The sequence below is a fragment of the Streptosporangium sp. NPDC049046 genome (assembly GCF_040649155.1).
Lineage (GTDB): Bacteria > Actinomycetota > Actinomycetes > Streptosporangiales > Streptosporangiaceae > Streptosporangium.
The window spans coordinates 116,629-171,877 of sequence record NZ_JBEZEZ010000019.1 but is presented as its reverse complement, the minus strand read 5'-3'; the positions used below and the strand labels follow the sequence as shown (position 1 = coordinate 171,877).

Here is a 55,249-nt window from a genome sequence, read left to right as displayed (position 1 = left end):
CGGAGGGGGCGTGGCATCGTCACGGGTGGGGCGCATCCGACGCGGCCGACGTGATTCCACGTCCGCCGGTTACGCCGAAGCGCGTTCCCCCTGAGGCACGCCCGCCCCAGGCACGTCACCCTGAAAATTGTCGGTGCCCGTTGTCAGAGTCGGCAGGGTCAGCGGCAACGTTCCGACCTCGTCCCCCGGAGGTGCACGATGGCACGGCGACGAACACCCGCCAGGACGGCGCGACGGCGGGCTTCCGGCGGGCGAAGATCACGCCGGGGCAAGGACGACAGCGGCCCGTTCCTGTGGATGGTCGCGGCCATCGCCCTCGTCGTGGTCGGGATGTGGCTCGTCGACGTCGTCATCGCCAACTGGCCGCTGGTGATCGGTGGCACGATCGCGCTGATCGTGGCTCTGGCCGGGGCACTCCTGCTGCGTCATCGGGTGATCGAGGCCCGGGAGCGGGAATGGCTGGAGGTCAACGCGCGCCTCGAGATCGTCGACCGGATGACCGGTGACCGGTTCGAGGCCCTCGTCGAGGCTCTGTTGCGGCGAGAGGGCTTTCGCGGGGTGCGCAGGGTCGGCGGCAGCGGTGACGGCGGTGTCGACGTCGTCGCGACCGCGCCCGGCGGCGACCGCTTCGTCATCCAGTGCAAGCGCTGGGGCACCTCGGTCGGTTCACCCCAGATCCGTGACCTCCTCGGCGCGCTTCACGCCTACCCCGGTCATCGCGGTGTGCTCGTCACCTCCGCGACGTTCACGGCTCCTGCCAGGGAGTACGCGGCGGGCACCGACCTGACGCTGATCGACCGCGCGCTGCTCGCCGCCTGGTTCACCGGGTCCTTCACCCTCGCCCCGCCCGAGCGCCGCGCATTCGGCCGTTCCCCGCGGATTTTTCGGTCACTGTCAGACCGGTGAATCGCACTAGATTGCCGTCATGAGTGGTGGCACGTGGGCGGTGGAGGCGATCGCGAAGCTGGACGGCGAGAGGGAACGGACCCCTCCCACACCGCTGCGCCGGTTCCCGCTGCCCGCCGGATGGGAGGTGCGGCTGTGGCTGAAGGACGAGTCCGCGCAGCCGACGGGCAACCTCAAGCACCGGCTGGCGCGGGCGCTCTTCGCTCGGGCGATCACCGCGGGCCTGATCACGGAGGGCACCACCGTGGTGGAGGCCACCGGTGGCGCGATGGCCGTCGCGCAGGCGTACTTCGCCCGGCTGCTCGGCCTGCCGTATGTCGCCGTCATGCCGAAGAGGTCGTCCGGGGAGGGGGTCGAACGGCTGGGCGGGAGATGCCTGCACGTCGATCCGCCCCTCGCGATCTACGCGGAGGCCGCGAAGCTGGCCGAGCGGGTGGGCGGCCACTACCTGGACCACTACACCTCGGCGGCGGACGTCGACTGGCGCGGAGGGAGCCTGGCCGAAGAGCTGTTCGGGCAGTTGGAGGAGTGCCCGCGCTGGGTCGTGGTCGGCGCGGGCACCGGCGCCACCTCCGCGGCCGTCGGCCGCCACCTGCGCACCCATGACCTGCCGGGACGGCTGGCCGTGGTCGATCCCGAGAACTCCGCCTACTTCCCCGGCTGGGCGAGCGGCGCCGCCGACTACGGCACGGGCATGCCCTCCCGGATCGAGGGGATCGGCCGGCCACGCCTGGAGCCGGGGTTCGTCCCCGACCTCGTCGACCTGGTCGTCCCCGTACCGGACGCCGCGAGTGTGGCCGCGGCCCGCCGCGTCCGCAGGGACATCGGATCCCCGGTCGGCCCCGCCAGCGGAACGAACCTGTGGGGCGCGCTGGAGATGGTCACACGCATGCGCGCCCAGGGTGTCGGAGGTGACGTGGTGACCGTGCTCGGCGACGCCGATCCGCGCCATCTGCGAACGTGCCACGACGACACCTGGGCCGCGGACAGGGGGCTGGACTGGCGGCCGTACGCGGAGAGGTTGGAACGACTGCTCGACCACGGTGGGCCCTGGCGGCCGGATTCCACACCGGAGGCGACCCCGAAGTGATCAGGCCGGGCGGCGCTGGGATGGTAGAGCCGGGCGGTGCCGAGGTCGTCAGGCCAGGGCGCGGGGTGGTCAAGCCGTGATGCCAAGGTCGTCAGCTCAGGGCGCCGGGGTTGCCAGGCAGGGCGGTGCCGAGGAGGCGGGCGTGTTCGGGGTTCCGGGGATCACCGCTCCAGGAGTTCGACCGTGCCGCGCTCGCCGTCGACCCTGATCCGATCGCCGTCGCGCAGGCGCATGGTCGCATTGCCGGTGCCGACCACGGCCGGGATGCCGAGCTCGCGGGCGACGATCGAGGCGTGTGACAGCGGAGCACCCATGTCGGTCACCACGGCGGCGGCGCGGGGGAACATCGGGGTCCAGCCGATGTTGGTCAGCGTCGTCACGAGGATCTCGCCGGGCGCGAGCCTGCCGCCGTCCTCGGGACCGGCGATGACGCGGGCCACGCCCTCGACGACGCCCGGCGCCCCGGGGAAGCCGGTCACGGTGTCGCTCACCGGGGTGTCACCGCCCCTGGCGTCGAAGATGTCGCCGCGCCGGTCGGGATCGGCGGCCCAGCGTTCCGGATCGAAACGACCGATGATCAGCGTGGGGTAGGCGGGCAGGGCCGCGTACCGTTCGTACGTCGCCCGCCGGACCGCCACCTTCGCGGTCGGGGTGTCGTCGCCGCGCAGGACGGCGAGGATCTCCTGGATCGACAGGAAGAACAGGTCGTCGCCGTGGCCGGTGAGCTCACCGGCACGCAGGACGAAGGCACGCAACGCCCAGAAGGCGCGGACCACCTCCGAGCGGGCCGATTCCCGGTCACGGACGATCGCGTTCCACCGCGCCACCCGCAGGCGCGTTTTCGCGACCTCGCGGGGGTGACGCTCCCCGAAACGCCTCCAGGCCGCCTCACGCGCCTCCCGCTGGTGGTCGAGCAGCGTACCGGCGTGCCCGTCGCTCTCGGAGATGGCCGCGAGCTGCGCGTCGATCCACCGCGGGTCCTCGCCGGGCCGGGGGATGGAGACCTCGAACTCGTGCGCGCCACGATGCCCGTAGAGGCGGGCGAAGGTCTCCCTGTCGATCTCCCGCGCGGCCAGCCTCTCCAGGCCGACGATCGTCCCGAGACTGGCGAGCTCCCCGTCGGCGTTGGCACCGGTGAGCATGGCCTCGGCATCGATCTCACCCACCAGCGCGCGCAGCCTGTCGCGGGTCATGACCAGGGCGGCGCCGCCCTGCCGCCCGGAGGCCTCCAGGATCTGGCAGGCCTCGACGAAGTACGGAAGCAGTTCCCTCTCCCACAGCCCGGCCAGCTCGCCGGTCGTCGCGGTGGCGGCGATCCGCTCGCGCAGCGCCTCGCAGCGCCGTCGCGCCGTGGCGAGGAAACCGGGCATCCTCCTGGTGTTGACCGCGACCCGCCTGCGCACGGTGAAGGCGAGCGGCAGCACGCTTCTGATGATCCGCAGGCGCGAGGCGGGCAGCAACGGTATGTCCAGGTCGCGCGGGAGCCTGCCGAAGACCTGCTCGATCGCGCCGAGCCTTCTCCGCATGCCCAGGGCGTGCGCCACCGAGAACGCGACGCTCAGGTTCATGTAGAAGCGTCCGCCGATGTTGCCGACCACGTCGAAGCCGGGCACCTTCGACGTCGACATCGCCTCCCCGATGAAGATCTGGACGAGTGACCAGGTGCACGGAGTCATCACGTCGGGGATGGCCTCGCCGAGGTTGGCGCCGGTCCACAGGTAGTCGCCGGTCAGGCTGTCGTTCCACTCCTCGACGGGCTGCCTGAGCCGGGTGATCGGGCGGGCCTGCACGACGAGGAACGTCTCCTCGCGCCTCACCCACTCCACGTCCATGGGCGTCCCGTACAGCTCCTCGATCCGCGTCGCGAGCCGCGCGAGCCGGGTGACCTCGGCGTGGGCGAGCACGGGCCGGTGGCGCAGGTTCTCGGGTACGGCCTCCTCGCGGGTGCCGCCGGGGGTGCGGACCGTCATCACGGTCTTGTCGCCGACGCGCTCCTCGACGATCTCGCCGCGCTCCTTGGAGACGACGACGGTGTCGGGGGTCACCTGCCCCCCGACGACGGCCTCGCCCAGTCCCCACGAGGCGTTGATCACGACCTGGTCCCGTGCGCCGGTGACCGGGTTCGCGGTGAACAGGACGCCCGCCGCGTCGGCGGCCACCAGTTCCTGGACCACCACCGCCAGCGCCACGTCGTCCTGGGGTACGCCGTTCGAGGCCCGGTAGGCGATGGCGCGCGCCGTCCACAGCGAGGCCCAGCAGCGTCGGACCGCGTCCAGCAGGCCGTCGCCCCGGACGTTGAGGTAGGTGTCCTGCTGCCCGGCGAACGACATGTCGGGCAGGTCCTCCGCGGTGGCCGACGAGCGTACGGCGACCGGCACGTCCGCGCCGAGCCTCGCGTGGGCCGCGCGGATCTCGGCGGCGGTCTCCGCCGGGATCTCCCGCTCGGCGAACAGCGCCGCGATCCGCCGCGACGCCTGTTCGGCGGGCATGCCCGAGACGGCCTCCATGATCTGGTCGTTCAGCCCGTCGCGGGAGACGAAGTCGCGGTAGGCGTCCGTGGTGACGTGGAAGCCGTCGGGAACCGGGAGTCCCGCGCGGGCCATCCGGGCCAGCGAGGCTCCTTTGCCGCCCGCCAGCGCGAGATCGGCCGTTTCGCTGTCAAGGGGGAGGGTCTTCACCGCGCGTTCTCCTTGTTTTCCTCGTGCTCCTCGAACTGGTCGGTCTCCTCGAAGCCGAGGGAGACGCGAAGTTTCCGCCGCGCGGCCTCCAGGGCGGCGTCGACGTACTCCAGGGTGGCTCGCGTCACCGCTTGGGTGACGGCGGAGGCGGGGTCGGTGACGGTGCGGGAGACGGTGGCCTCCATCGCGTTGCCGCCGGCATCGGCGACCAGCTCCGCCAGCCGCTCGTCGGACGGCCGGTACCCGGCGGGCATCATCGGCGAGACGGTCAGGAACCCGTACAGGACGGAGACGAACGTGGTCACGTGTTCGGCGGGCGACAGGTCGCTCCGTAGCGCGCCGTGTTTCAGCAGCGTGCCGAGGTAGGTCTGAAAACCGCCGCCCAGTTCCGCCTCGGCCGTGCCGTCCCACTTCTGGCGGGTGAGCCTGCCCAGCACCTCCGAGTCGCCCAGGATGCTCGCGCGCATCAGGGGCCTGCCGAGGAGTTCCAGGGCGAGCAGCCTGAGCAGGTCGCGAAGCGTGGCCGGGCCGTCTGCGACATGCCGTCGCACCTCGGTGATCATCTCGACCCGCTCACGGCGCAGCAGTGCGACGAACAACTCCTCGCGCGTCTTCCAGTGCAGGTAGATCGTGCCCTTGGCGACCCCGGCCCGCTTGGCGATGTCCTCGACGGTGGTCTTGTCGTACCCCCACCGCAGGACGAGGCCGGCGGTGGCGTCCAGGATGCGGTGCGCCCGCGCGAGCCGCTGGGAGGCGTCCTGCGGAGGTCGCCCCACCCTTCTGGTCTCCGGTTTCATGGCCCCGTCATTTCCTAAAAGTTTGACCACATATCTGTATCTGGTCATTTAATTGATACCACGCCGCCAGGCGGGGGAGGAAGGCGGTGGGGGTCTCGGTAAGGACGGGGCCGAGCGAGGAGGAAGGCACGGTGGCAGATTGTCGGGCAGGGAGTGAGAAGCGGTGACCGGTTGCCGGGAAGCGACACCTGGTCAATGGTGGGGACGGTTTCCACGCGCTGTCGGGAAGCGACAGCCGGTCAACGTTAGGGAGGGTTCCCGCGTGCTGCCGGGAAGGCATACCTGGTCAATGGTGGGGACGGTTCCCACAGGTTGTCGGGAAGCGACAGCCGGTCAACGTTCGGGACGGTCCTCACGGGGGATACGGAGTTTGAACTCCCGACCCTCGCCTGAAGGACATCGCATGCTCAGGATCGGCAAGCTCACCCCCGCGGACCGTCCCCGCTGGGAAACCCTCTTCCGCGGCTACAACGACTTCTACGGGCGCACCCTCCCGCCCCAGCTGTACGACCGGGCCTGGGACGAGTTCCGGGAGGGTGTTCGTATGCACGCCCTCGGCGCGAAGCTCGACGGCGAGCTGGTCGGCATCGCGCACTTCCTCATCCACTCGAGCACCACGGCGCTGGACGTGTGCCATCTCCAGGACCTGTTCGTCGCGCCGCAGGCCAGGAGCGAGGGAGCGGGGCGGGCGCTGATCGAGGCGGTGACCGAGTGGGCGAGCGCCCGCGACTGCAGCCGGGTCTACTGGTCGACCAAGGAGACCGACACCGAGGCCCGGCGGCTCTACGACAAGGTCGCCGTGAACAGGGGTTTCATCCTCTACCAGATCGACCTCCAGCCGGAGGCGGGGCGACCGGGAGTCGCCCCTTGACTCGTCTGGCTCGTCTTTCCGCGCCGTGGATCGCCGGTCTCACGCCGAGCGGCGGTCCGCGCTGTCGGGCTGTTGCCGGTCACTGGCCTGCCGGAGTTCGGCGTTGATGCGCAGGGCCTCGGCGAGCTGGTCTTCCAGGATGATGATGCGGCAGGCGGCCTCCAGGGCGGTGCCCTGATCGACCAGTTCGCGGGCGCGGCCGGCCAGGCGGAGCTGGTAGCGGGAGTAGCGGCGGTGACCGCCCTCGGAGCGCTGCGGCTCGATCAGTTTGGCGGTGCCCAGGCTGCGCAGGAACGCCGGGGTGACGCCGAGCATCTCGGCGGCCCGGCCCATGCTGTAGGCGGGATAGTCCTCGTCGTCGAACCGGTGAGCGGAGACCTCGCCCGGCGTGGCGGGGAGCTCGTCGGCCCTGCCCGCGGTGTCGGCCTTACCGGCCGTTTCAGCCTTATCGGCGGTGTCGCGAAGTCTGGGCTCCGCGCGTACGGCCGACGCCATCGGTGTTCGATCCATACAACCTTCCTGTAACGCCAACAGGGGTCCCGGCGCCATGATGCGCCGGGACCCGCGAGGTTCAACACCATCTATCGGCCCTGGGGCCAACCTGTTTCTTCCGCATTGGCCGCCCGCAGGGGGCGGGGATGCGGGGATCGCGTATGCGTGACCGTAGACCACCTTCCAATCTGTGGGACTGCGGTACCCGTGCGGCGAACATCAACCGGCGACGGGCGATCCTGATGGCGTTCAACACTCCTTTCGTTATCTGTCCTCTTCGAGCTCATGCATCACGTTTCGCAGCCGCGCGTCCACGGCCGGAACCCTTCGTCTACCGCTGGTCCCAGCACGTCCGACGGTGGTACTCGTTGCTGCGCGTCCACGGCCGGGGCCCTTCTACTGCTCGGTCCTGGCACGTCCGACGTTGGTGCTTGTTCACTGCGGCGGCTGCGTGTCCACGGCCGGGACCCTTCGTCTACCGCTGGTCCCAGCACGTCCGACGGTGGTACTCGTTCACTGCGGTGGCAGCGCGTCCACGGCCGGGACCCTTCTACTGCTCGGTCCTGGCACGTCCGACCTTCTGCCCGTCTTTCTTCGTCGTCCTGCGATGTCCACGCTCGTCCGGGCAGTTCGTCGTGATGCTTACGTACTGCTCTGCCCTCGTGGAACCGTTCCTTGCGATGTCAGGAACTCTAGCCTCACCCAACGCGAATGTCTACCTCGGCCACTACAGATTTTCGGTTCCATCAAAGCGAGGATTCGAGCCTCCGTGTCGAGAGCAGGGCGAACCCCCGGGCACTGACGTCCTCCGGGCCCTGACGGCGATGACCTCTGGACCCCGCACCGGCCGGTCACGGAGGAAACCGGTCCTTCGAGGTCAGCCGTGGAAGAAGTCGCCGAGGGCGGCGGCGAGAGCGTCCGGGGCCTCTTCCGCCATGTGGTGGCCGGAGTCGATGCCATGGCCGCGTACGTCGTCGGCCCAGTCCCGCCAGATCTCCAGCGGATCGCTGTACAGGTCTTCGAGGTCGTCGCGCAGCGACCACAGGGCCAGGGCGGGGCACCGCAGCCGTACACCGGCGGCCCGGTCGGCCTCCTCGTCGCGCAGGTCGACGGTGAGACCGGCCCGGTAGTCCTCCAGCATGGCCCGCACCACGTCGGGATTCCGGGTGGCCTCACGGAACTCGTCGTGGTTCTCCCGGCCCATGCTCTCCGGATCGCCGTGGTACCAGCTGTCGGGGTCGGCGTTGATGACGCGTTCCGGGGTGCCCGGCTGCGCGAAGAAGAACCAGTGCCACCACTGTGTCGCGAACTCCACGGTGATGCGGGACAGGTGCTCGCTGATGGGCAGGCAGTCCAGGAGCGCCACCCGGGACACCGCGTCCCGGTGGTCCAGCGCGAGGCGGAACGCGACGGCACCCCCTCGGTCGTGTCCGGCGAGAGCGAACCGTTCGTGTCCCAGTGAACGCATCACCGCCACCATGTCGTTCGCGACGGCGCGCTTGGAGTATCCGGAGTGGTCGGGGGTGGGGGCCGGACCGCGCGAGCGACCGTATCCCCGCAGATCGGGACAGACGACCGTGAAACCGCGCTCGACGAGCAGCGGCGCGACGCGATGCCAGGTCGCCGAGGTCCGGGGATGACCGTGCAGCAACAGCACCGGCGGGCCCTCCCCGCCGTACCGGGTGAGAATGGACGCTTCCTCGACCTGGACCGATGTTTCCTCGAAGCCTTCGAACATCGCCCCAGTATTTCCGAGGAGGGCGATCACAACCGTCTCAGGCGATCGGACCGGGGGAGGCGCCCGGTGCCCAGGGGTGATCTCCGCTGCGCCGCCGTCGGCCTCAAGGGAGGTCGCGCGCGGAGATCAGCGGATGTCTCCCTCCCACGTCGGGGCGGCCCCGCCGGCGGCGACGCCGAGGCGCGGCGCCTCGACGGTCTCGACCGTCGAGGCACGCCCCCCGGCTTTCTGGGAGATCGGCCGCTCGGGCGCGAGCTGGGCGAGGGCGAGCAGCAGGAGTTCGCCGCTGGAGCAGCCGAGGCGCTCGCCGCGCCCCAGCTCCACTACACGTCGCATGACCTCGTCGGGGGTGAAGCCCATCGCGGCGGCGACGCGTCGGGCGGCTTGCAGGAGTTCGTGGTCTCGGGGCACCATGACGTTGTTCTACCCGCTGCGGCGGTATCTGCCGGGGGCGGTGCCGCACTGGCGTTTGAACGCGTTGGCGAAGGCGAACTCCGAGGTGTAGCCGACCCTGGTCGCGACGGAGTGCAGCGGGGCGTCGGATTCGCGCAGGAGCCGCGCGGCGACGGTCATCCGCCACCAGGTCAGGTAGGTCAGCGGCGGCCGGCCGACCAGGGCGGTGAAGCGGCGGGCGAACGGCGCCCGGGACAGCCCCGCCTCGGCGGCGAGCGTCGCGACGGTCCACGGTCGCGCCGGGTCGCTGTGCATGGCCTGCAGCGCGGCGGTGGTGGCCGGGTCGTTGAGCGCCGCCGCCCAGCCGGTGGTTCCGGGGACCGGCCGTCGGTCGAGCCAGGCACGCAGGATGTGCAGCAGCAGCGTGTCGAGCAACGCGGGCACGATGGCGTCCGTACCGAGGCGGGGGCCCGCCACCTCGCCCGCGAGCAGGTCGACGGTGGAGCGCAGTTCGGGGTGTCGTCCGAGGTGCGCGGGAAGGTGGATGAGCTCGGGAAGATCGTTCAGCAGTGGATGGGTGCGGGCCGGGTCGAGGTGATACCCGCCGCAGAGCGTCACGGCGGCCGGAGCACCGGCGCCGTCGGGGGCGCCCACGGTGTCGGTGACGTAGCGCTGGAGGAGGCGGGGATCGCCCGGGTCGCAGGCGGGCGCGACCGGCGAGGTCGACGGGCTGTCGGCCAGCGTGTGCCCGCGCCCGTGGGGGCGGAACACCACATCCCCGGCGACCAGCTGCACGGCGTCGCCGTCCGGTCCGATGAGCCAGCACGGTCCCTGAAGGATCACCTGCAGGCCGATGGCCCCGGGGATGGGGGCGAACCGCTGCGCCCACGGGGCGTGCCAGGCCACCCGGGCCGAGCGCGGCTGTCCGGTCCGCATGACCGCGATCACATCGCTGAGCACGTCCATCCGGCGAGGATATCCCCACGAAGACGATCGATTATGAATGAGGGATCACCGAACATGGTTCGTCTCGTCGGCTGCCCGTAGCTTCGACTGTGTGAAAGCCATCCGAATCCACGAGTACGGTGACGCCTCCGTCATCCGCCGCGACGACATCCCCAGGCCGGTGCCCGGCCCGGGGGAGGTGCTGATCGACGTCGCCGCGACCTCCTTCAACCCGTCCGACATCGGCCTGCGCCGAGGGCTCCTGCGCTCGGTCTTCTCGCTCGACCTGCCGTACACGCTCGGCGGGGACGTCGCCGGTACGGTCGCCGAGGTCGGCGACGGCGTGCACACCCTCGCCGTCGGCGACCGGGTCGTCGGCCAGCTCGACGGTGGAGGCGCCGCGGCCGAGTACGTCACCGCCGCCGCGGACACCCTGGTCACGCCGCCGACCGGTGTCCCTCTCGCGCACGCCGCCGCCCTCCCCATCGCGGGCCTCACCGCGTGGCAGGCGGTGTTCGAGCACGCGGCCATCACCTCCGGGCAGCGGGTGCTCGTCAACGGCGCGGGCGGCGGCGTCGGAGGGTTCGCCGTCCAGCTCGCCAAGCACGCCGGGGCGTACGTCATCGCCACGGCCGGTCCTCGCAGCGCCGAGACGGTCCGCCGCCTCGGCGCGGACCGGATCGTCGACTACACGGCCACGCCCGTCGCCGAAGCGCTGGACGAACCGGTGGACGTGGTCCTGCACATCGTCGCGGCCGGCGCGAGGCCACTGGTGCCGCTGGTCCGGCCGGGCGGTCTCGTCGTGTCCGTTACCGTTCCGCTCAGGCTCCCCGCGGACTCCCCGGTGACCGCGAGGCACTTCGTGGCCCGCAACGACACGGGCGACCTCGCCGCCCTGGTCAAGCTCGTCGACGCGGGCGTCGTCCGTCTCGACATCTCCGAGACGCGCCCGCTCGCCGACCTGGCCGCGGTGCACCGCGACGCCGAGTCCGGCCGTACCCGCGGCAAGATCATCCTCGTTCCCTGAAGGAGTCCCCATGACCACCACGTCAACCTCCCCGGTGACCATGCGGCCACGCGTCGCCGCCCTCGCGGTCGGGGGTGCCGTCGGTGCCACGGCGCTGCTATGGGCCGTCGCCCAAATCCTGAACATCGATTTGCGCGTCGACCCCCGCAACGGCCAACCCCCCGGAGTCATCGGCCTGCCGTTCGCCGCCACCGTCACACTCGTCATCTCTGTGCTCGGCTGGGGCGCGCGTGCGCTGCTGGATCGGCTGACCCGCAGGGCGCCGGTCATCTGGGCCATGATCGCCGTCGTCCTGGTGCTGGTGTCGTTCCTGCCGCTGTTCGCGGTCGAGGCGACCGGCGGGACCAGGGCCATCCTGGCGCTGATGCACCTCGCCGTCGGCGCGGTGCTGATTCCGGTCTTCGGCCGTCGAACAGTGTGATCACCGTCGAGCCGCTCGCCGGCCGGAACCGGTGGTTCGGAACAGCCGCCAGGCCGTCCCCGCCATGGCCGGTCAGTCCGGCGGAGATTCCTCTTTTGCTGGAAATTAATGCTTATGTGAACTCTCCGGATGGCGCCTTCCGATCTTTGGTGTCCGAAGGGCCACGGCGATGGAGGAGATCCGGTTCCGTGGCCGGGCAACACGTACACTCGTAGTCATGACCGCTGCCCATGACTACGAGGACATGCACCACCTTGTCGACAGGCTTCCTCCGGCTGGGGTGCGGCGTCTGCGCGTGCTTGTGGAGTCCGATCCGGAGCTCGCCAGGTTTGTCGAGGATTCGGGCCCCGAAACCGTGCGAAGGGGACTGTCGTTCATCGGCCTGGGGGCCTCTGGGCGAGGTGATGTTTCCGAACGGCATGACGAGCTGCTTCGTGAAGGGTTAGATCGTCCTTCGTGACGGTTACCTTGCTGGATACCGGCGTTCTGTACGCTGCGATTGACCGATCCGATGCCCATCACGAGGTGGCCGCGCGGTTGCTTTCCACATTGCCCGATCGGCTTCTTCTCCCTGTGACCGTGCTGACCGAAACATCTTGGCATGTGGAGAAAAACCTCGGTGCGAAGAGTGAGGCCGCGTTCTTGGCGTCGGTAGCGCGAGGTGAACTCGAATTGGTGGATCTGACGGTTGAGGACATAGCGCGCACCGCGCAACTCGTCGAAACCTACGACGATCTGCGGCTGGGGCTGGTCGATGCCTCGGTGATCGCACTGGCGGAGCGATTGGAGATATCGAAGGTCGCCACCATCGACCGTCGCCATTTCACCGCTGTACGACCACGTCATGTCACGGCCTTGACTTTGTTGCCGGAGATCCTGTGATGTTTCCAGGGAAACCGATCGGCTTTCACTGAGGAACGTGTCGGGACTGCGGTCGATCACCCGGCGGACGAACTCCCCGACCAGCCAACGGACTTCGGGGACTCTCACTTCTATACGATGCTGACCGCCCTCAGGGGGCCTGTCTCCGAGGGCGGCCGCGGATCAGGACGCGCGCAACGCGGCGATGAACCATTCGAAGTCGGGAACCCTGGGCGGGAACGGCGGCCTGTCGTTCAGCACACCCACGAGCTGCCAGTACCGCTCCACCCGGCGGTCGGTGAACGTCTCCACCTGGTCGGCCAACCGGGCGCGGTCCGCGGCGGGCAGCCCCGGATCCACGATCAGATCCAGGATCGCCCTGCCCTCGGCAGACTCGGGGCCGATGCCGGCGGCCACCGCTCTCCCCGCCCGCTCGCCGACCTGGCCGCGGTGCACCGCGACGCCGAGTCCGGCCGTACCCGCGGCAAGATCATCCTCGTTCCCTGAGGGAATCCCGGTGACCGCGATCACCGGGTCCCGGCCGTCGGCGTGCGAGCCGGGGACTCCGGGCGTACGTCAGGCGCGGTCTCCGAGCCGGAGTCTCAGCCGCCGGCCAGGGTGCGGCCGAGGAGGGGGAGCAGGCGGTCCCAGTGGCGCCGCAGCGCGGCGGGGTCGAAGACATCGGTGTCGGACATGGTGAAGCCGTGGAGGGCACCGGGGTAGACCTCGGTGGTGTAGGTGAGCCCCGCGGCATCCATGGCCTGGTTGAGCTCGCCGATGGCCTCGGGCGACATGTCGGTTTCCGCAAGGCCGAGGTGGATCTGGGCGGTGAGTTCGGGGACGAGGAGGTGCGGGCTGTCGGGCGCGTCGGTCACCAGCGGGCTGGGGTGGAATCCGGCGAAGGCGGCGACCTGGCCGGGGTGGGCCGCCGCGGTGCGCATCGCCAGGACGGCGCCCATGCAGTAGCCGACCACGGCGACCGGTCCGGCACCGACCTCCGGCCGGGTGGTGAGGAACTCGAGGTAGGCGTCGGCGTCGCGCAGGACACATTCGGTGGTGTGCGCCTGGGCGAGAGGCAGCAGCTGGGCGAAGAGCGCGGGCCGGACCTCCTTGCTGATGTGCTCCGGAAGTTCGACCACCGGTGCCGGGCCGTGCCGGTAGTAGAGGTTGGGGACGAGCACGTAGTACCCGTGGTCGGCCAGTTCGCGGGCCATCTCTCTCAGCACGGGCCGCACGCCGAAGATGTCCGTGTACATCAGCACGCCCGGGTGCCGTTCGCCGTTGTCGGGGAAGGCGGCCACGGCGTCGGCATGGCCGTCCGCGGTGGGAATCTGCACTGTCACGGTGGGCATGGCGGATCTTCCTTCCTTCGGCTGATGCCGGTGCACGACCTGGTGTCAGGTCTGTCGGGAGGTGAGGTTGACCGGAGATCAATCTAGCGATGATCCGCGATCACCGAGCGAACCGGTATCGACTCCCGAAACCGTACGAAGGGAGCCGTTGTTCATCGGCCCCGGGGGTTTCGGGGCGAGGTCTCCGAACGGCATGACGAGCCGCTTCGTGACCGGGAAACCGATTCGGCGCCTGCGGGTCACCGCCGGAGGGCCGTCGCGGGACGGTGAGCGGGGCCTACCGGGCCCGGAGTTCGAGTGCGTCGTGGACCGCGCCGAGGAGGGTGGCGGCTCTGTGGTCCGGTACGCCTTCCTGGAGACGGTTCATCACGTAACCGAAGGCGAGGCCGTTCGCCGGGTCGGCGAAGCCGAGCGATCCGCCGTAGCCGGAAAACCCGAAGGCGGTCGGGCTGTACCAGAAGGCGTCCGGCGTCGGCAGGCCGAAACCGGTGCCGATCCGGACGGGCACTCGCAGGACCCGGTCGATGCCGGCGACCTGTTCCGCGGTCGCCGCGGCCAGGGTGTCGGGCGTGAGGACGCGATGTCCGTCGACCTCGCCGATGAGCGCGGCGTAGAAACGGGCAAGCGAGCGGGCCGTGCAGATGCCGTTGGTCGAGGGCATCTCGGCGGGGTCGTCGTGGTCCGGCAGCGGCGTGATGACGGACATCGCCCGCCTGGTCAGCGACGTGGGGTCCGCGTACGCCGCCATCACCTCGCGTGCGGGCCCGGGAAGGGCGTCCAGGTCGATCCGGGTGAACGCGTCCAGATCGATCGGGTCGGCGACGATCCGGCTGACCCGGTGCGACTCGGTTTCCGGCAGCCCGATCCACAGGTCCAGGCCGAGCGGTGCGGCGATCTCCTCGGCGAGGAACGTGCCGAGGCTGCGGCCGGTCACCCGTCGGACGACCTCCCCGACCAGCCAGCCGTAGGTGTGCGCGTGGTAGCCGTGCGCGGTGCCCGGCTCCCAGGAGGGGCGCTGGGCGGCCAGGGCGGTCACCATCGGGTCCCAGGTGATCGCCTCGGCCGGGGTGATCGGGTGGTCGATCACGGGCAGTCCCGCCTGGTGGGTGAGCAGCCAGCGGACCGGGACGCGCTCCTTGCCGTTCGCCGCGAACTCCGGCCAGTACGCGGCGACGGGGGCGTCGAGGTCCAGTTCGCCCCGCTGGGCGAGCAGGTGCGCGCAGGCGGCGGTGACGCCCTTGGTGGTGGAGAACACGACCTGCACGGTGTCGCGCTCCCAGGGGCGGCCGGTCTCGGGATCGGCGATCCCGCACCACAGGTCCACGACCTTCCTGCCGTGCAGGTAGACGCCGACCGCGGCGCCCACCTCCTGTCCACCGGCCAGGTTGGCCGCGAACGCCTCGCGCACCCCTTCGAATCCCGGTGCGGTGCTCCCGCCGATTTCGGACATGCGTCATCGCCTCTCGTCTCGTTTGGGGTGTGTCGCCGAAAAGTGTTACCGGCGCCATTTCTCGATGAGCCAGGCACAGATCTCCGGCTCGGTCATCTCGGGAAACTCTTCGGTGAACGTGACGAGCGCGCGCATCGCCTCGTCCCGATCCAGGCCGCGTGCCGTCGCCGCCCTCAGATACTCCTGGCGTGCCGCTGAGGGGCGGCCTCCGCCCGCGCCGCGGCCCGGCAGGCCGTCACGCCACCGCGTGATCTCCTCCAGCCGGTCGGCCCGCCAGCCGGGAGCCCCGTCGACCTCGACGTCGGGCTCCGGAAAGGGGTGGCTCGAACCGCTCGGATAGCGGGAGCGCCATTTGTGCACCGCGTGTCGGCTCACCCCCAGCGCCTCGCCGATGCCGAGAACGCCGAGGAAGTGCTCGGTCATGGCGCACCAACTTGTCTGTCCGGCCTCCTTTACGGGTCTCATTACTACCACTCGCCGCCTCGCCCGAGGCGAAGCCCCACGTCCACGGGATGCGTCGAACGTCGTCTCTGTCAGAGACGATGTTACGGGAGAGCGGTGAACGTCGTCAACGACGAAGACGAGGTTCTTCCTCTCGTGGCGGACCGCCGTGAAGCCGTAGTGACGACCACGACGGCGAACCGGCCCGGGACCGGAAGCCGGGGACCCTCACCTCCGGACGGTGCCGGCCACCCTCGGAGCCCGTCCCCGAGGGCGGCCGCGGATCAGGACGCGCGCAACGCGGCGATGAACCATTCGAAGTCGGGAACCCTGGGCGGGAACGGCGGCCTGTCGTTCAGCACACCCACGAGCTGCCAGTACCGCTCCACCCGGCGGTCGGTGAACGTCTCCACCTGGTCGGCCAACCGGGCGCGGTCCGCGGCGGGCAGCCCCGGATCCACGATCAGATCCAGGATCGCCCTGCCCTCGGCAGACTCGGGGCCGATGCCGGCGGCCACCGCTCTCCCCGCGTGCTCAAAGACGAGGGCGGGGTCGTACGGCTGCGGCACCTCGTCGCCGGATGCTGTGGCACCGGCCACCGCCATCTGCCGTGCGCGCTCCTGGAAGCCGGCATCGCCCAGGAGTTCGGCGAGCTCCAGCCACGCCTCGACCTGCTCCGGGGTGGGATCGTCCGGCAGCTCTGCGGGAACCTGGCGCATCGAGGCCGCGATGTGAGCCCCCGGCGCCTGCGGGTCGATGCCGTCGAACGTACGGTCGACGAAGTCGTCGATCATTCGCTGCCGCTCCTGAGCGGACAGGCGGATCAACCTGTGCATGAGTACCATCTCCTCGGTCGTGCGCTCCTGTTGGGTGATCGACCGCAGCACCGCCCGGCGCAACCGCAGGGAGCGGATCTGGGTGTCCACCGCCCGCATGTGCGCCCGCGCGACGTCGGCCGGCGTGCACTGCCTGGTCAGGACCTTCTGAACGGTGTCGAGGTCCAGCCCCAGTTCGCGCAGGGTGCGCACCAGGTCGAGTCGCGCCACCGCCTCCATGTCGTACAGACGAAAACCGCCCGCCGACCGGCGCGTCGGCGGGATGACGTCGATGTCGGACCAGAAGCGGATCGTACGCACCGACAGGCCCGTGCGATCGGCGAGCTGTCCGATGGTGAGCAGTTGGTCGCGGTCGTTCACCACAGCAGCATCAACCCTCCAGTCACTGGAGAGTCAAACCGATTACGGCGGTCCGCCGGACGGCGGAGTGGCGATAGACCAGGAGGAGGACGACGCGCGCCGTGTCGTTGCCTAGCGTTCCCGTCCTCGCCCCGCCGGTCCAGGTGCGGGCCGGAACGCAAGGGAAGATCTCATGCCATCGCTCTCCAATCCACTCGGCTTCCGCAGATGGGCCGCAGGGGTGTGCCTCATCGTCGCGCCGCTCATCTACATCGCGGGCGTCGTCGCCGACCCGGCCCTGCGGCAGGGCGGTGACACCACCGGCGTCTACGGCAGGTATCCGGAACAGGTCTCGGTCAGCGCCTCGCTGCTGCACTGGAGCTGGGTGCTGCTGATCCCGGGAATCATCGGGATGATCCACCTCATCCGGCACCGGGGAGTCGTCTTCGGCCATCTCGCCGGTGGTCTCGCGCTCCTCGGCGTGGTGAACTTCTCCGGGCTGATGCTCGGGGACTTCTTCTACTCCCGGCTCGAACGCGCCCTGCCGCCCGCCGAGGGCGCGAAGCTCGCCGAACAGGCGTTCTCCGACCCCGGCGCCACCTTCGGGTTCCAGATCCCGGGCTTCCTCGGGCTGCTCGGCCTGTTCCTGCTCGGCCTGGTCCTGGCCTACGCCGGTCACGGGCCGTGGTGGGCCCCTTTCGCGATCATCGCGGGTATCTTCGGTGCCCCGGTCTTCCCGATCGGCACGGCCGTAGGCGGCCTGCTCTACCTGGCCGGTTCCGGCGCGATCGGGCTGCGGATGCTGCGGATGAGCGACGCGGAGTGGGCCGGGCAGGAAACGGCTCAGCCGGTCGCCACCGAGGCGTCCAGCGGAAACCGGGCGACCACCCGGTAACCGCCACCGGGCAGGGGGCCCGCGGACAACTCGCCGCCGTGCATCGCGGTCCGCTCACGCATCCCGATCAGACCGTGCCCACCGGAGTACCGTCCGTCCGAGCGCTGTCCGTCCGAATGCTGTCCGTCCGAATGCTGTCCGTCCGAGCGCTGTGCGTCCGAGTCGGGCACGTCGGCCGGGAAAGTGCCGTCGCCCGTGCCGTCGTCGGTGATCTCCAGATCCAGCCCGGTCGGCCCGTGGGCGACGACGACCTCGGCAGCGGCGGCGGGGGAGTGCTTCAGCACGTTCGTCAGAGCCTCCTGGATCACCCGGTAGGCGGAGAGCGCGAGTCCCGGCGGCAGGGGACGCGGCTCGCCGGTGATCCGGAGGCGTACGTCCAACCCGGCCTCCCTGACCTGCGTGACCAGCTCGTTCAGCCGCTCCAGGCTCGGCTGGGAGGCGCCGGGGTTCGGATCGCCGCTCCCGCGGAGCACTCCCAGCATGAGCTGGAGCTCCTCGATCGCCTCGCGACCCGCCTTCTCGACCCCGAGCAGCATGTCACGCTCCCGCCGGTGCTCCTCGCCGAGTCGCATCCGCACCCCGCCCGTGTGCAGGGTCATCACGCTCACGTTGTGCGAGACGACGTCGTGCAGCTCCCTCGCGATCCGGGTCCGCTCCTCCGCCACCGCCTGCCGGGCCCGCTCCTCCCGTTCCACCTCAAGGCGAACGGCGCGTTCCGCCAGCCGCAACGTCCGGTCGATCTGGCGGCGCAGCAGGATGCCGCTCCCGTACGCCACCCCGATGAAGACGGCGCCGATCATGAATTCGGCGATGTCGTTGCGCTGGAACGTCTGCAGGCTCGCGTACGCCACCAGTACGCACGCCAGTCCCGCGAGCCCGCGGCGGCTGCGCAGCTCCGCGGCGCTCGCCACGGTGTGGACGAGGATGAGCGTCGAGTAGAAGTGCCAGGCGGCGTAGTAGCCGTCACCCGCCACCGTCCGTATGGTGAGGCCGATCGAGATGAGCGCGATGAGCAGGGTTGTGGGGAACCTACGCCGGAGCAGCAGTAGCGTCCCGGTGACGACCGCCCCCACCGCCAGCGGCACCGGGTCGCTGATCTGGCCGGGCTGGGAGCCCTGACGGCCGAAGGACTCGGCGAGGCCGGTGATCACCACGGCGAGGGAGAGCAGGAGATCCAGCCAGGTAGGCCGCCAGTCGCCGAGCAGTCTCCTCAGCACGGGCGGTCCTGCTGTCCCGGCCGCACGACCCCGGCCTCGTAGGCGAACACGACGGCCTGGATCCGGTCGCGCAGGCCGAGCTTGTGCAGCACCCGGGCGACGTGGGTTCTGATGGTCGCGTCGCCGACCTGGCACTCCCGTGCGATCTCAGGGTTGGACAGTCCTCGGGAGAGCAGGCGCAGCACCTCCAGTTCGCGCGGGGTGAGCGTGGCCAGCTCCGGCGGTGCGACCGGCTCGTGGTGCGCGGCGAACGAGGCGATGACCCGCATGGCGGCCGCCGGGTCGATGAGCGCCTCGCCGGCCGCCGCCACCCGTATCGCCTCGATGAGCTGCTCGGGGGGCGAGGACTTGAGCAGGAAGCCGTTCACTCCGGCGCGGAGCGAGGCATGCAGGTTCTCGTCGGTGTCGAAGGTGGTCAGCATGACGATCCGGGGCGGATGCGGGTCCGCGAGCAGTCGCCGGGCGGCGCTCAGGCCGTCCATTCGGGGCATCGCGATGTCCATCAGCAGCACGTCCGGTCGTAGCCGCCGGGTCACGGAGAGGGCTTCCAGCCCGTCGCCCGCCTCCCCGACGACCTCGATGTCCGTCGCGGCCTCCACGACGAAACGCAGCCCGGTGCGGATCATGGCCTGGTCGTCCGCGATGACCAGCCTGATCCTCGCGAGACCGGTCGTCGTGCCAGGCATGCACAGCATGCTACCCAGGCCGTCCACCCCCCGTCTCCGGACGGGGTACGGGCCGTCCGGCCGTCCGTCGTACGGCGGAGCGCGGATCCGTCACCCGGCGGATGGCAGCGGCTACCGCGTCTCGGCAGGGTTCGACCCGCCGGCGGAGGCGAGGCCGTGGCGGGACGACGTGAGGCGGAGGCAAGGTCAGGGCGGGACGAGGAGGGGACGGTGTGAGGCTGTGGCGAGGTCGGGTCGGGTCGACGGCGTACCGCGGCCGATCGCGGAACGCACCGAGAGCCGGGGGATGGCTCCCGACACCTGGCCGCGAATGACGACCGGCCTTCATCGTGAAGTTAAATGCTGTTCATTTAGGCGTTATGCCACGTTCCTTCTTATGATCATCCGCTATGAAGACTGACGGTGGGAACAATCTCCGCAACCGGCTGCTCGGCTCGACCGCGTCACTGGGCCTGGGAGCCGGGGCCGTCGCCTGGCTTTCGCCGGAGGGAACGGAAGGACCCGGTCCGGCGAAGGTCGTGGAAGGCATCTCGGCCTCCGGCTACCGATCGGTGACCGAGGCGATGGCGTACGCGCCCACCTGGGCGAGTACGGCGATGGAGATAGCCAGCGAGGGCACCCTCGTCATCCTCGGCCTGATCCTCGTCTGGGTGTGGTGGACCGCCCTGCGCCGGGGCGACGCGCGCGGTGTCGCGGGAACCGTCATGATCGGTGTGGGCACCGTCACCGCCTACGCGATCAGCGAGACGGTGAAGCTGATGGTGGTCGAGGAACGCCCCTGCCGGGTGGTGCCGGGAGCCGCGGCGGCGATCGCGGAGTGCCCCGGCGTGGGGGACTGGTCGTTTCCGAGCAACCACGCCACCCTCGCCGCCGGACTCGCGGTCGGACTGGCCCTGCTCCGTCCCCGCCTCGCCGCGGTGACCCTGCCGCTGGCCGTGGCGGCGGCGCTGCTCCGGGTGATGGTGGGGGTCCACTACCCGCACGACGTGCTCGCCGGTGTGCTCCTCGCCGCGGCCGTGGTGACGGCGGTGCTTCTCACGTTCACACCGCCGGCGGTGCGGCTGGTGTCGCCGCTGCTGGAGAGTCTGGGCCGGAACGGCTCCGCCACCGGGGACGGGTACGCCGACAGTCCGATCGCTCCCGAGGACGGGTACGCCGATCGGCCGGTCGCTCCCATAGACAGGTACGCCGATCGCCGGGTCGCCCCCGTGGGCAGGCACCGCGCCGGCCCGAACCCCTAGGTTCCCGGCGACACGGGCAGCCGGCTGGAGCCGAAGCCCTCCCCGCGCCGCGTCGGCCGGGGTTCGCGGGTCAGGACACCCGGGACGGCGTGGCGGTCCAGGTGTCGCAGGCGCCGGGGGAGACAGCCCGGTAGCCGCGTTCGAACCAGCGGACCCGGTTGACGCCGCTGCCGTGGGTGCGGTACTCGCCCTCGTCGCCGTTGGCGCGGATCGTCTCCGACAGTGCCTTCCAGTCCTGCTCGGTACGGGGCAGGGAGTCTCGTACGCTGCCCAGGAACACCCCCGACAGGCAGTCGGCCTGGAGTTCGTAGCGGCGGCGGAGTTCGAAATGGCGGGTGCGTTCGGCGCGGACGCGCCTTTCGAAATGCGTCCTGATGCCGGTGAGGCTCTGCAGGTGGTGGCCGTACTCGTGCGCCGCCACCTTGAAGGGGTACAGGTCGGTCCTGTCCTCGATCCACAGGCCGGTGAGCGGGAACACGAGCGTGGCCCGCTCCGTGCAGTAGAAGGCGTCCGCGCCGGTGGGCCACGCTATTCCGCAGACGCGCCGCTCGGGCTCGGAGTAGATGCGGACCGTGGGCGTACGGAAGCGCAGCCCGGCGCGGGCGAAATGAGCGGACCACGAGGTTCTCAGACACCTCGTGACCGCGGTGAGATACTCGCCCGGCCGCGGGATGCCCCTGTCGACGAGCGGTGGCTCCGGGCACGAGGTGGTCGCCAACCTCCCGGACTTCAGCAACGAGGGCTTGGGCGCGACAGTCCGCCCTGGAGACGAAGAGCCGGACGTGGCGGCCTGCTTCGACGGCTTCGCCGGCGTGGACTCGGGGGAGGCGGCCTGCGCGGCTCCGGCGGGCAGGACGGCAAGACACACGGCGGACAACAGGGTCACGTGTCGGAGAGGTCGCGGGGAACCGGCACGGAGCGGGAGGAAGCGCACGATCGGACAGCTTAGAACTCCCGGCTCAGAGCTCCCGCTTCAGAGCTCCCGGCGTGGAATTCCCGACGTCCTTGCCGCCCACGCGGCTCAACGCGCCGGAGCACCGTCCCACCCTCGCGCCGTCAGGCTCACCTCGTCCGACGCCTGGCGGACGTTGCCCGGCGGCACACCGAAGGCCCGTTTGAAAGCCCGGCAGAACGCCGCCTCGGACTGGTAACCGAAGCGGCGGGCGACCACCGAGAGCGGCTCCGACGTGCGCCGAAGGTGCATGCGGGCCAGCTGCATGCGCCAGTGGGCGAGATAGCGCATGGCGGACTCACCGACCAGGTCGGTGAACCGCGCCGAGAAGGCCGAACGCGACATGCCGACCTCCCGCGCGAGCGAGGCGACGCTCCACTGCCGTTCGGGCGCGCGGTGGAGCAACGCGAGCGCCTGTCCCACCTGCTCGTCGCGCAGGGCGGCCAGCCAGCCCCGGTTCGCCTCGGGCGCCGAGTCGAGCCAGGAGCGGATCGCCTGGACGACGAGGATGTCGGCGAGCCGGGTGATGACGGTCTCCCCGCCCGGCCGCAGGGCGAGAGCCTCACGGGAGATGAGCCGGAGCGTGCTGCTGAGCCAGTTGGCGGTGTCCTCGTCCCAGGCGTCGATGTGCAGCACCTCGGGAAGCTGCGCGACGAGGCGCTGGGCGGCCACATGGTCGAAGTGCACGACGCCGTAGGTGGTGTGCGTGAGGTCCCCGCCGCCACCGTGGCGCATGATCTCGTAGCGCTCGCTGACCTGCTCGACCGGTATGTCGAAGAGCGGTTCGACGTCGGCTCCGGGATCGCTGCGCAACCGGTGTGGGATGCCGTGCGGGATCAGGGTGAGGCTGCCCTGCCGGAGCAGGCGCGGCTCGGCTCCGTCGACCTCCAGCAGGCAGTGGCCCGAGGTGACGACCAGCAGCGCCATCAACCCGTCGAGCGCCGGCACCTCGATCCCCCACGGTGCGGTGAGCTCGGCGCGACAGTACAGGGTGCCGGTGAGCCGGAGCAGGTGCAGGCTCTCGCCCAGCAGATCGGAGGGAGCGGGGAACGGGCGGGGGACATTTGGCACAGATCTCATCATGCCTCATTGACCGTCCACAAACCTGGACGAACAGCAAAGGAGAGCGGATCTTTTTCTATTGTTGGTCCACGGGTGCCGCACAAAACTGGACTCACCGACAACCAAGGGAGCATCTGGACCATGCGTGGCACCTCCGTCACCCTCGTCATCGGCTCGACCGGCAAGACCGGCCGGCGAATCGTGCACCGGCTCGCCGAGCGCGGCCACCCGGTCAGGGGCGGCTCGCGCCACCTCGACCCACCCTTCGACTGGGAGCGGCCCGACACCTGGCGCCAGGCACTGCGCGGCGCCGAATCCGTCTACATCTCCTACTTCCCCGACCTCGCCGCCCCCGGCGCACCGGCCGCGATCGAGAAGCTGACCGCCTGCGCGGTCGACGAGGGCGTCCGGCGGCTGGTACTGCTTTCCGGCCGGGGCGAGGCCAACGCGCAGCACTGCGAGCGGATCGTCAGCGAGTCCGGTCTGAGCCACACGCTCATCCGCACGAGCTGGTTCTCGCAGAACTTCAGCGAGGGCAACCTGCGGGACTCGGTGCTCGACGGCGTGATCGCGCTGCCGGCCGGCGAGGTCGCGGAGCCGTTCGTCGACGTCGACGACATCGCCGACGTCGCGGTCGCCGCCCTCACCGACGACCGCCACTCCGGTCGGCTCTACGAGCTCACCGGGCCGCGCGCGCTCACCTTCCACGAGGCCGCGGCCGAGATCGCGAAGGCCGCTGACCGGCCGGTCGAGTACGTCGCCGTCTCACCGGAGGTGTTTCACGCCGCCGTGGCGCAGAGCGCCGGGCTCGACTACGCGGACCTGCTCACGGACCTGTGCAAGGAGGTGTTCGACGGGCGCAACGCCTCGGTGGCCCACGGCGTGCGCGAGGCACTCGGCCGCGAACCCCGCGACTTCACCGACTTCTGCCGTACGGCCGCCGCCTCCGGGACGTGGAGATGACGAGCCCGCCGCAGGACATGATGAGGATGCGGCACGCGAGACCGCTGAGACTCGTCCTGCTCGTGTCCGGCGCGGTGATGATCGGGATAGGCGCGGCCGTACTGTTCGCGCCCGCGGCCTTCCACGGCACCAACGGCATCGAGCTCGGGAGCGACGCCGGCCTGCTCAGCGAGATCAGGGCCGGGGGCGGCGCGCTGCTCGCGACCGGCGCACTGATCGCGCTCGGCGCGTTCGTCGCGCGGCTGGCCTTCACCGCCACACTCGCCGGTGCCGTGATGTACCTCTCCTACGGCCTGTCCCGCCTGCTGGGCATCACTCTGGACGGGATACCGGCGAGCGGGCTGGTGCTCGCGACCGCGTTGGAACTGGTCATCGGGCTGGCCTGCGTCTTCGTTCTCGTACGGTATCGCCATCGGGGCATCTCGGCCTGAGCCGACCGGCGCGAGACGGTCGGGGTGTCCGGCATGCGGGTCGATCGGTCGAGCTGGACCGTTCGTCAGAGGCCCTCGGTCTCAAGTGTCCTTTCGAAGACGCCGTAGGCGTCGGCAGTGAACAGGACGAGCCGCAGGTCGGTCACCCGGGTCGGCGCGGCACGTACGGTGCCGATCGCGATGCGGGCGGCGTCGTCGACGGGCCAGCGGTAGACGCCGGTGGATATCGCGGGGAAGGCGACGCTGGTGGCACCCAGCTCGTCGGCGACCCGAAGGGACTCGCGGTAGCAGGAGGCGAGCAGGTGCGAGCGGTTCTCGGTGGCGGAGAAGACGGGGCCGACGGTGTGGATGACCCAGCGGGCCGGCAGCTCACCCGCGACGGTGGCCACGGCCTGACCGGTCGGCAGTCCCCCGCCGTAGTGCGAGGCGCGCAACTCACGGCAGGCGGCGAGGATCGCGGGGCCACCACGCCGGTGAATGGCCCCGTCGACCCCGCCACCTCCCAGCAGCGAGGAGTTGGCGGCGTTGACGACGGCGTCGACGCGCTGCGCGGTGATGTCCCCCTGGACCAGCGTGATTCTCATGAGAACGAGTCTGTCAGCAGAGCCTCGACGCGGTTCGCCGCTCACGATGCGGCCACACCCAATGGAGTTGACGGCAGAGGCGTCGCCGGGATCTCCTGCTGCGGTGATCGACCAAGAAGAACCTGAACACCGGAGACCTGGTGGCCACCTTGGCGGTGACGAGGCGGTTTGACCTGACCGATGCGCGGTGGGCGTGGCTGGAGCCGCTGCTACCTGTGCCGAGGAGGCCAAGGCGGCCGTCGAAGTGGACCAAGCGGCAGATTTGGGGGCGACGGCGTCTCGGCCCCTTGAAGACGAGGCGGAAGAGATGCGGCAAGCTCCTGGCCGACCTGTACGCCTGTCGCGACTCCGAGACCGCCTGACGAGCCGCGAAAAGGACGAATGGGATGAAACAGGATTAACGGGACGCCGGGATGGTGTGCGACCTGAAAATTGCCGATGCATCTGAGAAAACCCCTAGCTATAGAGAGGAGATCATCTAGCGATAGCGTGGCGCTCAAACCAAACCTCGGGGGGCTTGGATGGTCCATAGCGAACTGCCGACACTGGGCGAACCTGGATGTCTAGGCCAGTTGAACCCGTTGATCCGCCAACTGCGAGACAGCGGCCCCATCGTCCGGGTTCGTACCCCGGTCGGCGATGAAGCGTGGCTGGTGACCCGGCTCGCCGAACTCAAGCAACTCCTGCTCGACGACCGACTCGGGACCACCCACCCGGACCCGCCGAACAGAGCACGGTACCTGGACAGCCCGATGCTGGACCTGGTCGTGTCGAACCAGGATCCGGCTGAGGCGCATCGTGCGCATCAGGCCCTCCGGTCGAATCTCACCCCGTATTTCTCGGCCAAGCGCATAGCCGGCATGCGGCCACGCGTCGGCGCCGTGGTCGACGAGTATCTCGACGCCGTACTCGCCAAGCAGCCGCCGATAGACATCCACACCGAGTTCTCGCTGCCGTTCTCCTATCAGATCCTGTGCGACCTGCTCGGCATAGCGGATCCAGCGGAATACCAGGTGGTGCTCGACCGGGTCAGCAGGGTGGGGGCGGGACTGGGCCAGGCGCAGGAGCTGTTCAGATACCTGAGCGAGGTTGCCAAGCGCAAACGCGTGCAACCGGGCGACGATCTGGCCTCGGCGCTGTGCCAATCCGGACTCCCCAACGACTTCGTCGGTGCGTTGCTGGCTTTTGTCACCATGTCGTACCAGGTGACTCCGCACAGCATCAGCGCGGCGATCGCGCTGTTCGCCATGAACCCGGACCAGCACAAGCTGGTGCTCGATGACCCGGAACTGCTGCCCGGCGCGGTGGGGGAGGCGGTGCGGATGAGCAAATTCGCCGAATCCGCGCTGCCCCGCTACGCCAGCGAGGACATCGAGATCGGTGGGGTCACGATCCGCGCCGGCGACCTCGTGCTGTGCGACCACGGCTCGACCGCGTTCGACGACCGGGTGTTCGAGGACCCGGAACGGTTCGACGTCACCCGATCGCCCAACCCCCACCTGGTGTTCAGCCACGGAATCACCTACTGCCTCGGTGCCCCACTGGCTCGGCTGGAAATCAGCGAGGTACTCGCCAGGCTTCTGCCCCGGCTGCCCACCATGCGCCTGGCGATCCCGGTCAGTGACATCCCGGTCTCCGGGGGGATGAGCGAACGGAAGCTCGGTGGTGGCATCGCCCAACTACCGATCACCTGGGATCCGCCGGTTCCCGTCGCGTAATGGGGGTGAGCGGAACTCGGTCAGCGAGGCCAGCCGGCCGGGTTCGAGCACGACTCGCGGGAGATTCCCGATCCGGTGTCAGGGAAGGTCCCATGGCGCTCGTGGTGCAGATGGGCGAAGAAGTAACACATCTCCTCACACTCGGCATCCAGCACCGCCTTCTTCGGATCCTCGGCCACCGCGGTGTAGAAGTCGCGGCCCATCGCGACGATGAAGCCACGCGCGTAGAGGAAACCGTCGTCGGAACCATCGGTGACCGCCTGGATGTCCGCGCGGTCGATGTCGTGGAGCTTCGCCTCGACCACCCGATCGAGATCCGTCAGCTCGTCCGCCGACAACCCCTCGCTGAGGGAGCCGAGGTTGCTCAGAAACTCCTTCAGGGCGGCTTCGACCACGACAAGCGGAGGCTTGCCGTGAAGGTCCTCGTCGAGGGCGGGCGTCCGATGTGTCAACTCCCGTCGCGCCTGATTGACCTCCACTCCCAGCGGTGCCCAGGCCGCCTCCACCAGGTCCCAGAAACCTTCATCAGTTTTCATGATCGTCGCCTTTCTCATATCGGTGCCGCTCACCCAACCAGAGAGCACCGACAGTCAGCCGCCGTCCGGGCGATGACCAGCGCGAAGGCCGCCGTGGCAACGCCGTCGGCGTCATCGCCCCAAAGGGAGGACACCTCCGCTGAGCTGTGCCTACTGTTAGCGCATGGTGCCCTTGCCGTTCTGTACGGCCATCGTGGAGTTGACCCAGGTCCAGGGGGAGTTCCTCTCCAGCCTCCCGTGCCCAGGACTCATCGTGGAGCCCTACATGCGGTGCTCTCTGGAGGCGGGACATCGCGGTCGGCACGTCACCCTGGCGCAGGGGTCGTCGGTCACGGACTGGTGGGCGACCTGGGACACCGAGGACATCCACGGGGAGCTCAAGGTGCTTCCGAACTGTCTGACCACAGAGCCGATCAGCGAGGACGCGTGCTGCCTGCCGGCCGAGCATGTGGGCAGACACAGCTTCGAATTCCTCTGACCGGCTCTTCCCGCCCTCCATGCAGTTCAGAAGTGACCCGACCCTGCGAAGCTCTTCGCTTCAGTCGTCACGAGTAAAGGCTGAACTCTGTCGCCCATGGTGTGCAGTCGATTCCAGGAAGTCACCGCTGTCGATGCGGAGGATTTCGGTCGACGCTGCGGCTGACCTTAAGTCCGCTTTCGCCTGAAATAGGCAGCGGTTCCGGCGGCGCCCGCATAGGCTTGTGGGGTGGCGCTTTCCGACCTTCGACGGGAGATGGTGCTCGCCGCCATCGACGAATGCGACAAGCTGGGCCGCGACGCCTTTCTCAGGGAGTACGGCTACCGGCCCGCCCTCGACTACTTCCTCGTGCATGACGGCAAGCGGTACGACTCCAAGGCGATCGCCGGAGTTGCGTACCGGGGAATCAGCGGCAGGCCCCTGCGTCCCGGCGAGTTCTCCGGGGGGAACGCAACCGTTGCTCGGGTGCTCGGTGGACTGGGCTTTGAAGTGACGAAACCGGGGCAGGCTGCCGAGGTGTCCTCCGTCGAAGACCTCTTACAGAAGGTCGACTCGCTCAAGCCCGCTGTTTCTCCCACATCTGGTGCGCGGAAACGACACCAGCCATTGACCCTGCTCTGGGCGATCGGCCGCGCGGCGCAGGGGAAGCCACGTCTGCGGCGGTGGGAGAGCACCTACCGCGAACTCGGGCGACTCATCGAGGAGTTCGGTCTGGAAGAGGACCGACCCAACCCGGAGTTCCCCGTGCTGTGGCTTTACCACCACGGTCTCTGGGATCTGCCCGGCCACGCCGACATGCCGGCTGCCAGTGGTCGGCACGCGCAGCAGTGGATGAAAGAGCACCAGCCGGACAGCGGCCTGCTGCCGTGGGCGTACGAGATCGTCACCGATCGGGAGGACGTTCGTGCCCAGATCGTCGTGAGGCTGCTTGGCGCGTACTTCCACGGCGTCGACCACAACAGGCTTCTCGCGCGGGTCGGACTCGACGCGGTGTCCTCCCCGGCCAGTCGTCGCGAGATGATCGTGGAGCGCATCATCCGCGACTCCCTGCTTTCCGAGCAGATCAAGGGCGCGCACGACTTCCACTGCCAGATCTGCGGCGACCGGCTCACCCTCCACCGGGGCTTCTACGCCGAGGGCGCCCACATCCGCCCGCTCGGAAAGCCGCACAACGGCCCCGACGAACCCGGCAACCTGCTCTGCCTCTGCCCTAACCACCACGTCCTGCTGGACCGAGGAATGATCACCATCCAGGCGGACCTCACGGCGAAGGACACGGTGTCCGGCGCCTCGCTCGGCCGTCTCCGAGTCGTCCAGAACCACGAGATCAGCCAGGATCACCTCGACTACCACCGGCAGAACATCGCCAAGCAGAGCTGAGCCGAGATTCTTCCCGGCGGGGCGAGGGCGGGGACGCCATCGGTAGGCAGGGTCGCACCAAGCCGCCGATAACATTCCAGCCGGGCGCGAGCGGCGAGGTGACCCATTGCCTGGGGGCGGCGTCGACCGTTGATCGCGTACGAGTCCTACGGGGGGCCGCCCCGGGCGGCGCGGCGACGCTCGGTGAGCCGCCGGGCCTTGGCCGTGTTGCCGCAGTCGGCCATGCGGCACCAGCGGCGTGAGCCGTTGCGGCTCTGGTCGAGGAACAGCCATCCGCAGCCGCCCTCGCGTATGGGGCAGCGGCGTACCCGGGGCAGGTCGGCCGTCCGCAGGACGTCGAGTGCGGCCTCGGCGACCCGGTCGGGTATCAGCATGGCGGGTATCGTGCCGTAGGTGAGCCGCACCTGCGGCGGGTCGCCTCTGTCGAGCACCAGCGCGGCTCTGGCAGCCGCCCCGGCCCATCGCTCGTGCAGCACGATCAGCGCGGCCCCGGCCGCGATCGGATCCCCCTCGCCCGCGTCGTCCGCCGGCCCGCCGTCGGCAGGCCGGATCGTTGCGAGCACCACGAGATGCAGCCCTTCCCGGATGTCGCGTACGGTGGCCAGCCCCGCCTGCGCCGACGCGGGATCGTCGTGCCACGCCTGGTCGGCCCGATCGCGCTCCGCGTCGCTGATCAGGCCTGCCCTGGCCGCCCAGCGCAGCAATGCGGGGGCGTCGGACAGATAGTCGTGGGGCGGCCCGCCGTCGAGCGGTACCCCTCGTTCGAGCGTGTTGACCAGATCGAGCGCGGGGTGCCCGCCGACCAGGGGAAGGTGTCCCACGTCGAGCATCATGCCCTTGATGCTACCACTCAAGACAGGAAAGAAGGTTGCACGGTTTGGTGGGTTGAGTATCGGATCACGTGACTCGGGCGCCCTCGGGCAGAGGGGCGGCGGCCATGGCCGGTGCGCCCTTCCGTCGGCTGGATAGGAACGGCTCGGCCAGAACGATGGCGAACGCCGCCAGGCTGAGCAGCGCCCCGGCCAGTGCCGTGCTGCGCACGCCCGGACCGGGCAGGAGCACGCTGCCGAGGAACGCGCCCGCGGTAATTCCCACATTGAACGCCATGGAGGTAGCGGCGCTCGCCATGACCGACTCGCCCGGCGCGTACACGAGCACCCGCGATCCCAGTACGGCGGTCAGGCCTGCGAGAGTGAAGCCGGACAGGGATATCGCGATGACGGCCCCGACCGGGGAGGCGCCGAACGCGTACTGCCCGGCGAGCGCCAACGTCTGTAGGCCTATGAGCCCCGTCATGGTGCTCCAGCCATGGCGGTCGACGAGGTAGCCCACCATGAGCACTCCGGTCAGGCCCGCGATCCCGCGTACCAGCAGAAGCGGGCCGATCGATGACTCTGTGAAGCCACTGACGTCGCTCAGGAACGGGCTGATGTAGGTGAACGCCGTGAACGCGCCGGTGACCGCGACCGCCGTGGTGGCCACGATCGACAGGTACCGGCCGCGGTCGGGCGCGCTGCCCCGGTCCGCCGCGCCCTGCCCGGCGGGCGTGTCGGGCAGGACGGCCGCGATCGTGGCGAGGACGAGCAGGGCCAGGCCGCTGAGCGCGAGGAACGCCACCCGCCAGTTGGTCTGCTGGCCAAGCCACGTGCCCGCCGGGATGCCGGTCAGCGCGGCGCTGGAGGCACCGGCGTACAGGATGGACAGGGCCCGGCCGCGCACCTCTGCCCGGAAGAGGCCGGCGGCGGCGGGCGTCACGATGGCCCAGAACAACGCCTGGCTCAACGCTGTCACCATCCGGGCGCCCATGAGCAGCCAGTAGTTCCCCGCCATGGCCGACAGGCAGGTCGCCACGACGAAGATGCCCAACAAAACGCACAGCAGTCGCCGCCGGGGCAGCCGGCGAGTCAGTCGCGTGAGCGGCAGGGACACCAGCACGATGATCAGGCCGTATCCGGTGACCAGGAGCCCGACCGCTGACGGGCTGGTGCCGAGATCCTGGGCGATCAGGGAGAGCAGGCCGATGGGCAGCGACTCGGTGGTCACGTAGATGAACACGGCCAGGGTCAGAGCGGTCAGTGCGACGATCGCCGACCTGCTTCCGAAGCGTTCTTGCACGCGGTCTCCTCACTGGTTCACCATCGTTCGAGATGATGAAGGTAGCTTTTTTCATGTCATATCGTGGGAATGCCCTGTTGAGCATGAATTTAGACGTTTGCATGCTACCGGTCAATGCGTTTTAGACGGTACGTTGACGGCCGTGCAGGAGTCCGAGCGTGAGGCGGCTTCCGGCCATGTCGTGCGCCTGGAAATTCACCAGGGTCGCAGGGGCGTGCCGACCGGGCTACCCGTCGGCACCGCCGAAGAAGCCCTCGACCGCGCCTGCGATCTCTACCTCAACTACTGACCCCCGACGAACTTCCGGGCGGGGCTCACTCAGCCCCGCCAGGCAGGCCGCCGAAGCTCTCGGGCAGCGCCTTCGTGAGATTCGTACGGGCGCCAACCTCACCGGCTGTGCCCTGGCGGCCGAAGCGGGCTGGCGCTACTGAATAACGCGCTGGTAGAAGCTGGACCGATCAGAGGGTGGGACTTGTGAGTGTTTTGGTGAATGCTCGATTGATGGCGGGATCGCGGCCATCGACGTAGCGGGCGGCGGGTTGGTAGCCGATACCGGTGTAGAGGGCGAGAGCTGCGGTGTTGCGTACGCCGGTTTCCAGGATGGAGCGCTGTGCCCCACTCTGTGCGGCGTAGTGTTCGAGGGCGGTCAGGATGCGTTCGCCCAGGCCCAGGCCGCGGAGGCGTGGAACGGTGTACATCTTCTTGATCTCGATGGTGTGGGTGGGTTCGTCGAAGGTGCGGTAGCCGCCGCAGGTCACCGGGACGGTGTTGAGATAGCCGACGAGGAACAGGCCGTGGGGCGGGGCGTAGGAGGCAGGGTCGGCTTCGAAGGGGTCGGCGTAGCCGTAACGCTGTTGTTGGTCGTCGAAGAGCGCGCGGACCAGGTGGGTGGCGTCTGGGTGATCGTAGGGACGGGGCCGGATGAGGAAACGGGTGGCGATCATGTCTGGGCCAGAGCGGTGTCGAGATGGGGGAGGAATGAAGCGACTGCCGGGGAGCGGCTGCGACGGGCGAAGGCTGGGCGCAGGCGGCGTAGGTAGGTGAGTACGCGGATCGACTGGACCTCGTCGAGTCGAGTGAGCGCGGCCTGGCCCGCGTCGACCGCCGCTTCCACGTCCCCGCGCAGTAGGTGGGCGTGGGTGAGGAAGGTGCAGTGCAAAAGGGCGGAGCGCGGGTAGTCGGGACGGGCACCGACTGTGGAGATCGGGGAGAGCAGACCGATGGCCTCGTTGAGCAGGGGTTTGCGGTAGACGGTCATCTGCTCGCCCAGGACGACGAGGGCCTGTCCGGTCTCAGCGGCCAGTTGCTCGGGCTCCAGGTAATAGAGGTAGGCCGGGGCGATATCGGCTGAATCCAGCACCTCCCTGGCCTTCTCTGAAGCCTGGCGGAATGCGGAGAGGTCTCCGACGGCGGCTGCGGTGGTGGCGACGCGGCCGATGACCCGGGCTCGCGTGACGGGGTCAGCCGGGCAGCAGCGCTCGGCCGCCGAGGCGATGTGGACGGCTTCCTGGCCGTGGCCGGCGAAGGCGGAGATGTAGGCGAGCATGCCGATGGCGTTCGCGGCCCGGCCCAGATCACCCAGCCCTCGGGCGACACGTTCGCTGAGCAGTAGATAACGTTCGGCGGCGCCGGAGCGTTGGGCGTCGAAGTGGACCCAGCCGACGAGCTGGGCGAGGTCGGCGACAATGGTCAGGAGCTGGTGCCCGACTGCGGGCTCGTAATCGGCGCACTGGACCAGATCCAGGACGTTGCGCAGCTCGCTGGTGATGTAGCGCAGGCTGAGTGCGCCGCCGCCGTGCTGGTCGTCGAGCTTGCGCAGTGCTTCGACGTGCGCGCCGATCAGTCGTACCTGGGATGGCAGGACGCGGTCGCGACCTGCGTTCCGGTGGGGCTGTGACACGGTCGCGTGCAGACCGTCGAGTACGGCGGCAGCGAGGTCGGGTCCGGAGGCGGCGGCGACATCGGTGTGTTTCCCAGTGCTGAGACTCGTCAGGTCGTTGAGCGACTGGAGGATGTCCTCGACGTTCGCCGAGGGACCGAGAGCGGAGACGGCGGGCAGAGGTGAGGGCTGCCGGGACGGCCAGAGCTGTTCGACCCGGATCGTGTGGCCGAGGTGTTCGGAGAGCACGATGGCCGCCACTGAGGGGATGGGGTCGTAGGGCTTGTAGCCGTGCCGAACCCAGGCATAAGGGGCGGTGGGATCGATACGCCGGTTGCCAAGGCCACGTCCTTGCAGCCAGGAGTTGATCGCGGCGGCGAGCTGGCGCGGGTTCATCTCGGCACGTTGCAGGATCTCGGCCAGCGCCGTGGGCGTGTGCGTCATCCGGGCCTCCCTGTCTCAGGCGAACGGTAGCCCGATGACTACGTGGTGTGAATGCCCCCGTGGTTCAGAACGGCGAACCTTCACGACCTTCACGGGATGGCCGGGAGGTTCACGACCTTCACATCGCAAACATTGTCACTCTGCGTTGCGCTGCTGGTCCACTGGGTGACGGAAAGGCGGGGCGGCATCGGCCCGTCGACGAGACCCGGGAGGTACGGCGTGGCACCCTCGACCAGGCTCCACGACTACCGCGTGCTGGTGAAGACCCTGCGGCCGGGCTCCGCGGCCCATCGGGCCCGAGCTGTTGTCAGGCAGGTGCTCCAGGACGCGGGTTTCGACGGCGAAGAGCTCAGCGATGCCGAGAGCGCCGTCGCCGAACTGGCCGCCAACGCGGAGGAGCACGGCTGGCAGCCCTTCGAGCTGAGGGTCGTCTTCGTGGACGGTGAGCCGTCCTGGTGCGAGGTCATCGACGCGGACCGGGACCTCGACGGTATCCTCGCCATCCTCGATCGGTTGAATGCCTGCGGTGAGGAACCCGATGTGGGGCTGCTCGCCGAGCGCGGCCGAGGGCTGCTGCTGGTGCACGCCCTGTCCAAGGGCCGCTGCCGGGCGTACGTGACCCGGATGCGTGCCACCGGTACTCCCGGCAAGGCCGTCGGGTTCGCGCTGCCCACCAAGACCGGTCCGCGTCCGAGTTCCCCCGTGCAGGACGACGGACCGTCCCCGAAGGCCGGTGCCCACCTTCCCACGCAACCGTGGGCACCGGCCTTCCCCGACCACCACCTGCCCTCCTGATCCCGGGACCGGCGGTGATGACCAGGACTCACGCCGCCGGTCCCGGCTCCATGGAAGGCAGTGCGTCAAAAAAGGTCGCGTACCTGCCGAATGAACGTGAACCACTCGCCTGGCCCGGGGGTCTTGTATCCGCTGCGCTTCAAGGTCAGCTCCAAGGTCTTTCTGAGTGGGTGGGGTGACTGCATGATGGCCGCGTTCCGCTGCGCGAGTCTGAACATCTCCTGTTCCGTGGGGGTTCGGTTGCTCTTGCGGCCGTTGCACCCCGCGTGGGTGGGAGCGAGGTTCCAGATCGCGTCCAGGTCAGGTACCGTCCCTCTGCCGCCGGGGGGAAGGAGCCTCCTGAACGAGAAGGGGAACACATGGTCGACGGCGATGTCGTCGATGCCCAACGCGATGGGGTACGCGCAGATCAGGCAGAGGCCGCGTTGGAAGCCGATGACCGCGTCCGCGACGCCGGCGACCGATCGGCGGCGCTGCCGGTCGGTGATCTGCAGGGTGGTCAGGTCCACGGCGACACCCTCACGGATCAGGCTCTGACCGATCCCGGTGGCGAAGGACGTCTCCACGATGCTCCAGCGGGCTGACAACTCGCCCCGCAGGGTCGGGGCCTGCTCCGATTGGGCGATGTCGCGGAGTTCCTTGCTCAGCCGGACGACCCGTTCGTGGGAGCGGCCGGTCATCTCGTAGAAGCGATGCGGTATCTCCGCTCCTTCGCCACGCAGGTTGTGGAACTTCTGCATCACCATCTCGGGCATGGACTTGATGGCCGCCGCCAGTAGTTCTTCGGTGGGACTCCCGAGTCTGAGCGACTCTGCGGCTTCTCGCTCGGCCACCGAGAGGAAGTCCTTCTCTCCCCGTGCGCTCTTCTCGGGTCCTTGCGGGGCCTGGCCGAGATGTCGTACCAACTCCATCGCGTACGGCACCGCCAGGTCACGGAGCAGGATCTCCGACCGGTCTTCGGCGGCGGCCTCCAGGAGCGCGGAGCCGAGGGCGAACTTGTAGGTACGGCTGTTCGCCCCTATCAGTACGGCCATCCGCCACGAGGACCGCGCGCTCTGTTCCCAATGAGACAGATCCAGCCCCATATGACGACCGCCACCCTTGGTGTGTATTTGCCGAAATACACGCCATTTTCACCGCTCGTGCCGGGAAACGCGCACGACGGAGGAGATCGGTAGTCTCTGGGTTTTCCGAAGGAAGCCGTAGGTGCGCGAAGGAGTGCTCTGAGGTGGGGAAACTCGTGCGGGACAGGATTCCGGAGATCATTCGGGAGCACGGCAGGGAGCCGGTGGTGACCGTGCTCGGGGAGGACGACTACCGCGCGGCGCTGCTGGAGAAGCTGTTCGAGGAGGCGGCGGAGCTGCGCGAGGCACCGATGTGCGAGGTGGCGGAAGAGATCGCCGACGTGCTCGAAGTGCTGCGGGCCATCGCGAAGGTGCACGGGCACGAGTGGGCGGACATCGAGAAGGTCGCGGAGGTCAAGCGGGCTGAGCGGGGTGCCTTCCTCGAACGGCTCTACCTTGGCTGAGAGTGTCACCGAGCCGGCCTTCTGCTCTCAGGGGAGGATGAAGGTCGGCCCTATCGGGGCTCTGGCCGGACCTGGCGGAGACCGGCATAACCAATTCCGGTGGTTCGGCCGATCGGGCGGCGAGAATGGCCGTCCTCGACGAGGAACAGCGCGTCGATGTCATAACCGGAGCCGTCCAGGCCGATTCCGATGACCGCCAAGGTCATCCGGCCTGCTCCGGCAGCGTGTCACTGATCACGATAAGCCCTGCTTGCGGGGGTGCCTTCCGGTCTGTCATCGGATGGCCAGGCGGAATCGATCGCCGAGGTCGGTGAGGCGTTCGACGGGTTCGTTGGCGAACACGATCCGCAGGTAGTGCCTTCCGCTGGGGCCCCAGCCGTCCATGGGGGTGGCTGCGACCTTCGCCCGGTCGAACAGGCGCTGGGACAGTTCGAGGGCGGTCAGCTCCAGGGGTCTGGTGTCGATGAGGAGTGACCAGCCGCCGTGCGGCCGGATGACAGGGTAGGCGGCGAGCTGGTCCAGGACCGTCTCGCAGCGCCGTTGCCATTCGGCGGTGGCGGCGGCGACATCGGCGTCGGCGTCGGGTGCGTCCAGTGCGGCGGCCACGGCTTCCTGGGCCAGGCCGACCTGGCAGACGACGTTGGTCAAGCCGACGAGGCGGATGTCGGCCATGATGGGGGCGGGGCCGACGACCCACCCGACGCGCCAGCCGATGAGCCGCAGCTCCTTGGAGGCCGAACCGACGGTGATGGTGCGCTGTACCAGGCCCTCGTGGGCTGCCGGGTGGCTGGGCGGGCGGCCGTCGAAGCGGATGCGTTCCATGGCCGCGTCGTAGATCAACCAAGCGTTGTGGCGTTCGCAGGCGTCAGCGAGGGCGGACCAGTGGTGGTCGTCCAGGACGAGGCCGGTCGGCATCGCCGGTCCCATCATCAGGACCGCCGCCGTGTTGGGGCCGACGGCGTCGGCGAGTCGTTCGGCGTCGATGGTCCAGCCGTCCGCGGTGGGCTGTGCGGGGACGAAGCGGGGGATGCCGCCGGCGAGCCGGATCCGATTGACCAGGCCGGCGTAGATGGGGTCGCACAGCACGACCTCCTGCCCGGGTTCCACGGTTGCGAGCAGCGTGTTGAGGATGCCGTTGAGCCCGCCGGCCACGCTGACGCACTCGGTGTCGGCGTCATAGCGGCGCCCTGAGATGCGCCCGACGTGCGCTGCGGCAGCCGTACGAAGGGAGCGATGCCCCTGGAACGGCAGATAGCTGTTGGCCGCGTCGTCGTCGACGGCGGCATGCGTGGCGGCGATGGCAACGGCGGGCGGACGCAGGTCGGTGTCGAGATTCTCCAGTCGCAAGAACTCCGGGTCGCCTGCGGCATCGGCCGCGTCACCAACGGTGTCCACACCGATGCCCGGGATGTCACGCAGCCGCGTCACCGTCATGTCGCCTCCAACCTCGACCACTTTGCCGGTACAGATATACCACTATGCTGATACGCATGGATCTCGCGCACGTGGTGGGGCAGAACGTGCACCGGCTGCGCACGGCGACCGGGATGTCGCTGGCCGACCTGGCGTCCGCCAGCGGCATCAGCAAGACCACGCTGCACGGCATCGAACAGGGCCAGGGCAACCCGACCCTGAGCACCCTGTGGGCCTTGGCCACCGAGCTGAAGGTGTCCCTCGGTGAGTTGCTGGAAACGCCCGCCTCGACGGTTGAGGTGGTACGCGTCGGTGACAGGCGACCGCAGGTGGAGGGCGACGCGGTCAGCGCGCGCCTTCTCCACCGCATCAGGCTGCGCGGCACCGTGGAGGTCTACGACATCGCCATCGCGCAGAGCACCCAGCACTCCGAGGCTCACCTGCCCGGTGTCGAGGAATGCCTCGTGCTCACCCACGGGCGCGTCACCGTCGGCCCCGCCGATTCCCCCACCGATCTGGCCGAAGGCGATTCGATCCGGTTCGATGCCGCTCGCTCGCACCTGTACCTAGGTCACGCCGTGCACAATCGCGCCGTCCTTCTCATGGTGCACCCGGAGAGCTGACCCGAGCATCGGCCGGCAAAAGCCACAAGAAGAGTCATCTTCACCGGCCCGCCGACGCATGATCGTTTTCCAGTCCTCGCCGTGAAAGGGCAGATACCCGCTTGGCACAGAACCGTCGAGTTGAACCCTGATGTCGATGTGCGGCATCGGCGAGAGCGTCGTTACCCGCTGAGCGGGATGGCGTAGAGGGTTCTGTCCTCGGCGAGCCATTGGTGGTCGATGAACCGGCCGCTCATGCGTCCGGCGAGGAAGAGGTAGGTCTCCAGGCAGGTTCGTTCGTGGTGTTCGGGTTCGACGACCCAGGATCCGGAGTGCACGGCCCCGGGGGACTCGGGGCAGCCGACTTCCCGGAGGTAGGGCTCGACCATGGAGCCGGGTTCGGCGATGGTTCTCGATCGCTTCGGGAGGCTACGGCGGCTCATGAGAACGGAGGTTTCAGTCGGGTGGTGTCTCGCGTGCCCAGCGGGGTGGCTCTCGTCTGGCGGCTTCGATCGCCGCGCGGGTGGGACGGCCGACCGAACCGGGGACCCGGTCGAGGGGGACACCGAGTGCCTCGGCCCAGAGAACGCGCCAGGAGAGCCGCCGGGAGGCCTTCCGTTCGGCGCGGTGACGGCGGCGGTCGGCCTCGCGGTGATGACGGCGGTCGGCCTCCGCTCGGGCGGCGGACTCATCGTGCAGCCACGGCGGGGTTTTCCTGAGCAGCCTCGCGACATGATCGGCCGTCCAACGGCCGCTTGCCGGGCGGAGCCGCCGGATCACGTCGGGGGGTATGCCGAACAGTTCGGCCACGGACTCGTCGGACAGCCGGGAGGCCACTCGGGCGGCCTGGTCGACGGCGGCTCGCTCGGCTCGGCGCTGCCGGGAGGCTTCTTCGACGGCACGCCGCTCCTCCGCCTGGACGGCTCGTCGTAACTCCACCTCCGCCCGTGCCCGTAGTAGCCAGGGAGGGGGTGAGGAGACCGCCTCGCGGAGGAGGGGGGCGAGCAGGTGGTCGCCGAACCGGGGCAGTTCGGCCGGGATCATCTCAACGGGCACGCCCAACTCCCGTTCCGCGTCCTTGGGGGAGACCAGGAGGGGTACGAGCTCCGCTGATCTCGGGGTGAATTCGGCGAGCATCGCCTCCAGGTCGGTGCGAGAGAGGCGGGCGTCGCGCAGGATCTCGGCGAGCGGTGGGATGCGGGGGTCCGCCATGCGACGAATGGGGCTGAGCGGCCCCGGCCAGATGTCGACGGCGGTCATCAGCGCGGCGGTCCACAGGAGGACCCGCACACAGTCCGCGTCGAAGGCGGGTTTGATCGTCTCTATCTCCGCGCGGGCCGCGACGGCGCGTTCGAGGTTCAGCTTGCGGGTCTGCACGGCCTTTCTCGCGGCCTCGGAGCGGGAGACCGCCCGCGCGGCGGCGCGTAGCTCGGTGTCCGCGTGGACGTGGTCGGCCAGAGCGTCCACGTCTGCGGCGCGGTAGTAGCGGACGGTGAGGATCCTGCCGTACTTCCTGATCTCCTCGGTGGCCACCGGTGCCAGACCGGTAGCGGCGATGATCCGTTTGAAGCGGTCGGACGAGACACCGAGCCTGGCCGACGCCTCGGTGACGGTGCAGCGGCGCTCCGCGGCGAGTAGTTGCCGGAAGTGCTCGATGTCGGCTTCGGCCGCCCTGACGGAGACGGGGTCGAAAGTCCGGTCGGGAAGGCGCCGGAGCAGGCCTGTCGTGGCCGCGAGTTCGATCTCCCAGACGCTGAGCCCGAGCGTCTGCCGGACCGTGTTCCTGCCCAGGCCCTGTGCCATGGCTCCACCTCCCGTGTCGGACGTCAGTGTGCCGGGCCGCTACGACATTTCAGTGAGTCGTCATCCGAAAGCGAAGAGTGATTGAGGGGGTGGTGATTGTCGCGGACGTCGTCATCCCGTAGATCGTCACTATCGGTGACGGCGGTTTCGAACTTGGGGCGGGTCGTCGCCCTCGGTTTCACCGACGAGCGTCACAGGGACGGTGGGCTCACGTAGCTGTGCGGCACGACGGCCCGGCACAGTTCGGCTCCGGGCCGGGATTGCACGGCCGGGTCGGGTCTTCAGTCCCCCGCTCAGTGAGCGGCGATCGCGTCGAAGCGGGGTGCGTCAGCGGCGTGTCCCCAGCGGCGGCACTCCCAGGCCAGGCGTCGGGCGCGGAGCCGTAGCGCGACGGGGGTGCGGTCGGCGGGACGTGGGTGGCCCGCCGATCGGATTCCGTTTCCGAGGGGTGCGTCGGCGCGCAGGACCTCCTCGGCGGCCGAGGGGGAGTCGGTCAGCACCCGAAGGAGGGCGCGGCGTACGTAGCCGAAGTCGTCGTTGGGACAGCGCGCGATGTGCTCCTCGGTCGCCGCGTGCGCGTCGTCCAGCCGATTCTGCGTCAGCAGCAGCTCGACGCGCAGGCGGTGCAGCCACGCCCTGTCGTACCACCAGCCGTTTCGCGAGATCGTGTGTTCCACGGTGGTCAGGGCGTCGGTGATCCTGCCTTCCTCGCGCAGGAGCACGGCCCGCGCGAGCGCGAGGCGCGTCGCTTCGTGGTCGCCCTCGGCACCGACCGCGTGGGCCTCGGCGAGGAGGTCGCGGGCGTCGTCGGTGCGGCGTTCGTAGAGGGCGAGGTAGGCGCGGCGGACCAGTCGCGGGACCTGCACCTCCGGCCTCTCGTCACCGCCGACGAGCGGTGGCGGGAGGAGGCCGAGCAACCGCCGGTCGACGCTCCAGCCGGTCTCGTCGCGTACGGTGGCCTCGATCCGCTCGCTCAGCACCTCGCGCAGCGAAGCCTCCAGCCAGTCGTGGTACCACGCGCCGAACGACTCGGCCTGCGGGGCGAGTGCCTCGCCGACGCATGTCCAGTCGCCCCAGACCTGGCCCGCCGCGGGGCCGTTGACGACGAGGTGGGAGCGGTAGCCGCAGCCGTGCTCGGAGACCGGCAGCAGTCCCTCGAAGGCGGCTTTCATGGCCTCGTCGTAGCCCTCGTCGTCCGTGGGCGGCTCCCACTCCTCGGTGAAGGGGAACGGGCCGAACCGCGTCCAGGAGGCGTCCGGCCGCACCCCGTGGACCCCGTAGTACGGGCCGGCGCCGCCGTTGCCGAGCCGGGTCAGGAACGTGCGGTAGTCGGCGGGGAAGCGGACCCCGATCCGCGTCTCGACGTCCTCCAGTGTGGCTTCGTCGAGCGGTGGCTGGAACCGGTAGCGGTGCTCGCGGGCGCCGAAGAGGTCGAGGTCCGTGTCGTACTCGCGGAGCGCGTCGATGCCGCGCCGGATGACGTCCAGATCCACAGCGGCACCCTATCCGGCCCTCCTCCGGCGGAGGTTGCCGCCGCCGGTACGAACGGCGGCGATGGCCTTTTCCATGCGTCCCAACAGGGCTTCGCTCTCGCTCTCCGGGAGCAGCGCTGGTAGTCCATGACGAGCAGGGCGGTGCGTGCGGGGTCGAGCGCGGGGATGGTGCTCATGCGAGTGTCCGCCTTTTCTGGGGAGTCTGGGCGGCGTCGTTGAGTTGGGGTGTGCGGTCGTTTCTGGGCAGCAGGAGCGAGGTCGTCAGGAGGAGGAGTCCGGCGATCGCGATCGCGGTGCGGGGGCCGGTGAAGCCGGCCAGCAGGCCCCACGCGCCGGTCATGGCCGCGATGGTGGCCTTACTCGTGATCGACCAGGCGGCCAGGGTGCGGGCGACCAGATCCGGCGGGAGTTGCTGGAGCCGGTAGGTGGCGAAGACCGGGTTGAACACGCCCATGCAGGTGATCAGCCCGAGTTCGACGGTGACGACGAGGAGGAGTCCGGTGGGGCCGGGGTGGACGAAGGCCAGTCCCAGCGGCCAGCACGCGCGCAGCGTCCCGGCGGTGAGCATGACCCTGTGGTGTCCGAACCGGGCGAGGAGCGGGCGGGCCAGTCGTGAGCCGATGAGGCCGCCGACGCAGGGGACGCCGAAGGCGAGGCCGTACTGCCAGGGGGTGAAGGCGAGGTCGCCGAGCATGAGGACGGCGAGCAGCGGTGAGGCCGCCATGATCAGGCCGTTGACCAGGACGGTGTTGAAGAACAACGGGCGCAGCGCCGGGTCGGCGAGGATGTGGCGCCATCCTTCCAGCAGGTCGCCGGCTCGGGGGCGGGAGGAGGTGGTGGTTCGCGCGGGGCGTGGCTCCCGTCCGCCGATGGCGCGGATCCCGGCGGCCGACAGCAGGAAGCTGACCGCGTTGGCCGCGACGCTCGCCACCGGGCCCACCAGCCCGATCGCGGCGGTACCGAGCGGTGGCCCGAGCGCGGTGGCGGTCCAGGTCGTCGCCTCCAGTCGCCCGTTCGCGACGAGCAGGTCCTCGGGGCGGACGAGCGCCTTCAGACACGCTCCGCTCGCGGCGGTGAAGGCGATGTCGGCGGCACCGACGACGACGGCCACGACCAGGAGTTGGGCGAGGCTCAGCCGGTCGAGGAGGTAGGCGGTGGGAACGCTCATCAGCGCCGCGCACCGGATCAGGTCCATCGCGATCATCACCGGCCGTTTGCGCCGGAACTCCACCCACGGCCCGAGCGGCACCGCGACCACCGCCCCGACCGCGAGTCCCGCCGCGGCCAGTGCCGACACCTCGGTAGGCCCCGCGTCCAGGGCGAGAATCGCGATCAGGGCGAACGCGTCGAACGCGAGCCATGTACCGAACGTGCTTGCCGCGTACGCGGCCCAGAACCATCCGAACCGCCGACCGGGCGACCTTCCCACCGTGCGCCTCACCATCTCTTGAGGGCAACCATCTGTTGACTCGTGGGATCAAAGCGGGGAGCAGGAGGGCAGGTCAAACAACCGTATGGCCGGAACCGCACAACAGCCGGTTGTTGGATATGGTCAGCCGGGTGTTGGATTTCGATGCCGTGCGCACGTTCGTCGCCGTCGTGGACACCGGCCGGTTCCAGGACGCCGCCGCGGATCTGTCGATCACCCAGCAGGCCGTCTCCAAGCGCGTCGCCGGGCTGGAGAAGGACCTCGCGGTGCGGCTGTTCACCCGCACCGCGCGCGGAGCCCGGCTCACCATCGACGGGCAGGCGTTCCTGCCCCACGCCCGGGAGCTGCTGCGCGTCACCGAGCGCGCGGTCGCCTCCGTACGCCCCGGCAGCCGTCCGCTGCGCGTCGACGTGATCGCCTCGCGCGTCGCGGCTTCAGGCCTGATGCGGGCCTTCCACCGCGCGCATCCCGAGATCGAGCTCGACGTGGTGATGCTGTCCGATGTCGAGGCGGCCGTCGCCGCCCTCGCCTCCGGGGCGATCGACGCGTCCTTCCGCGCCGTCGCCATGCCCGGCCGGCCTCTCCCCGCGGGCATCGAGTCCGTCCGGGTGCTCGACGAGCCGCTCCAGCTCCTCACCGGGCCCGCCCACGCACTGGCCGACGCCCGGTCGGTGACCGTCGCCCAGCTCGCCGGGCACCGGATCTGGATGCCCGGCATCGTCCCCGGGACCGAGTGGGCCGCCTACTACGACGACCTCGTCGCCGAGTTCGGCCTCACCATCGAGGCGACCGGACCCAACTTCGGCTCCGACGCGCTCCTCGACACCATCGCCGACACCCCGGCCCTGGCCACCTTCATGGGCGAACACACCCGCCTGGTCTGGCCCACCGGCCACGGCCTGCGCCGTATCCCGGTAACCGACCCGACGCCCGTCTACCCGCACTCCCTCCTGTGGCACCACACCAACCCCCACCCGGCACTGGCCGCCCTCCGCGCCCACTTCGCCGCCACCACAGCCGGCCACGACACCGCCGAGACATGGACACCCGCCTGGGTGATTTCACGCTGAGACACAGCCACGTCTGTACCCATCGAGGCCGGCCACCCTCATCCCAGGCATGGAGATCATCCTCCTGCTCTCCGCCACGATTCGCCACGACGACCCGACACGCCCGCCCCGTACGGGCGCCACCCGGCGGGCTATACCGCGCGCGCTGCGCGGCGCATCTCAGACGGAGGGAAAACGGGTGGCCGGGGAAAGCGGCCCGCTTCTACGCTCGGTGGTCATGACCTTCGAGTGGGCTCCGCTGACCAAAGACGACCTTGAGGCGTGGGCGGAGTTGCTGGCGGCGATCGACGAGGTCGATCAGGTCGGGGGGAGGGTCGACGCGGACGACCTCGCCGAGGAGCTCGCCAACCCGCTGCTCGATCCGGTCGAGGGCACGCTGGCGGCGTGGGAGTCCGGCCGGCTGGTCGCGTACGGGATGACCATGAGCCGGGCCACGGCTCAACCGGTGCATCTGATGAGCCTGTGGGGCGGGGTGCGTCCGGAGTACCGGCGCCGGGGGCTGGGCAGGCACCTGCTGGAGTGGGCGATCGGCAACACGCCGGTGCTGCACGAGCGCCGATTTCCCGGGCAGCCGCTCGAACTCCATGTCGAGGTGGACAGCCGCAACGAGGGACTGCGGGCGTTGGTCGTCGGGGCCGGGATGAAGCCGGCCCGATGGTTCTACGGGATGAGCCTCGACCTGGGGGCCGAGCTGCCGGAGGTCTCGCCGCCGGACGGGCTCCGGATCGTCACCTATCGGGATGATCTGGAGGACGCGGTCCTCCAGGTGCGCAACCGCTCGTTCGTCGACCACTGGGGGAGCGTCCAGCACACGCCGGAGTCCTGGCGGAACAGCATCGTCGGGGTGAAGGTGTTCCGACCGGAGAGCTCCTTCGTCGCGCTGGACGCGGCGGGAGAGAGCGTGGGTGTGCTGCTCACCCATTATTTCGAGGCCGACACCGAGGCGACCGGGATCCGCGAGGCATGGATTCAGATCATCGGCACCCTGCGTGAGTGGCGGGGCCGCGGGGTGGCGAGCGCCCTGCTCGCGCACGCGCTGCGCGAGTTCCGCGCGCAGGGGTACGACAAGGCCGGGCTGGGGGTGGACGCCGACAATCCGACCGGAGCCTTCGGCATCTACACCCGCGCCGGGTTCGGGATCGAGCGTCGTTCGATCGAGTACACGCTTCCGCTGGGTCCGGCGGTGCCGTGATCCGCATGCGGGCCTTTGCCGGTGTCCGCGTTTCCCGCCGCGGCCGCTGGGGCGGCCCCGTGAGCCGGGTGCGGGGCTTGGCACGTCCCGGCCGTCCTTTTCCGCCGGAACGGTGTGCGAGTCGGCGGTACATCTGTGACCGGCGGACGAGGGCCGCCTAGCCTGGAGGTGTGCGTACCGATCCGGTGACGTTGTTCCTCTGTGGGGACGTCATGCTCGGCCGCGGCGTCGATCAGATCCTTCCTCATCCGGGTGACCCGACGCTGCGGGAGGAGCATGTCCAGGACGCCATGACCTACGTTGATCTCGCGGAGGCGGCGAACGGCCGGATTCCCTGGCCGGTCGGCTTCTCCTGGCCGTGGGGGGATGCCCTGCGGGTGCTGGCGGAGGCCGCGCCGGAGGTCCGGGTGGTGAACCTGGAGACGAGCGTCACCCGGAGCGACGACTTCGCGGCGGGGAAGGCCGTGAACTACCGGATGAGTCCGGCCAACCTTCCCTGCCTGGCGGTCGCCCGGCCCGATGCCTGCGTGCTGGCGAACAATCACGTCATGGACTTCGGCCGACGGGGGCTGGAGGAGACGCTCGATGTCCTCGCCGGGGCGGGGCTGCGGTCGGTGGGGGCCGGCCGGGAGGTGGGCGAGGCGAGGCGACCGGCGGTCGTTCCCGTGGCGGGGGGAGGGCGGGTCCTGGTCTTCGCCTGCGGGACGGAGTCCAGCGGTGTCCCGCCGGAATGGGCGGCGGCGCCGGACCGGGCCGGGGTCGATTTCGTGCCCGAGCTGTCGGAGGCCGCCGCGGCCGAGCTGGCCGACCGGGTACGGCGGGCCAGGCGTCCCGGTGACGTCGCGGTGGTCTCCATCCACTGGGGTTCCAACTGGGGCTACCACGTCCCTCGGAAGCAGACGCGCTTCGCGCACCGGCTGGTCGACGGCGGGATCGACGTGGTGCACGGGCACTCTTCGCACCATCCCCGGCCCGTCGAGGTCTACCGGGATCGGCTCATCCTGTACGGCTGCGGTGACCTCGTCGACGACTACGAGGGCATCCCCGGCTACGAGGAGTACCGGGACGATCTGCGGCTGCTGTACTTCGCGTCGGTGGAGCCCGGTTCGGGCCACCTGACCGGTCTGCGGATGGTGCCCCTGCGGGCCCGCCGGATGCGGCTCCAGCACGCCTCGGAGGAGGACTCCGAATGGCTGCGGGGGGTTCTCGACCGGGTCGGCCGGAACTTCGGGTCACGCGTCGACCTCGAACCGGACGGCACGCTCGTGCTGCGGTGAACGTGAGCGAGACTTCGGGAGTGCCCCGGGTGCCTGGGGTGGTGCCTGGGGTGACCGTGGACGGTGTCCGGTCGTGCGGTCGTGCGGTCGGGACGGTCTCTGAGAACACGGAGGCGGGACGCCCCTGTGGGGACGTCCCGCCGTTCACACGTGTCGGTTGTGGGGTCGGGGCGGCTCGGCCGCCCCGTTCGGCCCGTTGGTGGGGCCGCCCCGCCGGTCGAGTGGGTCAGTTGTGGTTGTGCTCGTACATGCCCCTCTCGGGGATGGTGCTGGAGACCACGGCCTCGTAGGTCTTGCCGCGGGGGTTGGGGCGGGGGTCGACGAGGCCGGCGCACTGGCCGCTGCCGGTGATCTGGTTGGCCACCCCGGCGTTGGACGGCGCGGGCGTGTTGCCGGTGCAGGCCAGCGCGCCGCGGACGCTGCTGCCCGCCATCACGAGCGCGTCGGCGGTGGTGTTGCCGTTCAGCACCGCCGCGCCCCTGAGCTCGGCGCCGGCGATGATCAGCCGGTTGGTGGTGCCGGAGATCGAGACCGCGCCGTTGACCTGTGCCTTGAGCAGGTGCACCTCGGCGGCGCCGGTCGCGGTGAGCGCTCCGTTGATCGTGCCGCCGGTCACCACCAGGGACGCGCCCGCCGAGACGGTCACCCCGCCGTTGATCCGGGCGTCGTTCAGGCAGGTGACGCCGGAGCGGACGGGGAGCGTGCCGTTCCTGGTGCCGGTGACCGTGGTGGTGCAGGCGGGCGGCGGCGCGAGGGTGGTGACCGTGAAGTTCTCGGCCGTACCGTAGTTGCCGCTGGGGTCGATCGAGCGGTACTCGACGGTGTGCCTGCCCCGGGGCAGCTTGCCGAAGGTGAGGCTGTCGATGACGGTGCCGCTCTCGCTGAACGTCCACGGCAGGTCGGCGGAGGTCGGCCAGCCGAAGTAGTTGAACCAGCCGTCGCCGTCCACCCGGGACTCGCTGACGACGTACCCGTCCTGGTCGTCGTCGCCGGTGAGCCTCATGGTGAAGGGGCCGTTGTAGACGTAGGTGTCACCGGAGGAGACCAGGGGTTCGGAGAGCCGGTAGCCGGTGGTGGGCGGCGTGTTGTCGACGGTCCAGGTTCGGCTGTCGCCGCCGGAGGTGGCGGTGAGGGTGTGGTTGCCGGGGGTGAGCGTGAGCTCTCCCAGGTCCAGGTCCCCGTCGTTGTCGTCGAGCCGCCTGCCGTCCAGCGTCCAGGTGACGGTCGGGACGTTGTCGTCGGGGTGGGTGGTCTCGACGTAGACGACCTCGTCGTGACCGACCGCCTGGTTGGTGGGCGTGGAGGAGAGCAGGCCGGGGCCGACGTCGGCGGGGACGGTGGTCACGGTGGTGTCCACCGTCCAGGTGCGGGTGGCGGTGAGGGCACCGGAGCGGATGGCCGGGTCTCGTACGAAGTCGGTCGGGTCGGTGACGGTCGCCTTGACCGTGTGGGTGCCGGCCGGCAGGTTCAGCGTGCGGAGGTCGAGGGTGGTGCGATCGCCCGCCAGGTCGGTGCCGTTGACGCTCCAGACGGTGGTCAGCGAGTGGCTGTTGGGGTGCAGCGGCTCCACCCAGAGCACCCGGTCGGCGCCGACCGGCGACGTGGCCGGCGTGCCGTCCTGGATGAGGCCGGTCTTGGCGGAGATCCTCTGGGTCATGATCTCGCGGCTGACCTGGTCGTAGTAGTAGCCGAGCGTCCTCATGATGGAGTGCTCGCTGGGCCGCCAGACCCCTGTGCCGAAGTACAGGCCGCCCTCGTGGCGGCCGATGGTGCCGCCGGCCTCGCTGGGTTCGCCCAGCCAGCGCCACCACTTCCTGCGCTGGTCGGCGATCTGCTGCTCGGTGAGCAGGGTGTGGTGCGCGGAGCTGGGTTCGGCTCCGGTGTAGGCGCCGCCCTCCACGCCGCGTGTGTAGTAGGTGTACTCGTCCTGCAGGCCGCCCAGCGAGTGGCCGATCTCGTGCGGCGCGATGAGGGCCGACATCGAGTTGTGGCCGGAGGAGGTGGCGTAGGCGCCGCCCGCCCCGCCGTAGGTGCCGCTGTTGCCCAGGGCCAGGATCTGCCGGTTGGCGCTGCTGGTCCCGGCCACCAGGTTGGCGTAGGTGTTGGCGGCCGAGTTGCTCATGGTGATCAGCCGCTGGACGCTGGAGGGGTTGCAGCCGCCCCAGAAGGCCATGCTCAGCGGGGTGTTCTTCCTCCCCGCGGACAGGTCGGGGTCGCAGCCGATGCCGGACTCGCCGGAGACGATGTCCACCCGGTAGACGTTGAAGTAGTTGCGGTAGGACTTGTACGGCTCGATGGACCACATCACGTTGAGCTGCTGGTCGGTGTCGGCGGCGAACGTGGACTGCTCGCCCGCGGTGTAGCCGTCACCCATGATGATCAGGTTGAACCGTTTGGCCGGGGCTCCGGTGACCTGGAGCGGCACCACGGTGGCACTGCCGACGGCGCCGTCGGAGGTGGCGCCGGCGGGTACGGCGGGCACGGTGAGCAGGGCGGCGGTCATCGAGACGGCCGCGAGGGCGGTGAGTGGCCTGGTGATACGCATGGGGGGTCAGCGCTTTCCGCGGGTGGGGAGCATGTCGTCGTGGGGGAGGGACTCCGACGCGCGACCGACGAAGAACCGGTAGCCGGTCGGCCGGGTCTCCGAGACCACGGTCAGCCCGGGGATGGCCGTGAGCTTGCCGAGGAGCTCGTCCTCGACCGCGGCGGTGGAGGACGCGGGGGTGGGGTCCGCCGCCGCGGGGGCGACGCCGACCATGCCGATCGATCCGGAGGTGAGGATCGCCGGCATGAGGGCACGAGGTACTTGCACGGATATATCTCCTTCTGACACACAAAGTGTCGAAGGAGGCTATCGATCATGTTTTGTCGGCGATAGTCCTAATTTTCGTAATTCTGGCGTTGTGGAAGGGGCGATGCCCCCGAAGCGGTGGCGCCGATCCCCTGAACACGGTGCTCCACAGCGGAGGCGCGGCTCTCCGGCCCCGGTCGCGTGTCGCGACCCCGTCGGGGACGCGCGGCCGGTCATGACCTCCGGCGACCGGCCGTCACCGGTGGCGGCGGCGGAGACGTCAGCGTCGGCGTTTCCCGCCGCGGCCGTTGGCACGGCCCCGTGAGCCGGGCGCCGGGCTGGGCACGAGCCGCAGCCGGGCGCTCCTGGCCAGCATCGGTTCGTACACCAGCACGCGCAACTCCTCCAGCGCCTCCCGCGCGGGATGCCCGGAATCCAGCACCTCCGCGACGAACTCCGGCGCGTCCCTGCCCGCCGACTCGCGGAGCTGCTCCACGATGGCCTCGGGACCGCCCAGCTCCAGCAGGATGATCATCCCCTCGGCGAGGAGCAGCGAGTGCTCGCGGGCGGTGAGATCCTCGGGGCCCAGCTCTCCCTCCTCCAGGAGGGCGGTGAGGACGAGGGATCCCAGCGCCGGGTCGTGCCGGAGACTCGCCCGCATCGACCGGCCGTCGGGGAGCGACTCGGTCAGGGCGGAGAGCATGGCGGAGGCGCGGGTGCGGAAGGGACAGGCGCGGATGGCGTCCAGGAGCGGCTCGATGTCACCTCCGTGCGCCGCGAGCCAGCCTTCGAGCTCGGCGGCCGCCGTCTCCTGGGTGTAGTGCTGGGCGATCACTCCCAGCAGCTCGCCCGCCTCGGCGTCCGCCAGCTCCCCGATCAGCGGGGCGTCCCGCCCGTCGGCGAGCAGCCGCTCGCGGACGGCTCGGGTGCCCAGGGGCGTTAGCGATACCAGCGGGCCGGGCTCCGCGAGGCGCGTCAGGAGCCGGGCGCACGCCTCGGGCGGCAACGGCAGGTCGTCCTGGGTGAGCTCGCCGATCCCCTCGACGAAGCCGGGACGCAGGTCGCTGGAGTACAGCTCGTCGGGCACGCCGTGGCTCGTCTCGACGGCACCGAGGCGGGAGAGGACGTCGAACACCACCAGGAGATCCTCGTCGACCCGTCGGCGCCAGACGTCCTGGCGGGAGCCGTTCTCCGCGAAGTCGAGCAGGAAGTATTCCTGGCAGGCGAGCCACACGGTCTCCTGCAGCCGGGCGACGGGGATCGGGGCCGGCAGGCTGTACATCGTGTTCAGCACGTCGGGCAGCAGCTCGTCGAACGCCGTGACGAGCATCGAGAAGCCGACCCTCCCGGAGGCGGGCGCGCAGATCGCGGCGCCCAGCTCGAAGACCGCCTCGAACGCGCGCCGCCACAGCGCCTCCGGGTCGCGCAGCAGCGGGGCGGCCTTGGCCACCGGGACCAGGCGTCCCTTGAGCACCCGCACCAGGCCCGCCTTCTTCGCCCAGGCCAGCAGGAGGTCCAACCGGGGCGTCTCCGTGGAGCCGCGCGCCCACTGATCCCGTTCCCCGGTGCCGGGCAGGTGCGCCGGATCCCCCTCCCCGGTGTCCGTCGGCCGCGCCGGATCCCGTTCCCCGGTGCCCGGCAGCGCCTCCGGATTGCGCTTCTGCGCGTTCGGCGGCTCCGTCGCTTCGCGGGTGCCGGACGTGCGTGCCCGCTGATCCGGCTCCCCGATGTCCAGCAGCTCCGCCAGCTCGCGGGCGTCGGCCGCCCGCAGGTCTCCGGCCTTGGTGAGAGGACGCCCGTCCTTCCCCACCCAGCCGGTCAGGGCGGTCAGCTGCCGTACGATCTCGCTCCTCGCGGCGTCGGCGGCGAGCTCGGCGGCGGTGGGGAGGGCGATGGGGCACTGGGAGAAGGCCCGGTCGTCGTCGGGTCCCGCGCCGCCGAACTCGGCCTGGAGAAGCGCTTCGACCACGTCGGCGTCGAACTGTATCCGGCCGCTGCTGACGTCGTGCTGGAAGCGGGCCATGTCCTCTTCGTCGTCGAGGACGAAGCCGTTGTCGAGGGCGGTCTGCGCCCAGAGTCTCCCGATACCCTGCCGGGCCGGGTCGGCGAGCGCCGCGGGAAACTCCGCCTCCGCCTCGGCCACGGCCGCCTCCAGCTCGGCGAGGGAGGCGCCCCGGGGGTCGCGCAGGCCGGACGCGGTGAGGTAGCGCAGGAGCGTGAGCAGGTTCTCCGGCGCGGAGGCGAGGGTCTCGCGCTCGGCCGCGAGGTGCCGGGGGATCCATTCCAGGAGGAAACGCCGCACCTGTCGCGTGTCCCAGTAGGCGAGCCGCCCGTCACGGCTGCGGTGGCGCGCGTCCAGGACCGCGGCGAGCATCGCCTCGTCGGCCCGCGTGCCGCGCTCGTCCGCCCAGGCGAGACAGCGACGGACCAGCAGGTCCTTCGCCGACTCGAACTCCTCGGCCTCCTCCGGATCGAAATGCGTCCGCACCGTGAACCCCCTACTCCCGTTGCCGTCGGCCTCCCGGTCGTGAAAGGACCGGGCTCGCGGCTTCGCGCCGTCGATCGTGCCATTATCGCCGACAGATCGTGATCTCGATGGTACGGAGAGTAAAGGTGCGGGTCGGTGGGCGTGCGCGGCGTCGTGGAAACGCAGGAGCCGTGTCGTGCCGGGGCGTGGCACAGTTGGCCCCATGCGTGTGGGCATCCTGGGTCCGCTGGAGGTGACGGCGGCCGGTGAGAGCGTCGAGATCGGGGGTGTCCGGCTCCGCGTGCTGCTGATCCGGCTGGCACTGGGAGCGGGGCGGGTCGTCACCGCCGACGAGCTGTCGGACGCGCTCTGGCCCCAGGAGCAGCCCGCCGACCGCGCGAACGCGGTACGGTCGCTCGTCGCCAGGCTGCGCCGCAGCCTGCCGGACGCCTCGGTGCTGCTGTCGGATCGCGGCGGTTACCGGCTCGACCTGCCGCCCGAGGCCGTCGACGCGCACCGGTTCGAGCGGCTGGCGCGGGCGGGGAGGCGCGCGCTGAACGGCGGGGACGCGCAGGCCGCCGGATCCCTGCTCGGTGAGGCGCTCGGGCTCTGGCGAGGTCCCGCGCTGGCGGACGCGGCCGGAGCCTCCTTCGCCACGGCGTACGCGGCCGGTCTGGAGGAGGCGCGGCTGGCCGCGATCGAGGACCGGGCGGAGGCGGACCTGGCGGCCGGGCGGCACGCTCACCTGGTGGCCGAACTCTCCGAGGCGGCGACCCGTCATCCGCTGAGAGAGCGGCTGCAGGGACTGCTGCTGCGGGCGCTGCACGCCCAGGGGCGTCAGGCCGAGGCGCTGGCCGGTTACGAGAGGATCAGGCTCCGTCTGGCGGAGGAGCTGGGGGCCGACCCGGGGCCCGAGCTGCGGGAGATTCACCTCGCGCTGCTCCAGGAGGGCGAGGCGGAGCCCGCCCGCCGGCAGAAGGGCAACCTGCGGACCGCGCTGACCAGCTTCGTCGGGCGTACGGCCGAGGTGCGGCGGGTCGGCGCGTCGCTGGCGGAGGGGCGGCTGGTCACGCTGGTCGGTCCCGGCGGGGCGGGCAAGACCCGGCTCGCGACCACCGTCGCCGGAGGGCTCGCCGAGCGGTGGCCCGGTGGTGCCTGGCTGGTGGAACTCGCGGCGGTGACCGACACGGCCGACGTGCCCCAGGCGGTGTTCGGCGCGCTCGGCACCCGGGTGCTCGATCCCCAGGGGGTGCCCAGGGACACGACGAGCCGCCTGGTCGAGGCGCTCTCGCGCGCCGAGACCCTGATCGTGCTGGACAACTGCGAGCACCTGGTCGAGGCCGTGGCCCACCTGGCGGAAGACCTGCTGGGGCGCTGCCCCGGGCTACGGGTCCTCGCCACCAGCAGGGAACCCCTCGGGATACTCGGCGAGGTGCTGTGCCCGGTCACCCCGCTCGGGCTGCCCGAGCCGGACGCCTCGGTGCGGCAGGCGGTGACCAGCCCGGCGGTGCGGCTGCTCGCCGAGCGGGCCGCCGCCGTACGGCCCGGCTTCGCGGTCACCGAGGAGAACGTCGCGGCCGTGGTGGAGATCTGCCGGCGGCTGGACGGGTTGCCTCTCGCGATCGAGCTGGCCGCGGCGCGGATGCGTTCCCTGACCGCGCCGCAGGTGGCCGAGCGTCTCGGCGACAGGTTCCGGCTGCTGACCGGTGGCAGCCGTACCGCGCTGCCCCGCCATCGGACGTTGCGCGCGGTCGTCGACTGGAGCTGGGACCTGCTCGGTGACGAACGCCGGTTCGCCGAGCGGCTCGCGGTGTTTCCCGGCGGGATCTCGGTGGAGGCGGCCGAGCGGGTGTGCGCGGAGCCGGGTACGGCCCTGGACCTGCTCGGCGTGCTGGTGGACAGGTCGCTGCTGCAGGTGGTCGAGGCGCCGCAGCCGCGCTACCGCATGCTGGAGACGATCCGGGAGTACGGGCTGGAGCGGCTCGCGGAGAACGGGGAGGTCGCCCGGGTGCGGGCCGCGCACGCGGCGTACTTCCTGGACCTCGCCGAGACGGCCGAGCCCTTTCTGCGCGAGGAGCGGCAGCTGGTCTGGCTCGCCGTGCTGGAGACCGAGCACGACAACCTGCTCGCCGCCCTGCACTTCGCCGCCGACGCGGGCGACGCGGACACGGCGGTACGGCTGGCCGCCGCGCTGAGCACCTTCTGGATGATGCGCGAGAACCACGCGGAGGCCGTGGTCCGGCTCCGTCTCGCCCTCGACGTTCCCGGTGAGGTCTCCTCGGAGCGCCGGTCGGTCGCGACCGCCTTCCACCTGATCAACAGGATGCTCGCCGGTGAGCACGAGGGCGTGGAGGACGTCGTCGAGCGGTTCGGGGCGCTGGCCGAGGTCGTTGCTCCCGACACCGGGGATCCGTTCCTCGCCCTGATCGAACCCATCTTCGCGATCTTCACCGACGACGTCGTCCGGGGCGTGGCCGCGATCGAGCGACGGATGTCGCACCCCCACCCGTGGACCCGCGCGATGCTCTTCATGATCAGGTCGGCGCTCCTGGAGAACGAGGGGGATCAGGTGGGAAGGCGCCGCGACCTGCTCGCCGCCGCCGCCGGGTTCCGCGACCTGGGGGACCGCTGGGGGCTCGCCCAGGTGCTGAGCTCGCTGGCGGAGGCACACCTGGTCTTCGGTGACTTCGACGAGGCCGTCGAGACGATGGAGGAGGCGATCCGGTTGCTGGGGGAGCTCAACCCCGACGACCACGCCGTGCACCAGCGGATCACGCTCGCCGACGCGCGGGCGCAGCAGGGCGACGTGGACCGGGCGCGTGCCGAACTTCTGGCGATGACGCGGCCAGGGGAGCGGCGGTGGTCACAGCGGAACATCGCGTTCGCCCATCTCGCGCTGGGTGACCTCGACCGTCGTGCGGGCGACCTGGTCGGGGCGGAGCGGCACTACGAGGCGGCGGTGACCGGCATCGAGGGCATCGGGTTCGTCGCCCCGCAGTTCCACGCGTTGGTCCTGCGGGCGATGGCGCATCTGGCGGTGGACCGCGGTGACCTCGTGGCCGCGGAACGGTGGGTCACCGAGGCGACCGACTGGGCGGTCGAGGGGAAGGACATGCCGGTCCTGGCCCACGTCGGCGTCGCCGCGGCGGCCCTGCGCGCCCGCGAGGGCGACCTGGCGGGGGCCGCGGAGACCCTCGGCGTCGCCGAGCGGCTCCGCGGCGCCCCCGACCGGTTCAACCTGGAGATCGCCGGGCTGGTCCGGCGGCTCAGGGACGAGCTGGGCGACGCCGCCTACGACGCCGCCCACGCGCGGGGCATGGCGCTCGACCGGACCGCCGCGCTCGATCAGGTACGGCGGCGGTAGGCGCGGACCGCGAGCGGCGCGAACACCGCGAGGAAGAGCACCGAGGACAGCAGCGTCCACATCACCGGGCCCGTCGCCGGCCCGCCCAGCATCAGGGCGCGCGAGGCGTCCATCGCGTGCGCGACCGGGTTGATCTCCACCCAGGTCTGCAGCCAGCCGGGCAGGGTCTCCTTCGGTGTGATCATGCTGGTGCCGAAGGTGAGCGGGAACAGCACCAGGAAGGCCGTCCCCTGCACCCCGCCCGGGCTGCGCATGAGCATCCCGATCAGGACGAACGCCCAGCTCAGGCTGAACGCGAAGAAGACGGTGAGCAGGCACGCGGCGAGCGCGGAGAGCGGGTCGGTCTGGATACGGAACCCCAGCAGGAGGCCGCAGGCGAGCAGGGAGACGACGGCCACCAGATAGCGCGCCAGGTCGCCGAGCACCGAGCCGATCAGCGGTGCGGACCGGCCGATCGGCAGGCTGCGGAACCGGTCGAAGACCCCCTTGTCGATGTCGGTGTTGAGGTTCACCCCGGTGGCCATCCCGGCGAACATCACCGTCTGCACCAGGATGGCGGGAAGCAGGAACTGCAGGTAGTCCTGGGTGGAGCCGGCCACCGCCCCGCCGAGCAGATAGACGTAGATCAGCACGAAGACGATCGGCTGCAGCGTCACGTCGAGCAGTTGCTCGGGGGTGCGCAGCGTCTTGGTCAGGCTCCTCCTGCCGAGCGCGAGGCTGTGCCGTACCAGCCCGAAGGGCCGCTTCCTGAGTGGCGCCGGCGCCTGCGCGCGTTCCACGGTGAGGGTCATGCCGCGTTCTCCTCTT

General features: G+C 70.2%; 55 protein-coding genes (1 of these 55 cut by a window edge). 22 read left to right on the top strand and 33 right to left on the bottom strand.

Going from position 1 to position 55,249, the window contains the following annotated elements:
* Positions 1-198 precede the first annotated feature (198 nt).
* Positions 199-906, top strand: a complete 708-nt coding sequence (locus AB0B96_RS26370; protein ID WP_362902726.1) for a restriction endonuclease — start codon at positions 199-201, stop codon at positions 904-906.
* A 19-nt stretch (positions 907-925) separates the two neighbouring features.
* Positions 926-1,996 (top strand): pyridoxal-phosphate dependent enzyme, encoded by a 1,071-nt coding sequence (locus AB0B96_RS26365; RefSeq protein ID WP_362902724.1) that lies wholly within the window; start codon positions 926-928, stop codon positions 1,994-1,996.
* Between the two features lie 161 nt (positions 1,997-2,157).
* On the opposite strand, the gene AB0B96_RS26360 is transcribed toward AB0B96_RS26365, so the two are convergent.
* Both AB0B96_RS26360 and AB0B96_RS26355 read right to left on the bottom strand, forming a co-directional pair.
* Entirely contained in the window at positions 2,158-4,674 is a 2,517-nt protein-coding gene (locus AB0B96_RS26360) for a PEP/pyruvate-binding domain-containing protein (protein WP_362902722.1), read from the bottom strand.
* Positions 4,671-5,471, bottom strand: coding sequence for a helix-turn-helix domain-containing protein (locus AB0B96_RS26355; protein WP_362902720.1), 801 nt, complete (start codon positions 5,469-5,471; stop codon positions 4,671-4,673). The genes AB0B96_RS26360 and AB0B96_RS26355 overlap by 4 nt, the downstream gene beginning before the upstream one ends.
* Positions 5,472-5,874: 403 nt before the next feature.
* Between AB0B96_RS26355 and AB0B96_RS26350 the strand changes: the two genes are divergently transcribed.
* Positions 5,875-6,342, top strand: coding sequence for a GNAT family N-acetyltransferase (locus AB0B96_RS26350; protein WP_362902718.1), 468 nt, complete (start codon positions 5,875-5,877; stop codon positions 6,340-6,342).
* A gap of 39 nt (positions 6,343-6,381) precedes the next feature.
* Here the strand turns inward: AB0B96_RS26350 and AB0B96_RS26345 are convergent, their stop codons facing one another.
* The 4 genes from AB0B96_RS26345 to AB0B96_RS26330 all read right to left on the bottom strand — a co-directional run bounded on the left by AB0B96_RS26345 (position 6,382) and on the right by AB0B96_RS26330 (position 9,931).
* Positions 6,382-6,675 (bottom strand): MerR family transcriptional regulator, encoded by a 294-nt coding sequence (locus AB0B96_RS26345; RefSeq protein ID WP_362902786.1) that lies wholly within the window; start codon positions 6,673-6,675, stop codon positions 6,382-6,384.
* Between the two features lie 1,036 nt (positions 6,676-7,711).
* Positions 7,712-8,572 carry an alpha/beta hydrolase gene (locus tag AB0B96_RS26340; protein WP_362902716.1) on the bottom strand — a complete coding sequence of 287 codons (861 nt, stop codon included), beginning with the start codon at positions 8,570-8,572 and terminating at the stop codon, positions 7,712-7,714.
* Positions 8,573-8,698: 126 nt separating this feature from the next.
* Positions 8,699-8,986: a hypothetical protein gene (locus tag AB0B96_RS26335; protein WP_362902714.1), complete on the bottom strand. Its 288-nt coding sequence runs from the start codon at positions 8,984-8,986 to the stop codon at positions 8,699-8,701.
* Between the two features lie 9 nt (positions 8,987-8,995).
* The gene (locus AB0B96_RS26330) at positions 8,996-9,931 is read right to left on the bottom strand and encodes an AraC family transcriptional regulator (RefSeq protein WP_362902712.1); all 936 of its coding nucleotides are present in this window, start codon (positions 9,929-9,931) and stop codon (positions 8,996-8,998) included.
* A gap of 91 nt (positions 9,932-10,022) precedes the next feature.
* Here AB0B96_RS26330 and AB0B96_RS26325 point away from each other — a divergent pair, with 91 nt between their 5' ends.
* The 4 genes from AB0B96_RS26325 to AB0B96_RS26310 all read left to right on the top strand — a co-directional run bounded on the left by AB0B96_RS26325 (position 10,023) and on the right by AB0B96_RS26310 (position 12,240).
* A complete protein-coding gene (locus AB0B96_RS26325) occupies positions 10,023-10,937 on the top strand; it encodes an NADP-dependent oxidoreductase (RefSeq protein ID WP_362902711.1) in 915 nt (304 codons plus the stop codon).
* Positions 10,938-10,947: 10 nt separating this feature from the next.
* Complete coding sequence (locus tag AB0B96_RS26320; protein ID WP_362902710.1) at positions 10,948-11,358, top strand: DUF6069 family protein; 411 nt, start codon at positions 10,948-10,950, stop codon at positions 11,356-11,358.
* Between the two features lie 217 nt (positions 11,359-11,575).
* A complete protein-coding gene (locus tag AB0B96_RS26315) occupies positions 11,576-11,818 on the top strand; it encodes a hypothetical protein (RefSeq protein ID WP_362902709.1) in 243 nt (80 codons plus the stop codon).
* On the top strand, positions 11,815-12,240 hold the full coding sequence (locus AB0B96_RS26310) for a PIN domain-containing protein (RefSeq protein ID WP_362902707.1): 426 nt from the start codon (positions 11,815-11,817) through the stop codon (positions 12,238-12,240). Before AB0B96_RS26315 ends, AB0B96_RS26310 begins: the two co-directional genes overlap by 4 nt.
* 162 nt (positions 12,241-12,402) lie before the next feature.
* Here AB0B96_RS26310 and AB0B96_RS26305 read toward each other — a convergent pair whose 3' ends face one another.
* The 5 genes from AB0B96_RS26305 to AB0B96_RS26285 form a co-directional block, all read right to left on the bottom strand.
* Positions 12,403-12,750: a hypothetical protein gene (locus tag AB0B96_RS26305; RefSeq protein ID WP_362902705.1), complete on the bottom strand. Its 348-nt coding sequence runs from the start codon at positions 12,748-12,750 to the stop codon at positions 12,403-12,405.
* Positions 12,751-12,821: 71 nt separating this feature from the next.
* Positions 12,822-13,571: a dienelactone hydrolase family protein gene (locus tag AB0B96_RS26300; RefSeq protein ID WP_362902703.1), complete on the bottom strand. Its 750-nt coding sequence runs from the start codon at positions 13,569-13,571 to the stop codon at positions 12,822-12,824.
* Between the two features lie 277 nt (positions 13,572-13,848).
* Complete coding sequence (locus tag AB0B96_RS26295) at positions 13,849-15,021, bottom strand: serine hydrolase domain-containing protein (protein ID WP_362902701.1); 1,173 nt, start codon at positions 15,019-15,021, stop codon at positions 13,849-13,851.
* A 45-nt stretch (positions 15,022-15,066) separates the two neighbouring features.
* Positions 15,067-15,444: a hypothetical protein gene (locus AB0B96_RS26290; RefSeq protein WP_350944354.1), complete on the bottom strand. Its 378-nt coding sequence runs from the start codon at positions 15,442-15,444 to the stop codon at positions 15,067-15,069.
* Between the two features lie 302 nt (positions 15,445-15,746).
* Positions 15,747-16,658 carry a MerR family transcriptional regulator gene (locus AB0B96_RS26285; protein WP_362902699.1) on the bottom strand — a complete coding sequence of 304 codons (912 nt, stop codon included), beginning with the start codon at positions 16,656-16,658 and terminating at the stop codon, positions 15,747-15,749.
* A 172-nt stretch (positions 16,659-16,830) separates the two neighbouring features.
* Here AB0B96_RS26285 and AB0B96_RS26280 point away from each other — a divergent pair, with 172 nt between their 5' ends.
* Positions 16,831-17,532, top strand: a complete 702-nt coding sequence (locus AB0B96_RS26280) for a hypothetical protein (RefSeq protein WP_362902697.1) — start codon at positions 16,831-16,833, stop codon at positions 17,530-17,532.
* Here the strand turns inward: AB0B96_RS26280 and AB0B96_RS26275 are convergent.
* Both AB0B96_RS26275 and AB0B96_RS26270 read right to left on the bottom strand, forming a co-directional pair.
* A complete protein-coding gene (locus AB0B96_RS26275; RefSeq protein ID WP_362902695.1) occupies positions 17,481-18,749 on the bottom strand; it encodes a histidine kinase in 1,269 nt (422 codons plus the stop codon). The genes AB0B96_RS26280 and AB0B96_RS26275 overlap by 52 nt on opposite strands.
* Entirely contained in the window at positions 18,743-19,435 is a 693-nt protein-coding gene (locus AB0B96_RS26270) for a response regulator transcription factor (RefSeq protein ID WP_362902693.1), read from the bottom strand. The genes AB0B96_RS26275 and AB0B96_RS26270 overlap by 7 nt, the downstream gene beginning before the upstream one ends.
* Positions 19,436-19,824: 389 nt before the next feature.
* On the opposite strand from AB0B96_RS26270, the gene AB0B96_RS26265 reads away from it, so the two are divergent.
* A complete protein-coding gene (locus tag AB0B96_RS26265; protein ID WP_362902691.1) occupies positions 19,825-20,676 on the top strand; it encodes a phosphatase PAP2 family protein in 852 nt (283 codons plus the stop codon).
* Positions 20,677-20,746: 70 nt separating this feature from the next.
* Here the strand turns inward: AB0B96_RS26265 and AB0B96_RS26260 are convergent, their stop codons facing one another.
* Positions 20,747-21,562, bottom strand: a complete 816-nt coding sequence (locus tag AB0B96_RS26260; protein WP_362902689.1) for a neutral zinc metallopeptidase — start codon at positions 21,560-21,562, stop codon at positions 20,747-20,749.
* 135 nt (positions 21,563-21,697) lie between these two features.
* Entirely contained in the window at positions 21,698-22,699 is a 1,002-nt protein-coding gene (locus tag AB0B96_RS26255) for an AraC family transcriptional regulator (protein ID WP_362902687.1), read from the bottom strand.
* A gap of 132 nt (positions 22,700-22,831) precedes the next feature.
* Between AB0B96_RS26255 and AB0B96_RS26250 the strand changes: the two genes are divergently transcribed.
* Complete coding sequence (locus tag AB0B96_RS26250; RefSeq protein ID WP_362902685.1) at positions 22,832-23,653, top strand: NAD(P)H-binding protein; 822 nt, start codon at positions 22,832-22,834, stop codon at positions 23,651-23,653.
* A complete protein-coding gene (locus AB0B96_RS26245) occupies positions 23,650-24,084 on the top strand; it encodes a DUF4345 domain-containing protein (protein WP_362902683.1) in 435 nt (144 codons plus the stop codon). Before AB0B96_RS26250 ends, AB0B96_RS26245 begins: the two co-directional genes overlap by 4 nt.
* Positions 24,085-24,149: 65 nt before the next feature.
* Here AB0B96_RS26245 and AB0B96_RS26240 read toward each other — a convergent pair whose 3' ends face one another.
* Entirely contained in the window at positions 24,150-24,668 is a 519-nt protein-coding gene (locus tag AB0B96_RS26240; protein ID WP_362902681.1) for an O-acetyl-ADP-ribose deacetylase, read from the bottom strand.
* 521 nt (positions 24,669-25,189) lie between these two features.
* Here AB0B96_RS26240 and AB0B96_RS26235 point away from each other — a divergent pair.
* Positions 25,190-26,386 (top strand): cytochrome P450, encoded by a 1,197-nt coding sequence (locus AB0B96_RS26235; protein WP_362902679.1) that lies wholly within the window; start codon positions 25,190-25,192, stop codon positions 26,384-26,386.
* 20 nt (positions 26,387-26,406) lie between these two features.
* Here the strand turns inward: AB0B96_RS26235 and AB0B96_RS26230 are convergent, their stop codons facing one another.
* Positions 26,407-26,922, bottom strand: a complete 516-nt coding sequence (locus AB0B96_RS26230; RefSeq protein ID WP_362902677.1) for a DUF4240 domain-containing protein — start codon at positions 26,920-26,922, stop codon at positions 26,407-26,409.
* A 163-nt stretch (positions 26,923-27,085) separates the two neighbouring features.
* Between AB0B96_RS26230 and AB0B96_RS26225 the strand changes: the two genes are divergently transcribed.
* Both AB0B96_RS26225 and AB0B96_RS26220 read left to right on the top strand, forming a co-directional pair.
* Positions 27,086-27,400, top strand: a complete 315-nt coding sequence (locus AB0B96_RS26225) for a hypothetical protein (protein WP_362902675.1) — start codon at positions 27,086-27,088, stop codon at positions 27,398-27,400.
* 228 nt (positions 27,401-27,628) lie between these two features.
* Positions 27,629-28,780, top strand: a complete 1,152-nt coding sequence (locus tag AB0B96_RS26220; protein WP_362902673.1) for an HNH endonuclease — start codon at positions 27,629-27,631, stop codon at positions 28,778-28,780.
* 146 nt (positions 28,781-28,926) lie between these two features.
* Here the strand turns inward: AB0B96_RS26220 and AB0B96_RS26215 are convergent, their stop codons facing one another.
* Entirely contained in the window at positions 28,927-29,634 is a 708-nt protein-coding gene (locus tag AB0B96_RS26215; protein ID WP_362902671.1) for a CGNR zinc finger domain-containing protein, read from the bottom strand.
* A 43-nt stretch (positions 29,635-29,677) separates the two neighbouring features.
* A complete protein-coding gene (locus tag AB0B96_RS26210; RefSeq protein WP_362902669.1) occupies positions 29,678-30,895 on the bottom strand; it encodes an MFS transporter in 1,218 nt (405 codons plus the stop codon).
* Between the two features lie 142 nt (positions 30,896-31,037).
* Here AB0B96_RS26210 and AB0B96_RS26205 point away from each other — a divergent pair, with 142 nt between their 5' ends.
* Entirely contained in the window at positions 31,038-31,184 is a 147-nt protein-coding gene (locus AB0B96_RS26205) for a hypothetical protein (protein ID WP_362902667.1), read from the top strand.
* A 169-nt stretch (positions 31,185-31,353) separates the two neighbouring features.
* Here AB0B96_RS26205 and AB0B96_RS26200 read toward each other — a convergent pair whose 3' ends face one another.
* Together AB0B96_RS26200 and AB0B96_RS26195 are read right to left on the bottom strand one after the other, a co-directional pair.
* On the bottom strand, positions 31,354-31,839 hold the full coding sequence (locus tag AB0B96_RS26200; protein WP_362902665.1) for a GNAT family N-acetyltransferase: 486 nt from the start codon (positions 31,837-31,839) through the stop codon (positions 31,354-31,356).
* Positions 31,836-33,218 carry a hypothetical protein gene (locus tag AB0B96_RS26195; RefSeq protein ID WP_362902663.1) on the bottom strand — a complete coding sequence of 461 codons (1,383 nt, stop codon included), beginning with the start codon at positions 33,216-33,218 and terminating at the stop codon, positions 31,836-31,838. The genes AB0B96_RS26200 and AB0B96_RS26195 overlap by 4 nt, the downstream gene beginning before the upstream one ends.
* Before the next feature lie 219 nt (positions 33,219-33,437).
* Between AB0B96_RS26195 and AB0B96_RS26190 the strand changes: the two genes are divergently transcribed.
* Positions 33,438-34,013: an ATP-binding protein gene (locus tag AB0B96_RS26190; protein ID WP_362902661.1), complete on the top strand. Its 576-nt coding sequence runs from the start codon at positions 33,438-33,440 to the stop codon at positions 34,011-34,013.
* A 65-nt stretch (positions 34,014-34,078) separates the two neighbouring features.
* Here the strand turns inward: AB0B96_RS26190 and AB0B96_RS26185 are convergent, their stop codons facing one another.
* Positions 34,079-35,047, bottom strand: a complete 969-nt coding sequence (locus AB0B96_RS26185) for a hypothetical protein (protein ID WP_362902659.1) — start codon at positions 35,045-35,047, stop codon at positions 34,079-34,081.
* A 194-nt stretch (positions 35,048-35,241) separates the two neighbouring features.
* On the opposite strand from AB0B96_RS26185, the gene AB0B96_RS26180 reads away from it, so the two are divergent.
* Positions 35,242-35,541 carry a nucleoside triphosphate pyrophosphohydrolase gene (locus AB0B96_RS26180; protein ID WP_362902657.1) on the top strand — a complete coding sequence of 100 codons (300 nt, stop codon included), beginning with the start codon at positions 35,242-35,244 and terminating at the stop codon, positions 35,539-35,541.
* Between the two features lie 50 nt (positions 35,542-35,591).
* Here AB0B96_RS26180 and AB0B96_RS26175 read toward each other — a convergent pair whose 3' ends face one another.
* On the bottom strand, positions 35,592-35,747 hold the full coding sequence (locus tag AB0B96_RS26175; RefSeq protein ID WP_362902655.1) for a hypothetical protein: 156 nt from the start codon (positions 35,745-35,747) through the stop codon (positions 35,592-35,594).
* A gap of 67 nt (positions 35,748-35,814) precedes the next feature.
* Positions 35,815-36,975: a pyridoxal phosphate-dependent aminotransferase gene (locus AB0B96_RS26170; RefSeq protein WP_362902653.1), complete on the bottom strand. Its 1,161-nt coding sequence runs from the start codon at positions 36,973-36,975 to the stop codon at positions 35,815-35,817.
* Positions 36,976-37,031: 56 nt separating this feature from the next.
* On the opposite strand from AB0B96_RS26170, the gene AB0B96_RS26165 reads away from it, so the two are divergent.
* On the top strand, positions 37,032-37,577 hold the full coding sequence (locus AB0B96_RS26165; RefSeq protein WP_362902651.1) for an XRE family transcriptional regulator: 546 nt from the start codon (positions 37,032-37,034) through the stop codon (positions 37,575-37,577).
* A 161-nt stretch (positions 37,578-37,738) separates the two neighbouring features.
* On the opposite strand, the gene AB0B96_RS26160 is transcribed toward AB0B96_RS26165, so the two are convergent.
* The 4 genes from AB0B96_RS26160 to AB0B96_RS26145 all read right to left on the bottom strand — a co-directional run bounded on the left by AB0B96_RS26160 (position 37,739) and on the right by AB0B96_RS26145 (position 42,296).
* Positions 37,739-37,999, bottom strand: a complete 261-nt coding sequence (locus tag AB0B96_RS26160) for a hypothetical protein (RefSeq protein WP_362902649.1) — start codon at positions 37,997-37,999, stop codon at positions 37,739-37,741.
* Positions 38,000-38,012: 13 nt separating this feature from the next.
* The gene (locus tag AB0B96_RS26155) at positions 38,013-39,359 is read right to left on the bottom strand and encodes a hypothetical protein (RefSeq protein WP_362902647.1); all 1,347 of its coding nucleotides are present in this window, start codon (positions 39,357-39,359) and stop codon (positions 38,013-38,015) included.
* A gap of 293 nt (positions 39,360-39,652) precedes the next feature.
* Positions 39,653-40,852, bottom strand: a complete 1,200-nt coding sequence (locus tag AB0B96_RS26150) for an SMI1/KNR4 family protein (RefSeq protein ID WP_362902645.1) — start codon at positions 40,850-40,852, stop codon at positions 39,653-39,655.
* Between the two features lie 172 nt (positions 40,853-41,024).
* Positions 41,025-42,296, bottom strand: coding sequence for an MFS transporter (locus tag AB0B96_RS26145; protein WP_362902643.1), 1,272 nt, complete (start codon positions 42,294-42,296; stop codon positions 41,025-41,027).
* 116 nt (positions 42,297-42,412) lie between these two features.
* Here AB0B96_RS26145 and AB0B96_RS26140 point away from each other — a divergent pair, with 116 nt between their 5' ends.
* The 3 genes from AB0B96_RS26140 (at position 42,413) to AB0B96_RS26130 (ending at position 45,820) form a co-directional block, all read left to right on the top strand.
* Complete coding sequence (locus tag AB0B96_RS26140) at positions 42,413-43,351, top strand: LysR family transcriptional regulator (RefSeq protein ID WP_362902641.1); 939 nt, start codon at positions 42,413-42,415, stop codon at positions 43,349-43,351.
* Positions 43,352-43,400: 49 nt separating this feature from the next.
* Positions 43,401-44,543 carry a GNAT family N-acetyltransferase gene (locus tag AB0B96_RS26135; RefSeq protein WP_362902639.1) on the top strand — a complete coding sequence of 381 codons (1,143 nt, stop codon included), beginning with the start codon at positions 43,401-43,403 and terminating at the stop codon, positions 44,541-44,543.
* A gap of 170 nt (positions 44,544-44,713) precedes the next feature.
* The gene (locus AB0B96_RS26130; protein ID WP_362902637.1) at positions 44,714-45,820 is read left to right on the top strand and encodes a CapA family protein; all 1,107 of its coding nucleotides are present in this window, start codon (positions 44,714-44,716) and stop codon (positions 45,818-45,820) included.
* Positions 45,821-46,046: 226 nt separating this feature from the next.
* Here the strand turns inward: AB0B96_RS26130 and AB0B96_RS26125 are convergent, their stop codons facing one another.
* The 3 genes from AB0B96_RS26125 to AB0B96_RS26115 form a co-directional block, all read right to left on the bottom strand.
* Positions 46,047-48,365: a M64 family metallopeptidase gene (locus tag AB0B96_RS26125; RefSeq protein ID WP_362902635.1), complete on the bottom strand. Its 2,319-nt coding sequence runs from the start codon at positions 48,363-48,365 to the stop codon at positions 46,047-46,049.
* Positions 48,366-48,371: 6 nt separating this feature from the next.
* Positions 48,372-48,632: a hypothetical protein gene (locus AB0B96_RS26120; RefSeq protein WP_362902633.1), complete on the bottom strand. Its 261-nt coding sequence runs from the start codon at positions 48,630-48,632 to the stop codon at positions 48,372-48,374.
* A gap of 259 nt (positions 48,633-48,891) precedes the next feature.
* A complete protein-coding gene (locus AB0B96_RS26115) occupies positions 48,892-51,099 on the bottom strand; it encodes a hypothetical protein (protein ID WP_362902631.1) in 2,208 nt (735 codons plus the stop codon).
* Between the two features lie 202 nt (positions 51,100-51,301).
* On the opposite strand from AB0B96_RS26115, the gene AB0B96_RS26110 reads away from it, so the two are divergent.
* Complete coding sequence (locus AB0B96_RS26110; protein ID WP_362902629.1) at positions 51,302-54,442, top strand: BTAD domain-containing putative transcriptional regulator; 3,141 nt, start codon at positions 51,302-51,304, stop codon at positions 54,440-54,442.
* Here AB0B96_RS26110 and AB0B96_RS26105 read toward each other — a convergent pair.
* Positions 54,424-55,233, bottom strand: coding sequence for an ABC transporter permease (locus tag AB0B96_RS26105; protein WP_362902627.1), 810 nt, complete (start codon positions 55,231-55,233; stop codon positions 54,424-54,426). The genes AB0B96_RS26110 and AB0B96_RS26105 overlap by 19 nt on opposite strands.
* A protein-coding gene (locus tag AB0B96_RS26100; protein ID WP_350944303.1) for an ATP-binding cassette domain-containing protein crosses the window boundary here: on the bottom strand, positions 55,230-55,249 show its end. The gene runs 934 nt beyond the window's last position; 20 of the gene's 954 nt are visible here — the last part of the coding sequence; its start codon lies off the right edge, out of view; the stop codon is at positions 55,230-55,232. The genes AB0B96_RS26105 and AB0B96_RS26100 overlap by 4 nt, the downstream gene beginning before the upstream one ends.

Coding starts and splice junctions, on each gene's coding strand:
- AB0B96_RS26370 (WP_362902726.1), top strand. CDS start 199: ATGGCACGGCGACGAACACCCGCCAGGACGGCGCGACGGCGGGCTTCC.
- AB0B96_RS26365 (WP_362902724.1), top strand. CDS start 926: ATGAGTGGTGGCACGTGGGCGGTGGAGGCGATCGCGAAGCTGGACGGC.
- AB0B96_RS26355 (WP_362902720.1), bottom strand. CDS start 5,471: ATGAAACCGGAGACCAGAAGGGTGGGGCGACCTCCGCAGGACGCCTCC.
- AB0B96_RS26350 (WP_362902718.1), top strand. CDS start 5,875: ATGCTCAGGATCGGCAAGCTCACCCCCGCGGACCGTCCCCGCTGGGAA.
- AB0B96_RS26345 (WP_362902786.1), bottom strand. CDS start 6,675: ATGGGCCGGGCCGCCGAGATGCTCGGCGTCACCCCGGCGTTCCTGCGC.
- AB0B96_RS26340 (WP_362902716.1), bottom strand. CDS start 8,572: ATGTTCGAAGGCTTCGAGGAAACATCGGTCCAGGTCGAGGAAGCGTCC.
- AB0B96_RS26335 (WP_362902714.1), bottom strand. CDS start 8,986: ATGGTGCCCCGAGACCACGAACTCCTGCAAGCCGCCCGACGCGTCGCC.
- AB0B96_RS26330 (WP_362902712.1), bottom strand. CDS start 9,931: ATGGACGTGCTCAGCGATGTGATCGCGGTCATGCGGACCGGACAGCCG.
- AB0B96_RS26320 (WP_362902710.1), top strand. CDS start 10,948: ATGACCACCACGTCAACCTCCCCGGTGACCATGCGGCCACGCGTCGCC.
- AB0B96_RS26315 (WP_362902709.1), top strand. CDS start 11,576: ATGACCGCTGCCCATGACTACGAGGACATGCACCACCTTGTCGACAGG.
- AB0B96_RS26300 (WP_362902703.1), bottom strand. CDS start 13,571: ATGCCCACCGTGACAGTGCAGATTCCCACCGCGGACGGCCATGCCGAC.
- AB0B96_RS26295 (WP_362902701.1), bottom strand. CDS start 15,021: ATGTCCGAAATCGGCGGGAGCACCGCACCGGGATTCGAAGGGGTGCGC.
- AB0B96_RS26290 (WP_350944354.1), bottom strand. CDS start 15,444: ATGACCGAGCACTTCCTCGGCGTTCTCGGCATCGGCGAGGCGCTGGGG.
- AB0B96_RS26280 (WP_362902697.1), top strand. CDS start 16,831: ATGCCATCGCTCTCCAATCCACTCGGCTTCCGCAGATGGGCCGCAGGG.
- AB0B96_RS26270 (WP_362902693.1), bottom strand. CDS start 19,435: ATGCCTGGCACGACGACCGGTCTCGCGAGGATCAGGCTGGTCATCGCG.
- AB0B96_RS26265 (WP_362902691.1), top strand. CDS start 19,825: ATGAAGACTGACGGTGGGAACAATCTCCGCAACCGGCTGCTCGGCTCG.
- AB0B96_RS26250 (WP_362902685.1), top strand. CDS start 22,832: ATGCGTGGCACCTCCGTCACCCTCGTCATCGGCTCGACCGGCAAGACC.
- AB0B96_RS26245 (WP_362902683.1), top strand. CDS start 23,650: ATGACGAGCCCGCCGCAGGACATGATGAGGATGCGGCACGCGAGACCG.
- AB0B96_RS26240 (WP_362902681.1), bottom strand. CDS start 24,668: ATGAGAATCACGCTGGTCCAGGGGGACATCACCGCGCAGCGCGTCGAC.
- AB0B96_RS26235 (WP_362902679.1), top strand. CDS start 25,190: ATGGTCCATAGCGAACTGCCGACACTGGGCGAACCTGGATGTCTAGGC.
- AB0B96_RS26230 (WP_362902677.1), bottom strand. CDS start 26,922: ATGAAAACTGATGAAGGTTTCTGGGACCTGGTGGAGGCGGCCTGGGCA.
- AB0B96_RS26225 (WP_362902675.1), top strand. CDS start 27,086: ATGGTGCCCTTGCCGTTCTGTACGGCCATCGTGGAGTTGACCCAGGTC.
- AB0B96_RS26200 (WP_362902665.1), bottom strand. CDS start 31,839: ATGATCGCCACCCGTTTCCTCATCCGGCCCCGTCCCTACGATCACCCA.
- AB0B96_RS26195 (WP_362902663.1), bottom strand. CDS start 33,218: ATGACGCACACGCCCACGGCGCTGGCCGAGATCCTGCAACGTGCCGAG.
- AB0B96_RS26185 (WP_362902659.1), bottom strand. CDS start 35,047: ATGGCCGTACTGATAGGGGCGAACAGCCGTACCTACAAGTTCGCCCTC.
- AB0B96_RS26175 (WP_362902655.1), bottom strand. CDS start 35,747: ATGACCTTGGCGGTCATCGGAATCGGCCTGGACGGCTCCGGTTATGAC.
- AB0B96_RS26170 (WP_362902653.1), bottom strand. CDS start 36,975: ATGACGGTGACGCGGCTGCGTGACATCCCGGGCATCGGTGTGGACACC.
- AB0B96_RS26165 (WP_362902651.1), top strand. CDS start 37,032: ATGGATCTCGCGCACGTGGTGGGGCAGAACGTGCACCGGCTGCGCACG.
- AB0B96_RS26160 (WP_362902649.1), bottom strand. CDS start 37,999: ATGAGCCGCCGTAGCCTCCCGAAGCGATCGAGAACCATCGCCGAACCC.
- AB0B96_RS26155 (WP_362902647.1), bottom strand. CDS start 39,359: ATGGCACAGGGCCTGGGCAGGAACACGGTCCGGCAGACGCTCGGGCTC.
- AB0B96_RS26145 (WP_362902643.1), bottom strand. CDS start 42,296: ATGGTGAGGCGCACGGTGGGAAGGTCGCCCGGTCGGCGGTTCGGATGG.
- AB0B96_RS26135 (WP_362902639.1), top strand. CDS start 43,401: ATGGAGATCATCCTCCTGCTCTCCGCCACGATTCGCCACGACGACCCG.
- AB0B96_RS26125 (WP_362902635.1), bottom strand. CDS start 48,365: ATGCGTATCACCAGGCCACTCACCGCCCTCGCGGCCGTCTCGATGACC.
- AB0B96_RS26110 (WP_362902629.1), top strand. CDS start 51,302: ATGCGTGTGGGCATCCTGGGTCCGCTGGAGGTGACGGCGGCCGGTGAG.
- AB0B96_RS26105 (WP_362902627.1), bottom strand. CDS start 55,233: ATGACCCTCACCGTGGAACGCGCGCAGGCGCCGGCGCCACTCAGGAAG.